The 57671-nt window shown below is 64.8% G+C and carries 18 protein-coding genes (1 of these 18 running past the window's edge); 12 read left to right on the top strand and 6 right to left on the bottom strand.

What is annotated here, in order from left to right; translation table 11 throughout:
• Positions 1–557, top strand: the 3' end of a protein-coding gene (locus A5733_RS22595) for a RecQ family ATP-dependent DNA helicase (protein ID WP_076241738.1). The gene continues 1519 nt to the left of window position 1, outside the view; only the last 557 of its 2076 coding nucleotides appear in the window; the start codon falls outside the window, past its left edge; it ends in the stop codon at positions 555–557.
• Between the two features lie 422 nt (positions 558–979).
• Here A5733_RS22595 and A5733_RS22590 read toward each other — a convergent pair whose 3' ends face one another.
• Positions 980–1483: a DUF2505 domain-containing protein gene (locus A5733_RS22590; protein WP_076241737.1), complete on the bottom strand. Its 504-nt coding sequence runs from the start codon at positions 1481–1483 to the stop codon at positions 980–982.
• A 200-nt stretch (positions 1484–1683) separates the two neighbouring features.
• On the opposite strand from A5733_RS22590, the gene A5733_RS22585 reads away from it, so the two are divergent.
• The 3 genes from A5733_RS22585 to A5733_RS22575 are packed head-to-tail and all read left to right on the top strand — an operon-like array spanning position 1684 to position 34982.
• Positions 1684–1917 (top strand): MbtH family protein, encoded by a 234-nt coding sequence (locus tag A5733_RS22585; RefSeq protein WP_067765079.1) that lies wholly within the window; start codon positions 1684–1686, stop codon positions 1915–1917.
• Positions 1918–1959: 42 nt separating this feature from the next.
• A complete protein-coding gene (locus A5733_RS28010) occupies positions 1960–21516 on the top strand; it encodes a non-ribosomal peptide synthetase (protein ID WP_076241736.1) in 19557 nt (6518 codons plus the stop codon).
• A complete protein-coding gene (locus tag A5733_RS22575; protein ID WP_076241735.1) occupies positions 21513–34982 on the top strand; it encodes a non-ribosomal peptide synthetase in 13470 nt (4489 codons plus the stop codon). The genes A5733_RS28010 and A5733_RS22575 overlap by 4 nt, the downstream gene beginning before the upstream one ends.
• A 28-nt stretch (positions 34983–35010) precedes the next feature.
• On the opposite strand, the gene htpG is transcribed toward A5733_RS22575, so the two are convergent.
• From htpG to pks2, 4 genes are all read right to left on the bottom strand, one after another.
• Complete coding sequence (gene htpG / locus A5733_RS22570; protein WP_076241734.1) at positions 35011–36954, bottom strand: molecular chaperone HtpG; 1944 nt, start codon at positions 36952–36954, stop codon at positions 35011–35013.
• A gap of 85 nt (positions 36955–37039) precedes the next feature.
• Positions 37040–37861 carry a GAP family protein gene (locus tag A5733_RS22565; protein ID WP_076241733.1) on the bottom strand — a complete coding sequence of 274 codons (822 nt, stop codon included), beginning with the start codon at positions 37859–37861 and terminating at the stop codon, positions 37040–37042.
• A 280-nt stretch (positions 37862–38141) separates the two neighbouring features.
• Positions 38142–38960, bottom strand: a complete 819-nt coding sequence (locus A5733_RS22560) for a class I SAM-dependent methyltransferase (RefSeq protein WP_369830962.1) — start codon at positions 38958–38960, stop codon at positions 38142–38144.
• Positions 38927–45232, bottom strand: a complete 6306-nt coding sequence (pks2, locus tag A5733_RS22555) for a type I polyketide synthase (protein WP_076241762.1) — start codon at positions 45230–45232, stop codon at positions 38927–38929. Before pks2 ends, A5733_RS22560 begins: the two co-directional genes overlap by 34 nt.
• A 432-nt stretch (positions 45233–45664) precedes the next feature.
• Here pks2 and A5733_RS22550 point away from each other — a divergent pair, with 432 nt between their 5' ends.
• From A5733_RS22550 to A5733_RS22525, 6 genes are all read left to right on the top strand, one after another.
• Positions 45665–47419 (top strand): AMP-binding protein, encoded by a 1755-nt coding sequence (locus tag A5733_RS22550; RefSeq protein ID WP_076241761.1) that lies wholly within the window; start codon positions 45665–45667, stop codon positions 47417–47419.
• Between the two features lie 20 nt (positions 47420–47439).
• Entirely contained in the window at positions 47440–48231 is a 792-nt protein-coding gene (locus tag A5733_RS22545) for an alpha/beta fold hydrolase (protein WP_076241731.1), read from the top strand.
• 367 nt (positions 48232–48598) lie between these two features.
• Positions 48599–49009, top strand: a complete 411-nt coding sequence (locus A5733_RS22540) for an MmpS family protein (RefSeq protein WP_142254170.1) — start codon at positions 48599–48601, stop codon at positions 49007–49009.
• Complete coding sequence (locus A5733_RS22535; protein WP_076241730.1) at positions 49006–51894, top strand: RND family transporter; 2889 nt, start codon at positions 49006–49008, stop codon at positions 51892–51894. The genes A5733_RS22540 and A5733_RS22535 overlap by 4 nt, the downstream gene beginning before the upstream one ends.
• Positions 51894–54758: an RND family transporter gene (locus tag A5733_RS22530; protein WP_067773176.1), complete on the top strand. Its 2865-nt coding sequence runs from the start codon at positions 51894–51896 to the stop codon at positions 54756–54758. Before A5733_RS22535 ends, A5733_RS22530 begins: the two co-directional genes overlap by 1 nt.
• A gap of 144 nt (positions 54759–54902) precedes the next feature.
• Positions 54903–55229, top strand: a complete 327-nt coding sequence (locus tag A5733_RS22525) for a hemophore-related protein (RefSeq protein WP_067773173.1) — start codon at positions 54903–54905, stop codon at positions 55227–55229.
• Between the two features lie 6 nt (positions 55230–55235).
• Here the strand turns inward: A5733_RS22525 and A5733_RS22520 are convergent, their stop codons facing one another.
• Positions 55236–56147, bottom strand: a complete 912-nt coding sequence (locus A5733_RS22520) for an IclR family transcriptional regulator (protein WP_076241729.1) — start codon at positions 56145–56147, stop codon at positions 55236–55238.
• A 100-nt stretch (positions 56148–56247) separates the two neighbouring features.
• On the opposite strand from A5733_RS22520, the gene A5733_RS22515 reads away from it, so the two are divergent.
• Together A5733_RS22515 and A5733_RS22510 are read left to right on the top strand one after the other, a co-directional pair.
• Positions 56248–57375 (top strand): hypothetical protein, encoded by a 1128-nt coding sequence (locus tag A5733_RS22515; RefSeq protein ID WP_076241728.1) that lies wholly within the window; start codon positions 56248–56250, stop codon positions 57373–57375.
• Between the two features lie 2 nt (positions 57376–57377).
• On the top strand, positions 57378–57671 hold a 294-nt coding region (locus A5733_RS22510), incomplete at its 3' end, for an SDR family NAD(P)-dependent oxidoreductase (RefSeq protein WP_142254167.1).

Genomic DNA, 57671 nt, shown 5'->3' with positions numbered 1-57671 from the left:
TACTGGTGGCACCCCGCAGACAGTGGCCGACCGGGCTGAGTGCCCTGGGCCTGACCTTGTCCGGCCGGATCACCGAGGGGGCTGCACCCGGCCGCGCGATCGGACGACTCACCGACCTGGGCTGGGGGGCGCGGCTGCGGCGGCTGCTCGCCGAACCCGACGGCGAAGTGCCGGACGATGTGATCGGCGCGGCCATCGAGGTGCTCAAGGCCTGGGAGTGGGATCGACGCCCGGTCGCGGTGATGGGCCTGGATTCACAGACACATCCACTGCTGATCTCCTCGACCGTGCGGCGACTGGCCCAGATCGGGCGGCTGACCGACCTCGGCATCCTGAACTACACGCCAGAACACCGACCGGTCAGCGCGGTGAATTCGGCTTATCGAGTGGCGGCCCTGGACGGTGCCTGGGAACGACCGCAACTCGATCCGCAGGGGCCGGTGCTGTTGGTCGACGACCTGACCGACACCGGCTGGACGCTGACCATGGCGACGATCGTGCTGCGTGAGGCCGGTGCGCCTGAGGTATTGCCGTTTGTGCTGGCAAGCGTGAGTTGAGCGGTGCAGACATATTCCGAAATTTGAATCAGGCCGGAATAACGCAGACGGCTTTTTTGCATTTCCACTTAGTTCACTTGTCAACAATCGCCTTCTTGCCGCCGGGAAGATTTAGTCCCCGATGCGAGACGGCTGTGCGGTCGCTGTCACCCAAAGTTCGCCGTTGTTTGCCTCCGCAAATTCTAGTCAAACGATCTTGAAAAGGCCGTGCGGCTTCAATGTCTGGCGAACTCAATGGGGGCCGTCAAAGAACGGCAACGCCGGTTTTGTGTCTCCTGGCCGCCTGCCTGTGAATTTGCTGTCCTCATCGTGTGGGGTGGCATGACGGGTTCTACCGGCGGTGACGCTGGTGCCAGCGCTCGCGCCGGCGCTTCTTATTTCGCTGGATGGAACCACATGTATGTGGTGCACCCTTTGGTCGATCATGAGTGGACGTCGATCCACTCGGCAGTGAAGTCCTGGAGCGCGGTGACGTTCTGAGTGAGCATCCGGCCCATGATCTTCTCGACCTGCTGGCCGAGCAGTGGCGCCTTGAACTCGACCGTGGCGACGCACCTGATCCGTGAGCCTGCAGCCGTGGGCATCAACAGTGCTGTTCCCGCTGCATACGCAGGAGTGCCGTGCGGTGTGACGCTGAGCTCGCCCCGTATCCGCCGCTCGCCGACGGGCTGCCAACGCTCCTGTTGTACGACCCGCCACTGCACCGGGAGGAACTTGGCGATCGGCGACCGTTCCTGGCCGCGGCGCACATCTTTGACCATCACGGCGGTCACCGTGCCGTCGGGTTCCACCGACAGGCTGGCCAGCGTGTCGAGGCCTCCGAACCTCGACATCCGGTCGAGCCAATAGTCGCGTTCGCCGAAAGCCGACAAAATTTGCTCGACTTGGGCTCGAGAGTCGACTGAGAAGTCGAGTGACCGCGACACAGCAACAGACTACGCCGGGATCTCCGATTTCTGCACCAGCGTTAAGAAGAGTGGATATGCTGGCGCCCTGCAACTAGTCAAGTCGTAGCTGGAATCGGCCACGGGAGACAAACAACGCGGAGGCGAGGTGCGGGGGATGCCGCCTTGTGTCCATATCGTTGAGCACTTTCACTGGTCGACTCGGAGGTGGGGAGGACCACGTGAGCATCAACCCGTTCGATGACGACAATGGCAATTTTCTCGTCTTGATCAATGACGAGGAGCAACACAGCCTATGGCCGACCTTTGCCGACATTCCTGCCGGTTGGACGGCGGTGTACGGCGAAGCTGATCGCGCCGCCTGCTTGGACTACATAGAACAGAACTGGCCGGACATCCGGCCGAAGAGCCTCCGCGATCGGCTGGCGGCACAGGACCGAGGCTCGGGCAACTAGCGGCTCGACACCACTATCAGATCTCGCGGTGGGAGAGTCTTGATGCAGTTCGATGAACAGTCGCTGCCGGTCACCCGTGCCCAGCTCGACATATGGCTGGCGCATGATCTGGTGGATTCGGGTGCCGAGTGGCAACTCGGATTATTCGTCAAGATCTCTGGCTCGGTGGACCGTGAGGCCCTGGCCTGGGCGATTCGCCGGGTGCTGAAGGAAGCCGAACCGGTCCGAGCCGGCTTCTTCGAGTCCCGAGGCGAGATCTTCCAGAGGCCGATCGACTACCCAGGGGTCGAACCGGACTTCCACGATCTGAGGTCTTCGCCGGACCCGGTGCGCGAGGCTCGTGAACTTGCGGCGTCGATCCAGCGTGCGCCGATGTCACTGGCCGGGCCGTTGTTCCGGTTCGCCTTGTTCCAGACCCGGGCCGACGAGTTCTTCCTGGTAGGTTGCTGCCATCACATCGTGCTGGACGGAACCGGTATCGCGATGGTGGGCCAGCGGCTGGCCTCGGTGTACTCCGCGGTGGTGTCCGGGGCGCCGATTCCCCCGTCGCTGTTCGGGACGTTGTCCGATCTGATCGACTGCGAATCGGGCTACGAGTCTTCGGACGACTACCTGCGCGACCGCGCGTACTGGACCGAGAATCTTCCGCCGGAAAGTGAGCCGCAGTATCGATGGCTTCCGGAAGAAGGCGCGGCACAATCGTATCTGCCTTCGGCCCCAGTCGAATTGGATCCCGATGTACTGCGCCGGGTCGACGCACTGGCGCTGTCGCTGAACCTACCGCGATCCTCGGTTCTCACCGCGGCCTGTGCACTTTTGGTGCGCGGCTGGCAGTCTGAGGGCTCGGAGGTGGTCCTGGATTTTCCGGTCAGCCGTCGCGTCGGGCCTGACACGAAGACCCTTCCCGCGATGCTGGCAGGCGTCGTACCGTTGGTGCTTCACACCGCACCCGCCACTTCGGTGGCGGACTTCTGTGGCTATGTCGACCTGCGGATCCGTGAAGCCCTTGAACACCAACGGTTCCCGGTCCAGGCGCTCGAGCGCAAGATCAACTCGCGCGCGGCCGGACAACTCGCCAACCGGGTGAGTGTCAACTTCCTTCCGTCCTCTTTCACATTGGACTTCGGTGGGGCGACTGCAACGGCATCGTTGGCCAACGCAGGCGTCGTCGGCGGCTTCGGAATGTTCTTCTCGAGTGCAGGGGAACAGGTTTTCGTCAACACCGCAGGCGTCGGACACCCGTTGTCGAACCTCGATCCCGCGGAATTGGCGGATCGGCTGCAGCAGGTGCTGCTGTCGATGACGGCCGACTCGTCGCGGTCACTGGTGTCGGTGACTGTGCAGGACGACGCCGAGCGCGACCGGCTGTTCGAGGTCGGCAATCACGGAATGCTGTCGCATCCGCTGACCGCGGTTTCGATCCCGGCGATGTTCGCGGCGCAGGTCCACCGTGCTTCCGAGGCGGTGGCGATCAGCTGCAATGGCGCGGCGATGACCTATCGCGAGTTGGACGAGGCGTCGAACCGGTTGGCGCACCTTCTCATTGACCAGGGCGCCGGCCCGGGTCGCTGCGTCGCTCTGCTGTTCAACAGGTGTGCCCAGGCACTCGTGTCGATCTTGGCGGTGCTCAAGACCGGGGCGGCTTATCTGCCGATCGACCCGGCCCACCCCCAGGGCCGAGTGGAATTCATGGTTTCCGATGCCGACCCCGTTGCGGTGGTGAGCACCGCTGATCTGGTCGATCGCCTGTCCGGACAGGCTCTGACACTTGTCGACGTCGATGATCCGCGGGTCGACACCTACCCGTGCGGTGCCTTGCCGGAACCCGGCTCTGACGACATCGCCTACCTGATCTACACCTCGGGAACCACGGGTGTGCCCAAAGGGGTTGCCATCTCCCACGGGAATGTCACCCAGTTGATCGGCTGCCTCGACCCGAACCTGGAGCCGTCGGGCCAGGTGTGGTCGCAGTGGCACTCCTACAGCTTCGACATCTCGGGCTGGGAGATCTTCAATGCGCTCCTGACCGGCGCACGGTTGGTCGTGATTCCCGAGGAGATCGCCCGTTCGCCCCACGACTTCCACGCCTTACTGGTCGCCGAAGAGGTCAACGTGCTGGGGCTGACCCCGACCGCTGTGGCCGCGTTGTCACCCGCCGGCTTGGATTCGGTTGCCTTGCTGGTCGGCGGAGAGCCCTGCCCGGCCGACGTGGTGGATCGCTGGGCTCCCGACCGGGTGATGATCAATCAGTACGGGCCGACCGAGGCCACCATGTGGGTTGCGCTCAGCGCGCCGTTGGCCGCCGGGGCGGGGGTTCCGCCGATCGGTTCGCCGTTGCCCGGTGCGGCGTTGTTCGTGCTGGATCAGTGGCTTCGACCGGTTCCGGCCGGAGTGGTGGGCGAGTTGTATGTGGCCGGCCGTAATGTCGGTGTCGGCTATTGGCGCCGCGGTTCGTTGACCGGATCTCGTTTTGTGGCATGCCCTTTCGGTGCCCCCGGTCAGCGCATGTATCGCACCGGTGACCTGGTGTCGTGGGGTGCCGACGGGCAACTGCGGTATTCGGGTCGTGCCGACGAGCAGGTCAAGATCCGTGGGTATCGCATCGAGTTGGGCGAGATCCAAACTGCATTGGCCGATCTGGACGGGGTGGAGCAGGCGATCATCGTCGCCCGCGAGGATCGCCCGGGTGACAAACGTCTGGTGGGCTATGTCACCGAAACCTCCGTCGGTGCCGTCGACCCGGCCGGCGCCCGGGCGGCATTGGCCGACCGGTTGCCCAGCTACATGGTGCCGGCCGCGATCGTGGTGCTCGACGCTTTGCCGCTGACGGTCAACGGAAAGCTCGACAAGCGAGCCCTGCCTGCTCCGGAATACATTGATGCCGACCGTTACCGGGCGCCTGCCACTCCCACGGAAGAGACCCTGACCGCCATCTATGCCGAGGTCCTCGGTTTGGACCGGGTCGGGGTGGACGACTCCTTCTTCGACCTCGGGGGCGATTCGCTTTCGGCGATGCGGGTGATTGCCGATGTCAACACGACATTGGACGCCGATCTGGCCGTCCGCACCTTGTTTGACGCACCGTCTGTCGCCGAGTTGGCGCCGCGGGTCGCTGTCGGCTCGGGCAGTCGGGCGCCGCTCGTGCGTCAACAGCGGCCGGAACTGATCCCGTTGTCGTTCGCCCAGCAGCGGCTCTGGTTCCTGAACCGGTTCGAGGGCGGGGTGGCGACGTACAACATGCCGACGGCGTTCCGGATCAACGGCGCGTTGGACGTCGAGGCGTTGGGCGCGGCGTTGGATGATGTGATCGCGCGGCACGAGTCGCTGCGCACGGTGTTTGTCGACGTCGACGGGGTGCCGTTCCAGCAGGTGCTGCCGGCCGAGCCGGGCATGTGGCGGTGTGCCGGCCCGATGGTGGTGTCATCGGCCATCGGGCCGGGCGGTGACGTGACCGGCGAGCTGATGGACCTGGCCGGTTACCGGTTTGACCTATCGGCCGAAATCCCGGTCCGGGCCCGGATCTATGAGTTGGGTCCCGAGCAGCATGTGTTGGGAATAGTGGTGCACCACATTGCATTCGACGGGTGGTCACTGGCGCCCATGGTGCGTGACGTGGGCCTGGCCTACGCCTGCCGGACAACGGGGCGCGCCCCGGACTGGTCACCGTTGCCGGTGCAGTATGCCGATTACACGTTGTGGCAGCAGGATCGACTCGGTGATGAGGCTGACCCGACAAGTGTGATCGCCGGCCAGTTGGCTTACTGGCGACAGGAGTTGGCCGATCTGCCGGAGGTGGTGTCGCTGCCGACGGATCGTCCCCGACCGCCGGTGCCCAGTTATCGTGGTGAGGTTGTCGAGTTCGGCATCGATACGCACACCTGGGCTGGGCTCAAAACGGTTGCAGCCGAACATCACGCCACGACGTCGATAGTCCTGCAGGCCGCGCTGGCAGTGGCTCTACACCGCGAAGGTGTCGGCGTGGACGTGGCTCTCGGCACCCCGATCGCCGGACGGACCGACAAAGCGCTCGATGATCTGGTGGGCTTCTTCGTCAACACCTGGGTGCTGCGGGTGGGTGTCAACCCTGCCTTGCGGTTCAGGGAAGTGCTCGACCAGGTGAAGCAGAAGGCGCTGGATGCCTATGCCAATCAGGATGTGCCGTTCGAATTGTTGGTGGAGCAGCTCAATCCGACGCGTTCGACGTCCCATCATCCGTTGTTCCAGGTCGCCCTGGTCTTCCAGAACAACGTGCTGCCTACGGTTTCGCTCGACGGGATGGAGGTCGAGCAGGAATCGGTGTTCACCCGGACCGCCAAGTTCGATCTGGATTTCGACATCCGGGAGGTGCCCGGCGATGGTGGGCCGATGGCCACCGGGGTGCTCACCTACGCGACGGATCTGTTCGAGCAGTCCAGTGTCGAACGCCTGGTGAACCGGTTCGGACGGGTGATCGAAGCGGTGGTGACCGACCCGTCGGCCGTGGTGGGCGAGGTCGGCCTGATCGACCAGAACGAATGGGAACTACTGCGGCACAGGTGGTCTGGGGCCGGAGTCCGAACACCTACCGGTTTGATCGACCAACTGCTCGCGGCCGCGGTGGCGGCCGACGCGGATGCCGTCGCGGTCATCGACGGGCCGAGGCAGCTGTCGTATGGCGAACTGGACGCTTCCTCCAACCGGTTGGCACGCAAGTTGATCGAGGTAGGAGTGGGCCCCGAGTGCGCCGTCGCGGTGGCGATGGACCGGTCTGTCGAGTTGGTCACCGCGTGGTGGGCCGTTCTGAAGGCCGGCGGGGTGTACGTCCCGGTGGATCGAACCAACCCAGCCGAGCGGATCGCCACTGTCTTGGACGCCGTCGCGGCAGTGTGCGTCCTCACCTGTGGATCCGACACCGTGCCGGGCGCCGGAAAGCGCCCGGTGCTTCGTCTCGACGCTGTGGATCTCTCCGGATACGGACCAGGCCTGGTCGCCGACCAGGATCGACTGGCGCCCTTGGGAACTGACGATGCCGCCTACGTGATCTTCACTTCCGGTTCGACCGGCACCCCCAAGGGCGTGGCGGTCACCCATGCAGGCCTGCTGGGCGTAGCCGCGGCACATCGCGACCTGTTCCGGGTCGGGGCCCACGGCCGAGTGTTGATGGTCGCCGCACCCACCTTTGATGCCTCGGTGTTCGAATGGTTGTGGGCGGTCGCGTCACGGGCGGCGCTCGTGGTGGCACCGCGAGATTCGTACGCCGGGGCCGCGCTCACCGAACTGATACAGCGCCAGCAGGTCAGCGCCGCCCTGATCACCCCGACAGTCCTGGCCACCCTGGACCGCATGCGGCTCGGCGGGGTTGAGACCCTGGTCACGGGCGGCGAAGCCTGCCCGCCGGAGTTGGTCGGCGCCTGGGCGCCCGGACGGGCCATGTACAACGCCTATGGTCCCACCGAGGTTTCCATCTGGGCCACATGGAGCGCACTGGCGGCCGGACAGCCGGTCCGCATCGGCGCCCCGATCCCCGGAACCTGCGCTCTGGTGCTCGACGCGCGGCTGCACCTGGCGCCGGTGGGGGTCGTGGGCGAGCTGTATCTGGCCGGTCCGGTGTTGGCGCGCGGATATGTGGGCCGGTCCGACCTGACGGCGGATCGGTTCGTGGCCAACCCGTTTGGCGGTCCAGGGGAACGGATGTATCGAACGGGTGATCTGGTGCGCTGGACCACACACGGCGCTTTGGAATACCTGGGTCGCGCTGACGCACAGGTCAAGCTGCGCGGGCAGCGATTGGAGCTCGGCGAGATCGAGAACACGCTGCTGGCCTGCCCGCAGGTCAGTCGCGCGGCGGCTGCAGTCCATCACAGCGAACTCGGCATCGACCACTTGGTCGGTTACATCGCCCTGGCGCAGTCCGCCGCGACCCACCATGAGGCCGATGTCGTCGATCAATGGCAGCACATCTACGACGAGCTTTATGATGCCGAACTCGACACACCGGAATACGGAAGCGATTTCCGCGGGTGGAATAGCAGCTACACCGGCGAGCCGATTCCGCTGGAGCAGATGCGGGAATGGCGTTCGGCGGCGGTCGACCGAATCCTGGCGCTACAACCACGGCAGGTGCTGGAGATCGGCGTCGGTTCGGGATTGGTGCTCTCCCAGGTGGCCCCGGCGTGCGAGGAATACTGGGGTACGGACTTCTCGACGGCGACGGTCGCCAAACTCACCGCCGCCGTGGCCGGTGAGCCTTGGAGGGCTCGGGTCCATCTGCTGTCTCAGCCCGCGCATCTCACCGATGGTTTGCCGCCCGGCCACTTCGACACCATCATCGTCAACTCGGTCATCCAGTACTTCCCCAGTGCGGAGTACCTGGCCGAGGTCATCGACAAGGCCATGGAGTTGTTGGTACCAGGCGGTCGGTTGTTCCTCGGGGATGTGCGCAACCACAGCCTGCAGGGTGCGTTCCAAACCGGCATCGCTTTGGCGCGCAGTGGAATCGGTAACACCGACACCGTCGAACTCCGTCAACGCGTACAGCGCGCGGTACTCGCGGAACACGAATTGCTGCTCTCCCCAGAGTTCTTCACCACCTGGGCTTCCGATCACCCGGCTGTGGGCGGAATCGACATTCAGGTCAAACGAGGTGAATCGGATAACGAGCTGACCCGCTACCGCTACGACGTCGTCATCCACAAGACGCCAACCCAGGTGCGCTCGCTGGCCCGTGCGCTCACCTGGTGGTGGACCGAGTGTGCTGGACTGAACGGCCTGGGCGCCGAGTTGGTCTCGCAACGGCCTGGCCTCGTGCGGGTCAGCGCGATACCGCGAGCCGGTGTGATCACCGATGTGTTCATCGAACAGGCGCTCGCCTCCGGGCTACCGTTGGCCGAAGCCCAGGCCGGTGCCGCGGCGGCTGTCGATGCCGGGGTCACGCCCGAACAGTTGTACCTGCTGGGGGAGGCGACCGGATACCGCACCGCCGTCACCTGGGGCGCGCAATCCGGAACGCTTGATGCCGTATTTGTGGCAGGCCCCGGGGACGGGCCTGCGCCGGCGTTGACCGACCTCTATCTGGCGCCGATCGATGCCCGTCAGCGTGGCGGTTACGCCAACGACCCCCAGACCAACGCCAAGATCGGGGAGGTCCGGCAGTGGTTGTCAGAGCGGCTGCCTGAATACATGGTGCCGAGCCAGATCGTGGTGCTCGATGAGCTACCGCTGACTTCCTCCGGCAAGATCGACCGTCGGGCGCTACCGGCACCCACCTTCGTCGCGACGTCGTTCCGGCCCCCGCAGACGCCGACCGAGAAGACGGTGGCCGAGGTGTTCACCGAGGTGCTCGGGCTCGGCCGCGCCGGTCTCGACGATGATTTCTTTGCCCTGGGCGGGGATTCGTTGATCGCCATCCGGGTATGTGCCCGCCTGCAGTCGGCACTGGGCCGTGAGGTTCCGGTGCGTTGCCTGTTCGATTCACCCTCGGTCGGAAAGCTGGCCGAATATCTGGACCAGCATCAAGGTGAGGCGGCCCGGCCGGCGTTGACGCCGCAGCCGAGGCCTGCGGCAGTGCCGTTGTCCTACGGGCAGCAGCGGCTCTGGTTCCTCGAGCAGTTGCAGGGCCCGTCACCGATCTACAACATGGCGGTGGCGCTGCGGTTGCACGGGCGGCTGAATGCCGACGCGCTTGGTGAGGCGCTGGCCGATGTGGTGTCCCGCCAGGAAAGTCTGCGGACGCTCGTCGTCTCTGTAGATGGAGTGCCGGGACAGGTGGTAATCCCCTCCGAGCGCGCCGATTTCGGCTGGTGCATCGTCGATGCCCGCGATTGGTCGACGGACCAACTGGACGAGGCGGTCGGAGCGGTCGCCCGCCACACGTTCGACCTGGCGACCGAGATTCCCTTGCGAGCGGCGCTGTTCCACGTTGCCGATGACGAGCACGTGCTGACGGCGGTGGTGCACCACATCGCAGCCGACGGTTGGTCCATTGCCCCGTTGGTGACCGACCTGGCCGTCGCCTATGCCAGCCGTGACGACGGCCACGCTCCGGACTGGTTGCCATTGCCGGTTCAGTACTCCGATTACACGCTGTGGCAACATGATTGGCTTGGGTCGGTCTCCGATGCCGACAGTGTGATCTCGGCACAGCTCAGTTACTGGGAGCAGGCGCTGGCGGGATTGCCCGAGCGGCTCGAATTGCCGACCGATCGGCCGTATCCGGCGGTTGCGGATTATCGCGGGGCCAGTGTGGCCGTGGAGTGGCCGGCGGAGGTGCAGCAGCAGGTCGCCCGGGTGGCGCGGGAGCACAATGCCACCAGTTTCATGGTGGTTCAGGCCGCATTGGCGGTGCTGTTGGCAGAGTTGAGTGCCACCAGCGATGTCGCCATCGGTATCGCGACCGCCGGGCGTGGCGATCAGGCGCTCGATCAGCTCGTCGGATTCTTCGTCAACACGTTGGTGTTGCGGGTCGACGTAGCCGGCGACCCCACCGTTTCCGAGTTGTTGGAACAGGTGCGAGCGCGCAGCCTGGCCGCGTTCGAACACCAGGATGTGCCCTTCGAGGTGCTGGTGGAGCGGCTCAACCCGGTCCGGTCACTGACCCATCACCCGCTCGTGCAAGTCATGGTCACCTGGCAGAACCTGCCTTGGAACAGTAGTGGCTCGGCGGCCGGACTGGCGCTGGGTGACGTTGAAGCGACGCCGATGGACGCCGAAACACGCACCGCCAAAACAGATTTGGTGTTTTCACTGGCTGAGCGCAGCACCGACACCGGGGAACCGGCGGGAATCGCCGGGTTGGTCGAATACCGGACCGACGTGTTCGATGCGTCCACCGTTCAAACCCTGGTGGATCGCCTGCAGCGGGTGTTGACGGCGATGACCGCCGACCCCACCGTCCGGTTGTCGACGGTAGACATGCTCGACGTCGCCGAGCGGGTGCGGCTGAATACGCTCGGGCATCGTGCCGTCCTGAGCCAGCAGGTGCTCGAGAGTTCCATCCCGGCCGCGTTCGCCCGTCAGGTGTCCCGGGCCCCTGATGCGGTTGCGGTCAGTTGCGCCGGCCGGTCCATGTCCTACCGGGAACTCGACGAGGCATCGAATCGATTGGCCCACATGCTCGGTGCTGAAGGCGCCGGCCCCGGCGAGTGTGTGGCGCTGTTACTGAATCGGTCGGTCGCGGCGATCGTGGCCGTCCTGGGAGTGTTGAAATCCGGAGCGGCGTACCTGCCGATCGATCCGGCAGTGCCCGACGCCCGTATCGAGTTCATGCTTGACGACGCCGCTCCGGTCGTGGCGCTGACCTCCGATGGATTGACCGAGCGTCTGGCCGAAACTGCGGTACCCGTCATCAATCTGGCTGATCCACAGATCGGGCAGCAGTCCGCCGACCCGTTGCCGATGCCCGCTGCTGACGATATCGCCCATATCATCTACACCTCGGGGACGACGGGAGTTCCCAAGGGAGTGGCGGTCACCCACCAGAACGTGACGCGTCTCTTCGACGGCCTGGACGTCGGTGTGGCCATGGGCCCGGAGCAGGTGTGGGCGCAGTGTGCGTCCCTGGCTTTCGATTACTCGGTGTGGGAGATGTGGGGAGCGCTGCTCCACGGCGGCCATCTCGTAGTGGTGCCTGATGAGGTGACGCGGTCACCTGCCGAGCTGCACGCGCTGCTGGTCGACCACCAGGTGAGCGTGTTGAGCCAAACCCCTTCTGCGGTAGGGATGTTGCGACTGGCCGGTCTGGAATCGGTGACCGGCTTGATGGTCGCCGCGGAACCCTGCCCGCCCGAGGTGGTCGATCGTTGGGCGCCCGGCCGCGTGATGATCAATGGCTACGGTCCTACGGAGACCACGGTATATGCCACGATCAGCGCTCCGTTGCAGAGGGCGACGACAGGCGGCCCGACCATCGTGCCGATCGGTCGCCCGGTGCCGGGTGCGGCGTTGTTCGTCCTTGACCCGTGGCTGCGGGAGGTGCCGGCCGGAGTGGTGGGCGAGTTGTACGTCGCCGGCCGAGGTGTCGGAGTCGGCTATGTGCGACGGCCGGGCTTGACCGGATCGCGTTTCGTGCCCTGCCCGTACGGGGCTCCCGGCGCTCGGATGTATCGCACCGGAGACCTGGTGTCGTGGGGCAGTGATGGTCAGTTGCGGTATGCCGGCCGCGCCGACGAACAGGTCAAGATCCGCGGCTATCGCATCGAACTCGGCGAAGTCCAATCGCTGCTCGCCGGACTCGAAGGGGTCCAGCAAGCCGTGGTGGTCGCGCGCGAGGACCGATCCGGAGACAAGCGGCTTGTCGGTTACGTCACCGGAAGCGCGGACCCGGTGTCGGCCCGCAGTGCGCTCGCCGAGCGGTTGCCGGCCTACATGGTGCCCTCAGCGGTGGTGGTGCTGGAAGCACTGCCGTTGACGGTCAACGGAAAACTCGACAAGCGCGCCCTGCCCGAGCCCGAGTACGCCGGCGGGGGCTATCGAGGCCCGAGCACCGTGATCGAAGAAGTCGTGGCCGGGATCTATGCCGAAGTCCTCGGTCTGAACCGGGTCGGAGTCGACGACTCGTTCTTCGACCTTGGTGGCGATTCGCTGTCGGCGATGCGGGTGATCGCCGAGATCAACAGCTCCCTTGATGCGGACCTCTCGGTGCGCACGTTGTTCGATGCGCCCACCGTCTCGCAGTTGGCGCCGCACATCGATGCCGGTTCAGGCGGCCGGGCGCGGTTGATCCCACAGCAGCGGCCGCCGGTCCTCCCGCTGTCGTACGCCCAACAGCGGCTGTGGTTCCTCGAACAGTTGCAGGGCCCCTCTCCGATCTACAACATGTCCGTGGCGTTGCGACTCACCGGACCGGTGAACGCCGATGCCCTCAGCCTGTCACTGCGCGACGTGGTGGGCCGTCATGAGAGCCTGCGCACCGTCTTCAAGGTGGTCGACGGGGTCCCCCGGCAAGTGATCGTGCCGGCCGGACAGGCGGACCCGGGTTGGCAATTCGTGGACGCCACCGGGTGGTCGTCGGACCGACTCGATGAGGCGGCCGGTGCCGCGGCACGGCACTGCTTCGACCTGACCACCGAGATTCCTCTGCGCGTCACCCTGTTCCAGGTTGCCGACGGGGAGCACGTGCTGATCTCGGTGGTGCACCACATCGCTGCTGACGGCTGGTCGATCAACCCGTTCGTGACCGATCTGGAGAAGGCCTACGTCAACCGGTGTGCGGGCCGAGGGCCGGACTGGGCTCCATTGTCGGTGCAGTATGCGGACTACGCGCTGTGGCAGCAAGAGTGGCTTGGATCGGATACCGACCCGGAGAGCGTGATCGGGACCCAGGTGGCCTACTGGCAGGACGCCCTCGCTGATCTGCCCGAGACCCTGGCGCTGCCAACGGATCGTCCGTATCCCCCGGTCGCGGATTACCGGGGCTCGAGTGTGGCCATCGATTGGCCCGCCGATGTGCAACAGCAGATCGCCCGGGTGGCTCGGGAACACAACGTGACCAGCTTCATGGTGGTGCAGGCCGCCCTGGCGGTGCTGATGTCGGCACTCAGCGGCAGCAGCGACGTTCCGGTGGGTATCGCGACAGCCGGCCGCAATGATCCGGCTCTCGACGAGCTGGTGGGCTTCTTCGTCAACACGCTGGTACTCAGGGTCGATCTGGGCGGTGATCCCACTGTCGCCGACATCCTGAACCAGGTGCGCCAGCGTGGTCTGGCCGCCCTGGAACACCAGGACGTCCCATTCGAGGTGTTGGTCGAGCGGCTCAACCCGACCCGCAGCCTGACCCATCATCCGCTGGTCCAGGTGATGCTGTCCTGGCAGAACTTCGGCGGCGACCCGGCCTCGGCAATGACGCTGGGTGAGGCCCGCGCCACGCTGCTTCCGGCCGAAACGCGCACTGCTCGAATGGATCTGGTGTTCGCGTTGTCCGAGCGCCATACGGAATCCGGGACCGCCGACGGTATCACCGGGTTGGTGGAGTTCCGCACCGATGTGTTCGATGCGTCCAGCATCGAGGTGTTGGTCGAGCGGTTGCGGCGGGTGCTGGTGGCGATGACGGGGGATCCGTCGCGGTTGTTGTCGTCGGTTGATGTACTCGATGCGGCCGAGGTGGCGCGTCTGGATGTCCTTGGTCATCGGCAGGCGTTGACCGCACCGACGGTGGAGGCGTCGATTCCGGGGTTGTTCGCCATCCAGGTGGATCAGTCGCCGGAGGCGGTGGCGGTGCGGTTCGAGGGCCGGTCGTGGTCGTACCGCGAGCTGGATGTGGCGTCGAATCGGTTGGCGCACCATCTGATCGGTATGGGTTCTGGTCCCGGGCAGTGTGTGGCGCTGATGCTGCAACGCTCGGCGCAGGCGATCGTGTCGATCCTCGCGGTGTTGAAAACCGGTGCGGCTTATCTGCCGATCGATCCGGCTCATCCGGATGCGCGCGTCGAGTTCATGTTGACCGACGCTGCACCGGTGGCGGTGCTGAGCACCGGCGCTCTGGCCGGGCGGGTGGCGCGTTGGGGTGTACCGGTGGTCGAGGTTGACGATGCCCGTCTCGGGGACGGACCGGCGACGGCGTTGCCGGTGCCGGCTGCTGACGATATCGCCCACATCATTTACACCTCGGGGACCACCGGGCTGCCCAAGGGCGTCGCGGTGACCCACCAGAACGTGACGCGGCTGTTCGATGGCATGGATGTCGGTGTGGCGTTGGTGCCAAAGCAAGTGTGGGCGGCGTGTTCCTCACTGGCGTTCGATTATTCGGTCTGGGAGATCTGGGGAGCGCTGCTGCATGGCGGCCGCCTGGTGGTGGTTCCCGAGCACACCACTCGGTCGGCGCAGGAGTTGCAGGCGCTGCTGGTCGACGAGGGCGTCACGGTGTTGAGTCAGACCCCCTCGGCGGTGGGGATGCTGTCGCCGGTGGCGCTGGAGTCGGTGGCAGCGCTGATGGTGGCTGCCGAGGCGTGTCCGGCGCAGGTAGTGGATAGGTGGGCGCCGGGTCGGGTGATGATCAACGGTTACGGTCCCACGGAGACCACGGTGTACGCCACGGTCAGTGCTCCGTTGGAGCCTGGCAGTGGGGTGGTGCCGATCGGTTTACCCGTTCCGGGCGCGGCGTTGTTTGTGTTGGACCGGTTCCTGCGTCCGGTGCCGCCGGGGGTGGTCGGAGAGTTGTATGTGGCCGGCCGTGGGGTCGGGGTGGGTTATGTGCGTCGGACCGGATTGACCGCCTCGCGTTTTGTGGCCTGCCCGTTCGGTGGCCCTGGGGCGCGGATGTATCGCACCGGAGATCTGGTGTCGTGGGGCGCCGATGGCCAGTTGCGGTACGGCGGGCGCGCCGATGAGCAGGTCAAGATCCGCGGCTATCGCATCGAACTCGGCGAGATCGAGGCGGCTCTGGCCGGTATCGAGGGAATCGACCAGGCCGCGGTGATCGCGCGAGAGGATCGCCCTGGTGACAAGCGTCTGGTCGGCTATGTGACCGAAATGCTTCCGGGGACCGTCGATCCCGCTGGGATTCGAGCCGAACTCGGCACGCGATTGCCCGCGTACATGGTGCCTGCGGCTGTGGTCGTGATCGAGGGCTTGCCGCTCACGGTCAACGGCAAGCTCGACAAGCGGGCCCTACCGGCACCGGATTACACCGACACGGCTCGGTACCGGGCTCCGGACACGCCCCGGGAAGAGGTTCTGGCCGGCATCTTCGCCGAGGTGCTCGGCTTGGATCGAGTCGGCGTCGACGATTCATTCTTCGATCTCGGCGGCGATTCATTGTCGGCGATGCGGCTGATCGCCGCGGTGAACACCGCCTTGAACACCGAGCTGGCCGTGCGGACCCTGTTCGATGCTCCAACTGTCGCCGGACTGGCGCCCCGCGTCGACGCCGGCGCAGGCGGGCGGGACCCGTTGATCCCGCAACCGCGCCCCGCCGTCATCCCGTTGTCGTATGCCCAGCAACGACTCTGGTTCCTCAACCGATTCGAAGACGGCGCAGCCACGTACAACATGCCGATCGCGTTCCGGATCAACGGTGCGTTGGACGTCGAGGCACTGGGCGCGGCGCTGGACGACGTGATCGCCCGCCACGAATCCCTGCGCACGGTGTTCATCGACGTCGACGGGGTGCCATCACAACAGGTGCTGCCCGCGCAGGTTGGGATGTGGCGTCGGGGCGGTCCGACGATGGTGTCGCTGTCGGCCGTCGAGGAAGAGGATGAAGTAACCGCCGAGTTGGTGGCACTGGCGGGATATCGGTTCGACCTGTCCGCCGAGCCTCCGATTCGCGCCAGGCTCTGGAAGGTCGATTCCGACCGGTATGTACTCGGGATCATCTTCCACCACATCGCTTTTGACGGTTGGTCGATGGCACCGATGGTGCGCGATGTGGCGGCGGCCTATGGGGCTCGCCACGGCGGCCGGACTCCGGATTGGAGGCCGCTGCCGGTGCAGTATGCCGACTACACGCTGTGGCAGCGTGAGCATCTCGGCGACCTGGCCGACGAGGGCAGCCGGATCGCCGGGCAGCTGGCGTACTGGCGGCGCGAGCTGGCGGACCTGCCGGAGGTGGTGTCGCTGCCGACGGATCGGCCGCGCCCGCCGGTGCCGAGCTATCGCGGTGAGGGCGTGGAGTTGCGCATCGGCGCGAAGCAGTGGGCCGGGCTCAAGGCTGTGGCGACCGAACACCACGCCACAGCGTCGATGATGCTGCAGGCGCTCGCCGCCGTGGTACTGAACCGGGCCGGCGTCGGTGACGATGTGGCGTTGGGTACCGCCATCGCCGGTCGAATGGATGCCGCACTGAACGATCTGGTCGGGTTCTTCGTCAACACCTGGGTGCTGCGCGTAGAGGTGAATCCCGGCTTGCGATTCACCGAAGTATTGGATCGGGTACAGCAGAAGGCGCTGGATGCCTACGCCAATCAAGATGTGCCGTTCGAGCTGTTGGTGGAGCAGCTCAATCCAGCGCGTTCGACGTCACATCATCCGTTGTTCCAGGTGGCGTTGGTGTTCCAGAACAACGTGTTACCGGAGGTGTCCCTCGACGGCGCAGACATCGAGCCGGTCTCAGTGCTCACCCGGACCGCCAAGTTCGATCTGGATTTCGATATTCGCGAAGTGCCTGGCGACGGCGGGCCGATGGCTGCCGGAGTGCTGACCTATGCCACGGATCTGTTCGAGCGGTCCAGCATCGAGCGGCTGGTGGGCTGGTTCGACCGGGTGGTCACGGCGGTGGTGACCGATCCATCGGTCGTGGTGGGCGAGGTCGGCCTGCTCGGACAGGATGAACGAGAACTGGTGCTGCACAGCTGGTCTGGCTCTGGAGTCGATGCGCCGGTGGCGCCGGCCGATCAGTTGCTCAAAGATGCGGTGGCCGCCGCGCCCGACGCGGTGGCCGTCATCGATGGGTCACGGCAGCTGTCGTATCGCGAACTGGACGAGTGGTCCAATCGGTTGGCCCGGTTGCTGATCGGAACCGGAGTCGGGCCCGAGCGCGCGGTGGGGGTGGCGATCGGTCGGTCTGCCGAGTTGGTGGTGGCCTGGTGGGCGGTGCTCAAGGCCGGTGGTGTGTACGTGCCCGTGGACCGTGCCCATCCGGCCGACCGGGTCGCGACCGTCTTGGACACCGTCGAAGCGGCCTGCGTGCTGACCTACGGCTCTGACACCGTAGCCGGCGCCGGCGACCGTTCGGTGCTATGCGTCGATCAGTTGGACGTATCGAACTGGTCGGCCGATCCGGTCACCGACGCTGACCGGTCGGCACCGTTGAGCACTGACGACGCTGCGTATGTCATCTTCACGTCAGGTTCCACCGGTACCCCCAAAGGTGTGGCAGTCAGCCACGCCGGATTGGTGGGTGTGGCTGCCGCGCAACGCAATCTGTTCGATGCCGGCTGGCCTTCCCGGGTGCTGATGGTGGCTGCACCGACTTTCGACGCCTCGGTCTTCGAGATGATCTGGGCGGTCGGCTGCCAAGCGGCTTCGGTTATCGCAGCGCCGGACTCCTACGCCGGGGAGGCATTGACGGCGCTCGTGCACGACCAACGGGTCGATGCGGGAGTGATCACGCCGACCGTGCTGGCGACTCTGGATCGCGCTCAGTTGGCCGAGCGACTGGACACCCTACTCACAGCCGGGGAGGCCTGCCCGCCGGAGTTGGTGGCCGCCTGGGCGCCGGGGCGGTCCATGTACAACGCCTATGGCCCCACCGAAGCCACCATCTGGTCGACCTGTACGTCGCCGTTGACGGCGGGACAACCGGTCGGCATCGGTGCCCCGATTCCCGGGGTGTGTGCGCTGGTGCTCGATTCTCGGCTGCAGCCGGTGCCGGTCGGCGTGGTGGGCGAGCTGTACCTGGCCGGGATGCCGTTGGCTCGGGGTTACGCCGGACGATCGGACCTCACTGCGGATCGGTTCGTTGCCAACCCCTTCGGCAATCCGGGCGACCGGATGTACCGGACAGGAGACCTGGTGCGGTGGACCCCGGGCGGGGAGCTGCAGTACCTCGGTCGGGCTGATGCGCAGGTCAAATTGCGTGGGCAGCGGCTGGAGTTGGGGGAGATCGAGAACACTCTGCTGGCCTGTCCGCAGGTGAGCCGGGCCGCTGCGGCGGTGTGTCACCGAGACTCCGCTGATCATCTGGTCGCCTATGTCGCCCTGGAACAGTCCAGCACGGCCGATCACGATGCCGAAGTCGTCGATCAGTGGCAGCAGATGTACGACGAACTGTACGACGCGCAGGCCGAGACTCCGGAGTTCGGCAGCGATTTCCGAGGATGGAACAGCAGCTACACCGGCGCGGCGATCCCGCTCGCGCAGATGCGGGAGTGGCGTTCGGCCACCGTGGATCGAATTCTGGCACTGCGGCCGCGGCGCGTGCTGGAGATCGGCGCGGGCTCAGGTCTGATCCTGTCGCAGGTGGCGCCACACTGTGAACAGTATGTAGGCACCGACATGTCGGCCGTGGCAATGGAATCCTTGGCGGATTCGCTTGAGCGCATGCAGGTTCCGTGGCGGAACCACGTGCAACTACTGGCCCAGCCGGCCCACGTGACCGATGGTCTGCGCGCGAATCACTTCGATACCATCGTCCTCAACTCGGTCGTTCAGTACTTCCCCAATGCCGCATATCTGTCCGAGGTCATCGGCAAAGCTGTCGAACTCTTGGCACCCGGCGGCCGGCTGTTCCTCGGCGACGTACGCAACCACAGTCTGCAAGGTGCTTTCCAGACCGGGGTGGCACTGGCCCGGAACGCGAGCGAAGACCCTGACGATATCCGCCAGCGGGTCCAGCGAGCACTGCTCGGTGATCCGGAATTGCTCTTGGCGCCAGAGTTCTTCACCACCTGGGCGGCAGAGAACTCGGTCGTGGCCGGTTTGGACATCCAGGTCAAACGCGGTGAATCCGCGAATGAGCTGACCCACTACCGCTACGACGTCGTCATCCACAAGGCGCCGGTGCAGATGTGCTCGCCGGCGACCGCCCCAGCGTGGGTGTGGAGCGACTGCGCGGGGTTGAGTGGGCTGCATGTCGAGTTGACGTCGCAACGCCCGAACATGGTGCGCGTCATCGCGATTCCGCGGGACGGCGTGATTGCCGACGTGATGGCTGAACAGGCTTTGGCCGCTGGCCTCCCGCTGACCGAGGTGACCGCCCCGGCTGACCCGGTCACGCCCGAGCAGATTTACCGATTGGGCGAGGCCGCGGGATATCGGGTCGCGGTGACCTGGGGCGCTCAGCCGGGCACCGTCGATGCGGTCTTCATTTCAGAGGAAGGCGCGGCGGCCGCAGGGGTACTCACAGATCTCTATGTGCCGCGTCCCGGTAGCCGGCAGCGAAGCTCTTACGCCAACGATCCCGATGCCAACAGCAAGGTCAGCGTGGTACGCCAGTGGTTGGCAGAACGGCTCCCCGAGTACATGGTGCCGAGTCAGATCATGGTGCTGGAGGAGTTCCCGCTCACCACCTCGGGAAAGATCGACCGTAAAGCGTTGCCCGAACCGGTGTTTGCCGCTACCGCCTTCCGGGCGCCACAGACACCGATCGAAAAGGCGATCACCCAGGCATTCGCCGACGTGCTCGGTCTTGAGCAGGTCGGTCTCGATGACGACTTCTTCGCCTTGGGCGGAGATTCGTTGACCGCGACTCGGGTCAGTGCACGGCTGCAGTCGGCGGTGGGCCGCGAGGTGCCGGTGCGGTACCTGTTCGACGCGCCGACCGCCGCAAGCCTCGCGGAGTACCTGGAGCGACATCAGTGCGACGGAGCCCGTCCTGCCCTTCGGGCGGTTACCCGCCCCGACTTCATCCCGTTGTCCTATGCGCAGCAACGGTTGTGGTTCTTCGATCAGCTGCAGGGGCCGTCGCCGGTCTACAACATGGCCGTCGCGCTGCGGCTGAGCGGCGATCTGGACGTGGGGGCGCTCGGTCAAGCGCTGACGGATGTCGTCGGCCGACATGAGAGCCTGCGCACACTGTTCACGGTTTCGGATGGGATACCGCAGCAGACGGTCGTGGCACCCGAGGATGCCCAGCTGCGTTGGCGGGTCGTCGACGCCTCCCGATGGTCAGATGACCGGTTGACAGAGGAGATCGGCGCGGTGGCGCGCCACCCCTTCCGACTGGCCGACGAAATACCTTTACAGGCCACCCTTTTCGAGGTCGCCGAGAACGAACATGTGCTCGCGGCCGTGGTGCACCATATCGCTGCCGACGGTTGGTCGGTCACTCCACTGGTGGCTGATCTGGGCGCGGCCTACGCCCGTCGTTGTGAGGGTCGGGAGCCGGCCTGGACTCCGCTGCCGGTGCAGTACGCCGATTACGCCTTGTGGCAGCGCGAGCATCTCGGCGAGCTCACCGACGGTGGCAGCCGCATCGCTGCACAGTTGAATTACTGGCGAGAAGCACTGGCCGGCCTGCCCGAGCGGCTGCAGCTACCCACAGATCGGCCCTACCCGGCCGTGGCCGACTACCGCGGCGCCAGTGTGGCGGTGGACTGGCCGGCCGACTTGCAGCAAAGGGTCACCGCGGTGGCGCGGCAGCACAATGCCACCAGCTTCATGGTGGTCCAGGCTGCGCTGGCGCTACTGCTGTCGAAGCTCGGCGCCACTTCGGATGTGGCGGTGGGGATCACCGTCGCCGGGCGTACCGACCCGGCACTGGACGACCTGGTCGGCTTCTTCGTCAACACCCTGGTCCTTCGGGTCGACCTGGGCGGTGACCCCACCGTTGCCGAGTTGCTCGACCAGGTACGGCAACGCGGTCTGGCCGCCTTGGAGCATCAGGACGTGCCGTTCGAGGTGCTCGTCGATCGACTCCGGCCGGCCCGGTCCTTGACCCACCACCCGCTGGTGCAGGTGATCCTGTCGTGGCAGAACCTGGCCTGGCAGCACAGCACCGATCCCGCCGCCGGACTGGCCCTGGGCGACGTACGCGTCACTCCGATGACCGCGGCAACCCATACAGCGCGAACGGATCTCACCTTCGCCCTGGGGGAACGGTGGAGCTCAACCGGCGAACCGGCCGGGATTGGAGGCACGGTGGAGTTTCGCAGCGATGTATTCGACGCGAGAAGCGTTGAGCGGTTGGTTGAACGGTTACGTCGGGTTTTGGTGGCGATGACCGCCGAGGTGGAGGGGCTGTCATGACCGCTGATCTGAGTCGGCGGCTGTCGTCGCTGGATTTCCTCGACGAGGACGAGCATGCCGGGCTGTTCGAGATGGGCAACCGTGCGGTGCTGACCGCACCGGTGGCTCCCGCGTCGATTCCGGCTCTGTTCGCTGAGCAGGTGACTCGCGCGCCGGAGGCAGCTGCAGTCACCTGTGACGGCCGAACGATGACCTACCGGGAACTCGATGAGGCATCGAACCAGTTGGCGCACTCGTTGATCGGACTGGGTGTCGGCCCCGGTGAATTCGTCGCGCTGTTACTGGAACACTCTCTGCAGGCGATCGTGTCGATCTTGGCCGTGCTGAAATCTGGGGCAGCCTATCTGCCCATCGACCCAGGTCTGCCCGATGCACGGATGACGTTCATGATCGACGACGCCGCGCCGATCGTTGCGTTGACTTCCGCTGAGCTGGCCTCGCGGCTGGACAGCATCGAGTTGGTGGTCATCGACGTCGACGATTCCCGGATCGACAGTTATCCGGTCAGCGGACTGCCTGGAGCAGCTGCCGACGACCTCGCCTATGTCATCTACACCTCGGGCACCACCGGTGTCCCGAAAGGGGTGGCGATCACTCATCAGAACGTCACTCAGTTGATCGAGTCGGTGGATCCGGTCTTGGCCGGCCCGGACCATGTCTGGACGCAGTGGCACTCGCTGGTGTTCGACGTCTCGGTGTGGGACATCTTCGGTGCCCTGTTGCACGGGGGCCGTCTGGTCGTGGTGCCCGAGCATGTGGCGCGATCGCCCCACGACCTGCACGACTTGCTGGTGACCGAGCACGTCACGGTGTTGAGTCAGACGCCCTCGGCCGCCGGGATGATCGCACCGGAGGGTTTGGAATCGGTTGCGCTGGTGGTGGCAGGCGAGGCGTGTCCGCCGGAGTTGGTCGACCGGTGGTCGGGTGATCGGTTGACGATCAACGCCTATGGACCGACCGAGACGACGGTGTATGCCACGATCAGTGCTCCACTGGACGGGACAGAGGACGGGGCGACCAGAGTCGTCCCCATCGGGGGCCCGGTGCCCGGTGCGGCGTTGTTCGTACTCGATCAATGGTTTTCCCCGGTGCCGGTGGGCGTGGTCGGGGAGTTGTACGTCGCCGGCCGTGGTGTGGGAGTCGGTTATGTGCACCGCAGCGGGCTGACCGCCGCCCGTTTCGTGGCCTGCCCGTTCGGTGGGCCGGGGGCGCGGATGTACCGCACGGGCGACCTGGTGCGGTGGGGCGTCGACGGCCAGTTGGAATACCTGGGCCGGGCCGATGAACAGGTCAAGATCCGCGGCTATCGCATCGAACTCGGTGAGGTTCAATCGGCGCTGGCCGGTCTACCGGGTGTCGACCAAGCGGCGGTGATCGCCCGTGAGGACAACCTCGGAGACAAGCGTCTGGTCGGCTATGTCACCGAAACCGCCCCGACGGCAGTCGATTGCGGGGCGATACGTGCCGCGTTGGCCGAGCGGTTGCCGTCCTACATGGTGCCGGCGACGGTGGTGGTACTCGACGCGCTCCCGTTGACCGTCAACGGGAAGCTGGACAAACGCGCTTTGCCTGCGCCGGAATACGTCGATGCAGATTCCTACCGGGCGCCGAGCACTGCGGTCGAGGAAATCCTGGTCGGCATCTACGCCGAGATACTCGGACTCACCCGCGTCGGTGTCGACGACTCGTTCTTCGACCTCGGCGGTGATTCGCTGTCGGCAACCCGGGTGGTCAACTCGATCAACACCAGCCTGAATGCCGATGTCGCAGTGCGGGCGGTGTTCGAGTCGCCCACGGTGGCACAGTTGGCAACTCGCGTCGGCACCGGCTCAGGCGGGCGCGAACCGTTGGTCGCGGCCGACCGCCCCGCCGTGCTGCCGTTGTCCTACGCGCAGCAGCGCCTGTGGTTCCTCGACCAATTGCAGGGCCCCTCGGCCATTTACAACATGGCGGCGGCACTGCGTATCGACGGGCGGCTGGATGCCGCGGCTCTGGGCCGGGCGTTCGCCGACGTCGTCGGGCGGCAGGAAACCCTGCGCACCCTGTTCGCGGCGGTCGAGGGAGTACCGCAGCAAGTGGTGATGCCGGCCGAGCAGGCCGACTTCGGCTGGCAGGTCATCGACGGGCGTGACTGGTCGGCGGCGCAACTGGCGGCGGCGATCGACGCGGCCCAGGCCCGCACTTTCGACTTGGCTGCCGAGATTCCTTTGCGGGTCACGTTGTTCCGCGTCGCCGAGGAAAGTCATGTCCTGGTCGTCGTGGTGCACCACATCGCCGCCGACGGGTGGTCGGTGACGCCGTTGGTGACGGATCTGCGGACGGCGTACGTCAGCCGATGCGCGGGCCACCCGCCGGAGTGGGCGCCGCTGCCTGTCCAGTACGTGGATTATGCGTTGTGGCAACGCAACTTCCTCGGTGATCTGGATGACGGCGACAGTCGCATCTCTCGGCAGACCGCATACTGGCAGGCCGCGCTGGCGGGGCTGCCCGAGCGATTGGAGCTGCCGACGGATCGGCCCTATCCGCCGGTGGCCGATTTCCGCGGCGCTACCGTAGAGGTGCAATGGCCGGCCGAGGTTCAGCGACAGATCGCTCGGGTGGCACGGGAACACGACGCCACCAGTTTCATGGTCGTGCAGACCGCATTGGCGATGCTGCTGGGTACGCTCAGTTCCAGTACTGATGTGGCAGTGGGGTTTCCGATCGCCGGGCGGGGTGATCCAGCACTCGACGGGCTGGTCGGGTTCTTCGTCAACACGCTGGTACTACGGGTGGATCTCGACGGAGATCCCACCGTCGCCGATCTGCTGGCCCAGGTCCGTGGGCAGGCCCTGGCCGCCTACGAACACCAGGATGTGCCGTTCGAGGTGGTGGTGGACCGGATAAACCCCACCCGCAGCCTGACTCATCACCCCCTTGTGCAGGTCACCTTGGCCTGGCAGAACTTCGGCGATGATCCGACCGCCGCGGCAGTGCTGGGCGATGCGCAGGTAACGGCACTGCCGGTGGACACCCGCACGGCCCGAATGGATCTGGTGTTCTCCCTGGGAGAGCGTTTTGACGACTCCGGAGCCGCCGCCGGCATCGGCGGGAACGTGGAGTTCCGCACGGATGTCTTCGACCGGGCCAGTATCGAAAACCTGATCGCCCGATTGCAGCGGGTCGTGACGGCGATGACCGCCGACCCGACGCGGCGGTGGTCGTCGGTCGACCTGCTCGACGAGTCTGATCAGGTGCGGTTGGATGCGGTCAGTAACCGGGCGGTGCTGGTGACACCGATGCAGCCGGCATCGGTTCCAGCCGTGTACGCCCGGCAGGTCGCCAAGGCCCCCGGGGCGCTCGCGGTGACGTTTGCCGGGCACTCGATGACCTACCGGGAACTGGATGAGGCGTCAGACCGATTGGCGCACGAACTGATCGAACATGGTGCCGGGCCCGGCAATTGCGTAGCCGTGCTCTTGGAGCGATCTGACAAGGCGGTTGTGTCGATCCTCGCGGTGCTGAAGTCAGGTGCGGCCTACCTGCCGATCGATCCGGTGCATCCCGACGCCCGGATCGAATTCGTGCTCGCTGATGCTGCGCCGATTGCGGTGATCACCAACAGTGGATTGGCCGACCGCTTGCTCGGCCACGGCGTGCCGGTCATCGACGTCGACGATCCCAGAATCGATTCGAGGTCGAGCGCCGCCTTACCGGCGCCGTCACCCGACGACGTCGCCTACGTCATCTACACCTCCGGCACCACCGGTGTGCCGAAGGGAGTAGCCATCACCCACCACAACATCACCCAACTGATGCTGTCCGGACTTCGTGTACCTCTGGGCGGCGCCTGGCCCCTGTGCCATTCTCTGGCGTTCGATGTTTCGGCGTGGGAGACCTGGGGCGCGCTCTTGCACGGTGGTCGGTTGGTCGTGGTACCCGAGTCGGTGGTGGCCTCCGCGGAGGATTTCCACGATCTTCTCGTGGCCGAACGAATCAGCGTATTGACCCAGACTCCTTCGGCGGCGGCCATGCTTTCGACCGAAGGCCTGGAGTCGACGGCTTTGATGGTGGCCGGTGAGGCATGTGCGCCCGAGGTGGTGGATCGGTGGGCACCGGGCCGGGTGATGGTCAACGCCTACGGCCCGACTGAAACAACTATGGGCGTGACCATAAGCGCCCCGCTGGTGCCCGGATCCGGTGTGGTGCCGATCGGTGTGCCGGTGTCGACGGCGGCGTTGTTCGTGCTCGATCGGTGGTTGCGTCCGGTGCCGACGGGAGTGGTGGGCGAACTGTATGTGGCGGGCCATGGGGTCGGTGTCGGCTATGTGCGTCGCAGTCCTCTGACCGCGTCGCGGTTTGTGGCGTGTCCGTTCGGTGGGTCGGGGATGCGGATGTATCGCACCGGGGATGTGGCGCGGTGGGGTGCTGATGGGCAGTTGCAGTATCTGGGTCGGGCTGATGAGCAGGTCAAGATTCGTGGGTATCGCGTTGAGTTGGGGGAGATACAAGCAGTTTTGGCCGGTATGGCTGGAGTGGATCAGGCTGCGGTGATCGTGCGTGAGGATCGACCGGGTGACAAGCGACTGGTTGGTTATGTTACCGAAACAACCAGCGCCACCGCCGATCTCAATGACGTGCGGACTCGCCTGGTGCAGCGGTTGCCAGGTTATATGGTCCCTGCGGCCGTGATGGTGTTGGAGGCGTTGCCGTTGACGGTGAACGGCAAGCTGGACAAACGGGCATTGCCCGCACCGGATTACTCCGACGTTGATCGCTATCGGGCGCCGACCACCGCGGTGGAGGAGATTCTGGTCGGCATCTATGCACAGGTGCTCGGACTGCCGCGGGTCGGGATCGACGACTCCTTCTTCGAGCTGGGAGGAGATTCCCTGTCGGCCATGCGGTTGATTGCCGCGATCAATACCAGCCTGGATGCAGAGTTGGCGGTACGCACCCTGTTCGATGCACCCACCGTCGCCGGGTTGGCACCGCGGATCGGCGCCGGCTCGGGCGGGTTGCCGGCGTTGGTGGCGCGGCCACGACCCGACGTGGTGCCGTTGTCCTACGCCCAGAACCGGATGTGGTTCGTCAACCGAATCGAGGGCGAGGTCGCCACCTACAACATGCCCACCGCGTACCGGATCAGTGGGGCGCTGGATACCGCGGCGTTGCGGGCAGCGCTCGCCGACGTGGTCGGCCGGCACGAGAGTCTGCGCACGCTGTTCCCGGCAGCCGAAGGGGTGCCCCGGCAGGTGGTGGTACCCGCAGAGCAGGCTGATTTCGGCTGGCGCATCGTCGACGCCGGTGACTGGCCGGTAGCGCGGTTGACCGAGGCGGTGACTGCCGAAGTCGGCCACAACTTCGACCTGGCGACCGAGATCCCGTTGCGGGCCATGGTATTCCGGGTTGCCGACGGCGAACACGTGCTGGTTGCGGTGGTGCACCATATCGCCGCCGACGGCTGGTCCATCGGGCCGCTGGTACGTGATCTGGGGATGGCCTATGCCGCCCGCAGCGCAGGCCATGCCCCCGACTGGGTACCGCTGCCGGTGCAATACGTGGACTACACCCTGTGCCAGCGGGATCATCTTGGGGACCTGACCGATGCGGACAGCCCGATCGCTGCCCAGGTGGCCTACTGGGAGCGGGAGTTGTCCGGGTTGCCGGAGTTGTTGGAGTTGCCGACAGATCGGCCCTATCCACCGGTGGCCGATTATCGGGGCTCCAGTGTTGCCATCGATTGGCCGGCCGCACTGCAAGAGCAGGTGGCGCGGGTGGCACGCGAGCACAACGCGACCGGTTTCATGGTGGTGCAGGCCGCATTGTCGCTGCTGCTGTCCCGCCTGAGCGCGAACACCGATGTGGCCGTGGGATTCCCGATCGCCGGCCGGCGTGATCCGGCGCTGGACGAACTGGTCGGTTTCTTCGTCAACACGTTGGTGTTGCGAGTGGATCTGGCCGGGGATCCGACCGTCGCCGAACTTTTGGAGCAGGTACGGGCCCGCAGCCTGGCCGCGTACGAGAACCAGGATGTGCCGTTCGAGGTATTGGTGGAGCGGCTCAATCCGACCCGTAGCCTGACCCATCACCCGTTGATCCAGACCATGTTTGCCTGGCAGAACTTCCCCGGTCTGGATGGTGACCCGTCGGCAGCCCTCGCCCTCGGCGACGTGCAGGCCGCGCCGCTGGCCGCGCAGACCCACTCGGCCCGAATGGATCTCGTGTTCTTCCTGCGCGAGCATTGGACGGAGTCCGGTGCGCCGGCGGGAATCTGGGGGACGGTGGAATTCCGGACCGATGTCTTCGATGCGGTGACCATCGAAACGCTGGTCGGACGGTTGCAGCGGGTGTTGACGGTGATGACCTCGGATCCCTCGCGTCGGCTGTCCTCGGTGGGCGTGGTCGATCCTGCCGAGTGTGCTCGGCTGGACATCCTCGGCCATCGTGACGTACTGAGCGGGCCGGTGGCGACGGCGTCGATCCCGGCATTGTTCGCCGCGCAGGTGGACCGCGCACCGGAGGCGGTGGCACTCCGGTTCGAGGGCCGGTCGTGGACATACCTCGAATTGGATGAGGCGTCGAATCGGTTGGCGCACATGCTGATCGATGATGGCGTGGGCCCCGGACAGTATGTGGCGTTGCTGATGGCCCGGTCCGCTCGGGCGATCGTGTCGATCCTGGGGATTCTCAAGACCGGAGCGGCGTATCTGCCGATCGATCCGGCTCACCCGCAGGGGCGGGTGCAGTTTATGCTGGCCGATTGCCGTCCGGTCGCGGCGGTCACGACCGCTGATCTGGCCGACCGACTCGACGATGGCGCCTTCACCGTCATCGATGTCCACGATCCGCGCATCGATGCGCAGCCGTCGACCGCTTTGACCGACCCTGCCCCCGAAGACCTGGCGTACGTGATCTACACCTCCGGTACCACCGGCCGCCCCAAAGGCGTTGCCGTCACGCATCAAAATGTGACCCGGCTCTTCGACGGTCACTTTGCGGGCCTGGAGATGGGGCCGCACCAGGTTTGGTCGGCATGCTCGTCATTGGCCTTCGACTACTCGGTGTGGGAGATCTGGGGCGCCTTGCTGCATGGCAGCCGCTTGGTGGTGGTGCCCGAACAGACGACACGCTCACCACAGGAACTACACGCATTGGCGATCGCCGAAGAGGTGACGGTGCTGAGCCAGACCCCGTCGGCGGTCGGGATGCTTTCCCCGACCGGTCTGGAGTCGGCGACCCTGATCGTCGCTGCCGAGGCGTGCCCGCGCGAGGTGGTGGATCGGTGGGCGCCGGGTCGGGTGATGCTCAACGGTTGCGGGCCGACCGAGACCACGGTGTACGCCACGGTCAGCGCTCCGTTGCAGGTCGGCAGCGGGGCAGTGCCGATCGGTCTGCCGGTGCCGGGTGCGGCATTGTTCGTGCTCGATCGGTTCCTGCGCCCCGTGCCGCAAGGGGTGGTCGGCGAGTTGTATGTGGCCGGACGAGGTGTGGGAGTCGGCTATGTGCGACGGCCCGGTCTGACCGGATCGCGCTTTGTGGCCTGCCCCTTCGGCATTCCGGGAGCCCGGATGTACCGAACCGGTGATCTGGTGTCGTGGGGCTCTGACGGACAGCTGTACTACGGCGGCCGCGCCGATGAACAGGTCAAGATTCGCGGCTATCGCATCGAACTCGGCGAGATCACGGCCGTGCTGACCGCCGAGCCGCGGGTGGCCCAGGCGGTGACTGTCGCCCACGCGTCCGCCTCGACCACCGGCGAGAAGCAGTTGGTGAGTTACGTCGTGCTCGACAAAGAGAGGATGTTGGTCCGCGAGCCGGCACGGGAGATCGCGTTGGTCGAACAGTGGCAAGGCGTATACGGAGACTTGTATACAGGTGAATCCTTCACCGAAGGCGCACCGACGGAGCTGGGCGAGGATTTCGGCGGCTGGAACAGCAGCTACACGGGAGATCCCATTCCGCTGGACGAGATGCGCGATTGGCGCTCGGATACGGTGAACCGGATCCTGAATCTGCGGCCGCAACGGGTGTTAGAAATCGGCGTCGGCTCCGGCCTCCTCCTCACCCAGGTGGCACCCGAATGTGTCGAGTATTGGGGCACTGACTTTTCCGCACCGACGATTCAGACGCTGCAGGCCGGGGTGAGCGGTGAGCAATGGGCGGACCGGGTGCGGTTACGGGTACAGCCGGCCGATGCGGAAGACGGCCTTCCGGCCGGACATTTCGACGTGGTGGTGCTCAACTCGGTCATCCAGTACTTCCCCAGCGCGGGTTACCTCTTGGACGTGCTGGCCATCGCCATGCGGGCCCTGGCGCCAGGTGGAGCGTTGTTCCTCGGCGACGTGCGGCACTTGTCTTTGCTGCGGGCGTTCACCACCGGAGTGGTGTGCGCCGACAGCAGCGGCGACGAGGACGGTGCCGCGGTGGCGGAGAGGGTCCGCCGGGAGATGCTCGCAGAGCAGGAACTGCTGCTGGCACCAGAGTTTTTCGTTGCGCTACCCGAGCACCTGCCCGACGTCACGGCGGTCGAGTTACAGCTCAAGGAGATGCGCGCGGTCAACGAGCTGAGTCGGTATCGCTACGAGGTCGTGCTGCGCAAGGGGCCGGCACCGGTGTACTCGGTCGCCCACCTGCCGTCCGAACCGTGGGAGCGTTTCGGCAGCCTGGCAGGACTGGAGCGGCATCTACGGACACAACGGCCCTCCGAGCTGCGTGTCACGGGAGTACCCCACGCCGGAATCTGGTCGGACGTGGCGATGGCGCACGCACTGGCGGAACCGGGGGACCGGTTGACTGTCGGTGAATTGCATAGCCGCGCAAGGTCTTGTGCCGAGGCAGTGTTGCCACACGAGTGTCACCGGCTGGGCCGAGAACTGGGCTACCGCACGGCTGTGACCTGGTCACCGACCGACGGCCTCGTCGACGTCATCCTCACCCGCGCAGTGGTGGAGACCGGCACGCCCCCTACCCTGGCGGACGTCTACCTGCCGCAGAGCGCGGTCGGATCGCTGGCCGCATACGTCAACGATCCGGCGGCGATCGAGAGAGTGGCCGAATTGCGCGCCTTCGCCGGTGACCGCTTGCCTGACTACATGGTTCCGGCCGCGATCATGGTGTTGGACTCCCTGCCGCTGACGGTCAACGGCAAACTCGACCATCGTGCGCTCCCGGCGCCCGAATTCAGCAGTGGGACGGCCTATCGGACGCCGCGGGACGAGCGGGAACGGTTGCTGGCGTCCTTGTTCGGTGAGGTTCTCGGGATCAGCCGCGTCGGTATCGACGACAGCTTCTTCGATCTGGGCGGGCATTCGCTGTCTGCCACCCGGTTGATCGCCCGGATCAGGCTCGAGCTGAGGGTCGACATCCCGATCAAGGCATTGTTCGACGCGCCGAGTGTCGCCGCACTGGCCGAATGGATCCGCCTCCACGCCGCCCAACACGACGGACCGCCGTTACATGCATATGCGCGGCCGCCGGTGGTCCCGTTGTCCTATGCCCAGCAACGGCTGTGGTTCTTGGACCAGTTGCAGGGACCGTCACCGGTGTACAACATGCCGGCCGCATATCGGATCAGCGGGACATTGGACGCCGAGGCGTTGGGGCGTGCCCTGCGTGATGTGGTGAGTCGTCACGAGAGCTTGCGCACGGTGTTCGCTGCACCCGACGGTGTTCCGCAGCAGGTGGTGCTGCCCGTCGATCGAGTGGACTTCAACTGGCAGGTTGTCGACGCCGAAGACTGGCCGGTCGAGCGGATCACCGAGACAGTCGGCGCCGAGGTCGGGCACAGCTTCGACCTGGAAACCGAGATTCCGCTGCGCGCAAAGCTTCTGCGCGTCGGAGCCGATGAGCATGTGTTGACGGTGGTGGTGCACCACATCGCGGCCGACGGATCATCGATCCGGCCGTTGATGCGTGATCTGGGGGTGGCTTACGCCTGCCGCTGCGCCGGACTGGCTCCGGAGTGGGAGCCGTTGCCGGTTCAGTATGTGGATTACACACTGTGGCAGCGTGAACATCTCGGTGATCTGGGCGACGCCGACAGCGTCATTTCCGCGCAGGTGGCGTATTGGGAAAAGGCGTTGGCCGGGCTACCCGAGCGGCTCGAATTGCCGACCGTCCGGCCCTACCCGCAAGTGGCCGACCATCGAGGTGCCAGTGTGGCAGTGGACTGGCCTGCGGAGTTACAGCAGGGAATCGCACAACTGGCTCGACTGCATGACGCCACCAGTTTCATGGTGATGCAGGCAGCCTTGGCGATCCTGTTGTCGAAGCTGAGCGCGAGCAGCGATGTGGCAGTGGGCTTCCCGATCGCCGGTCGGCGGGACCCGGCGCTGGAAGATCTGGTCGGCTTCTTCGTCAACACGCTGGTGCTGCGGGTAGATCTGAGTGGTGATCCCACCGTTGCGGCGTTGCTCGAACAGGTGCGTGCCCGCAGCCTCGCCGCGTATGAGCATCAGGACGTACCCTTCGAGGTGCTCGTGGATCGGCTCAACCCCAGTCGCAGCCTCACCCACCATCCGTTGATTCAGGTACTGTTCGCCTGGCAGAACTTCGCCGTGAAAGAAAGTGGGGAATCCGCTTCGGTCTCGCTGCTGAACGATGTTCGGATCAGCCCACTGTCGGCTGATACCCATTCTGCGCGAATGGATTTGGCCTTCTCTCTCGAAGAGCGCTTCAGCCCGGCGGGTGAACCCGCGGGGATCGGCGGAATGGTCGAGTTTCGCACGGACGTGTTCGACGCGGCCGGCATCCGGGTACTCGTCGATCGGTTGCGGCGCGTCGTGCAGGCGCTGATCGTCGATCCGGACCGGGCGGTCTCGTCGGTGGACCTGCTCGATGGGGCGGAGCAATCCTTCGTCGAAGAGGTCGGCAACTGGAAGTCGTTGACCGAGTCGGTCCCCGCGAAGTCGGTACCGGAGCTGTTCGCCCATCAGGTCGCCCACTCTCGCGAGACCACGGCACTGAGTTTCACCGGCGGCTCGATGTCCTACCGAGAGTTGGATGAGGCCTCGAATCAGTTGGCTCACCTGTTGATCGACCGAGGTGTCGGGGCGGGCATGTGCGTGGCACTCCTGTTCAGCCGCAGTGCCGAGGCGATCATTGCGATGCTGGCGGTACTGAAGACGGGGGCAGCGTACCTGGCGATCGACCCGGCCCTGCCCGATGCCCGTGTGCAGTTCATGATCGGTGACTCGATGCCGGCGGTCGCGATCACCACGGCGGCCGCGGCCGGCCGGCTGGCGGGATTCGCCCTGCCGGTCATCGACATCGGCAGCGCCGAGATCGCCGGTTACCCCACGACGGCGGTACCGCCGGCGTCGGCTTCGGATATCGCTTATCTGATCTACACGTCCGGCACCACCGGTACACCCAAGGGCGTCGCGATCAGCCACCACAGCCTGGCTCATCTGGCCGCGTCGATGCCGACCGGACTGCCGGCGAAGCAGGTCTGGACACAATGTCATTCGTACGCTTTCGATTTCTCCGTGTGGGAGATCTGGGCTGCGCTCCTCACCGGTGGTCGGCTGGTCGTGGTGCCCGAAGACGTGGCCGCCTCGCCGGCAGAATTCCATGACTTCCTGGTGGCGCAGCAGGTCAACGTGTTGACCCAAACCCCGTCCGCGGTGGCGGCGCTCGCCCCGGAAGGTTTGGAGTCGGTTGCGTTGTTGCTCGGTGGTGAAGCCTGCTCGTCCGACGTGGTGGATCGGTGGGCGCCGGACCGAGTCGTGATCAACGCCTACGGGCCGACCGAGGCGACGGTGTATGCGTCGATGAGTGCTCCGCTGGTGCCCGCGTCGGGTGTGGTGCCGATCGGTGCTCCGGTGTCGACGGCGGCGTTGTTCGTGCTCGACCAGTGGTTGCGTCCGGTGCCTGCGGGGGTGACGGGCGAGTTGTACGTGGCAGGTCGCGGAGTGGCCTGTGGGTACCTCGGGCGGTCGGATCTGACGGGATCGCGGTTTGTGGCGTGTCCGTTCGGTGGGCCGGGGACGCGGATGTATCGCACCGGGGATGTGGTGCGGTGGGGTGCTGATGGGCAGTTGCAGTATCTGGGTCGGGCTGATGAGCAGGTCAAGATTCGTGGGTATCGCGTTGAGTTGGGGGAGATACAAGCAGTTTTGGCCGGTATGGCTGGAGTGGATCAGGCTGCGGTGATCGTGCGTGAGGATCGACCGGGCGACAAGCGACTGGTTGCCTACGCCACGGAAACAACCAGCGGCACGGTTGATCCGGAGCGACTGAGGGCGGACTTGGCAGAACGTCTGCCCGCCTATCTGGTTCCGGCCGCGGTGGTGGTCGTGAATGCGCTGCCGCTGACGTCTAGCGGAAAGCTCGATACCAGGGCATTACCCGCGCCGGAGTACCGGCTGGGTGTTTATCAGGCACCCGGGACTCCCACAGAGCAGATCCTGGCCGGCGTCTACGCGGAGGTGCTCGGGTTGGACCGCGTCAGCATCGACGATTCCTTCTTCGATCTGGGCGGAGATTCGCTGTCGGCCATGCGAGCGGTCGCCGCGATCAACAAAGCACTGGACACCCAGCTGGCGGTGCGCGTCATGTTCGACGCACCGTCGGTGCGGAGCCTGGCGCGACAGGTGGGGAGAGCCGACAGCGAGCAGGAAGTGGTGCCGGTCGATGTGCTCAAGGATGGTGCGGGCGTGCCGTTGTGGTGCATTCACGATGGTTTCGGCTTGAGCTGGTCGTACCGGGCGCTAGGCGAATACCTTGATGGTCCGATCACTGGCCTCAACCAGGTCCCACACGACGACGAATCCGAGCCGGTGACGATCCGGCACATGGCCGAACAATATGCCGACCGGCTGCAAGCCCTCCATCCGGAGGGGCCGTACCAGCTTCTCGGCTGGTCCTTCGGTGGAGTTGTCGCGCACGAGGTGGCCATCGAGCTACAGCGCCGCGGCTGCGAGGTGCAACGACTGATCCTCATGGATGCGGCCCTCAACCTGAACAAAGCACGAGGATTGCGGGTCGGCGGTTACCGCACGGTGGCGAAGAACCACGCGCTGGCCGAGGGGCTGGTACTTGAATATATGTTGGGCTCCAACCACATTGAGGTCCCGACGCATCGGCGGCCACTTGGCTATCGACGGGTGGAAAAGATGGCCGAGCAACACAGGGATTCGGGATTCGTCCCGCCGCCCAGGGCGCTGGTCGAGTTCATGGTCAAGAGCCTCACCGCGAACCAGTTGCGACTGCTCGACCATGAACCCGAGGTCTTCGACGGCGACGTCGTGATCTTCTCCGCCTCAAGTCAGCGGCCTGGCGACAACGCGGGTACGACAATCCGGTCACGGTGGCGGAGAATGCGCAACCGTGCGGCGGTCCGCTCTCACCTGCAGAGCTGGCGACCGTTCGTCACCGGCAACATCACGGCCCATCCGGTGGACTGCACGCACTACGAGATGTTCACCGGCGCGTCGCTGCGCCAATACGGCAACCTGCTCAAGCTTTCGCTGGAGAACGGTTAGGGGCAGCCGTCCGGGTAACGCTGTCGGTTCATACTGTGCGGGCCAGCCGGTCGGCGAGCAGCGCTGCGAACTTCGCCGGATCGTCGAGTTCCCCACCTTCGGAGAGAAGTGCTGTCCCGTAAAGCAATTCGGCTGTCTCGCCGAGCTGTGCGGTGGCTGCGGAATCGTCGCCGCGGTTCTTGTATGCCTGATGCACAGCGGTGATGAGTGGATGCCCGGCATTGATCTCCAGAATCCGTTTCCCGATCGGGACATCTTGTCCGGACGCCCGGTACATGCGTGCCAGCGCCGGAGTGATTCCGAAACTCGGGGTGATCAGGCAGGCCGGCGATTCGGTCAGCCGGGTGGACAACCGGACTTCGGAGACGTGGTCGCTCAAGGTCTCTTGCAGCCAGGAGAGCAGATCGGAGAAATCGCGCTCCTGCTCTTCCCGCTGCGCTTCCTTCGTCGCCTTCTCGTCATCGGAGTCGAGGTCCACCTCGCCTTTGGCCACCGATTGCAGTGGCTTACCGTCGAATTCCCGCACGGAACCCACCCAGACCTCGTCGACCGGGTCGGTGAGCAACAGCACCTCGTAACCCCGGGCCTTGAATGCTTCGAGGTGCGGCGATTTCAGCAGTTGGTCACGCGACGGCCCGGTGGCGTAGAAGATCTGCGTCTGCCCGTCCTTCATCCTCTCGACGTATGCGGCCAACGTGGTCGGGTCGTCGGCGGTCTGGGTCGAGGCGAAGGACGAGATCCGAAGGAGAGTGTCCTGGTTGTCGGTATCGTTCACCAGGCCTTCTTTGAGGACGGCACCGAACTGCGTCCAGAACGTGCGGTAGTCGTCGGGCCGCGCGGTCTGCAGCTCACCGATCGTCGAGAGGACCTTCTTGGTCAGTCGTCGTCGGATGACGGTGATGTGCCGATCTTGTTGCAGGATCTCACGGGAGACATTGAGCGACATGTCTTGGGCATCGACCACGCCCTTGACGAAACGCAGGTAACTCGGGATCAGCTCGTCACAGTCGCCCATGATGAAGACCCGTTTGACGTAGAGCTGCACGCCGGTTTTGGCATCCCGGGTGAACAGGTCGAATGGAGCGTGCGAGGGAATGAACAACAACGCTTGGTATTCGAAGGTGCCCTCGCCCTTCATCGTGATGATTTCGAGCGGGTCGTCCCAGGCGTGGGCGATGTGCTTGTAGAACTCCCGGTACTCCTCGTCGGAGACCTCGTCTTTCGGTCTGGCCCACAAAGCCTTGCCGGAGTTGAGCGTCTGGGTCTCGACGGTGACGGTGTGCTCGCCACCTTCTTCGGGGGCCGGGGTGGTGCGCTCGACCTGCATCCGGACCGGCCAGGCGATGAAGTCCGAGTATTTCTTGACGAGCTCCCGGATCTTCCACTCGGCGGTGTAGTCGGGTAGCTGGTCCTCGACGTCCTCCGGCTTGAGGCGCAGGAGGACCGAGGTGCCCTGCGCGGCGTCGTCGACGGACTCGATCGTGTAGGTGCCGTCACCGCTGGACACCCAACGGGTGGCACCGCTTTCGCCGGCCTTGCGGGTGAGCAGCTCGACCTCGTCGGCCACCATGAACGTCGAGTAGAAGCCCACACCGAACTGGCCGATCAATTCCTCGGAATCGGCCGCCTTCTTGCTCTCACGCAGCCGTTGGCGCAGCTCGCCGGTCCCGGACTTGGCCAGTGTGCCGATCAGGTCGACGACCTCGTCGTGGGTCATGCCGATGCCGTTGTCGCGGACCGTGAGCGTACGTGGGTCATGACCGACTTCGATCTCGATGTGAAGGTCCGAGGCGTCGACGTCGAGGTCCTTGTTGCGCATCGTTTCGAGGCGCAACTTGTCCAGTGCGTCGGATGCGTTCGAGATCAGCTCCCGAAGAAATGAGTCCTTATGTGAGTAGACCGAATGCACCAGCAGCTCCAACAGCTGCCGGGCCTCCGCTTGAAATTCCATCCGTTCGACGTGTGCGCACATGTGATCCGCCCCAGGAGAACAACGTTCGTTACTGATGCCGCGAAGATGATACCGACCGGGTCGACCGGACAGCTCCAGAATCTGGTCAGAGGCCACCCAGGCCGCGGGCGACCAGTGAAAGTCCGACGACGGTCAGGATGGCGGCGACGAATTTGCGCCGGTGGACGTGCGCCCAGTCGTGGACCCTGCGCAACACCGCCTGCGTGCGTTGTGGCGCGAAGAGGTTGCTGACCAGGATGATCTCCTCCACGGTGAGTACGCCGAAGACGAATGCGACGAGCGCTATGACCTGAACTCCGGTGGACGCTCCCGAGGCGATGACGATGCCGAGGGCGAAGAAAACTCCGTCCAGCGGGGGAAGAAACCAGACGCCGATGAAAAAGGATATCCACGGCGAGCCGTCCCGCCATGCCGAGCGGGCCCTGGCGAGGACTCGCCGTACCTTCGATGCACCCTCGGCCCCGTCCTCGGGCGCCGGGTGCAGGAAGCGCCTGAGCGCCGGCGGGATCGAGGAATCCATCAGCATCGTCGAGGTTTTGGTCGTGCCATCCGATTCCCCGGCCGCGCCGACGACACTGGGTTCCGGAGTTCGCGACCGCACCAGAGCGTGCACGCCGATCGCGACGGCGATCAACAGCAGGAGGGCACCCGTGCCGAGGGTGCTCCGTTGGGCGGCCGGACTCGACGTGGGGTCGGCGAACTTGTCGGCGAACGAGGCCGACGACGGCGCGGCGTGCAGGATGATCAGCGGGATGAGCAGGGTCGCCATCCCCACCGCGAGGGCGCCGGTCCAGTAGGCGAGCAGGTTCGTCATCGGCCGAGGCCTGGACAAGACGAGAAGGATGAGTCCGAGGCGCACAGGATTGATCGTCGTCAAGAGTGCCAGTACGGCCAACGACCCCCACATGGCCGAAATGCTACCCCGTCAGCTATTTGCTGTGTGGATTCTCGGCGATTTTCCGGGCAATTTTCAGCATCAACACCGGTGTGTTGCGCGATCAACGCGCGATACGCACGCGTCTATCCGGTGGAGGTCGTATCCCGGTCGGAAGATCCATCGGTTATGACGTTATACCTGTTGGGCCCCAATGCGTCTCGACAACTCGCGCACGGGGTATGGCTCGACGCTCCCACTGGCAGTGGGAGGGCCGATCTTGATCCGGAGACTGACTACGCGACAATTCCACTCAGTCGATGCGGCCCCCGTGGCTGACAGAATTCGTTTGCTGGTGACGCTGCGCCAAGAGCACTGTCGGGCCGATGCGACGAGGACGGAATTCGAGGTCGATCGCTGGGTCGGCATGCCGGGCCAACGCTTCCAAGGCCGATGTGCTGTAGGCGCGCAGCCCGCTGATCACCGCATCGTGGATCACCGCGATGCGGGTGAACGGCATCGCTGCGGCCAGCATAGCCAGGTGCAGCGGTGGTGACGGCCGATGCACGTCGACGATCATCAACTTGTGGGCCACTCGCGTGCCTTCGGCGAAAACGCGGGCGGCCGAATCCGGCGGAAGGTGGTGCAGCGACAACGCGAACACGGCAAGGTCGAATGATCCGTCCGCGGCGTCGATGTCGGTGGCGTCCATCACCCGAACGGTCGCGCGGGCATGCCGGCCCAGATCGCCGGCAGCGATCGCCGACGTGAACGAAGCGTCGACATCGGTGATGGTCACCTCGGCGGTGGGATGCAGTTCCAGCAGCTTGCGTGCCAACCCGCCGAGGCCGCACCCGAGTTCGAGGATTTTCGGCATCGAGCGGTGCTCGACTTCGTCGAGCGCCATGCGCGCATATTTCTCGTAGGTGCCTCGACGGCCGCCGCGATCGATCGCCCGAACCACCTTCTGTTTAAGAACGTCGACGTCGTCGCGATCCAGATATTCCGGGCGATCGGTCTGCAGTCGCCGTGACAACCACGACGCGTCCGGCCCACCCCTCGGCATCCTGACGATGGTCTGGGTGCCGGTGTCCACCGTCATGCCGCTTCGACCGGTGTGAGTTTTTCGCATAACAACTCCGCCAACCCGTGAATGGTCGTGATCCCGGTGGCCGAGATACGAATTCCCGTTTCGTTTTCGATGCGAGTGCGTAGCTCGAGTGCCCCCAGCGAGTCCATCCCGTACTCGGACAGAGAACGGTCGGGATCGACACTGCGCCGCAATATGACGCTGACCTGATCGGAGATGAGGTGGCGCAACTTGGCGGCCCACTCGTCGGGTGGCAGCTCCTCGAGCTCCGCGCGTAGCTTGCTGGTGCCCGTCGAGCCCTGGCCGGCGGACCGGAACGCCTCGGCGAACGGGCTACGTTCGGCGAACATCGACAACCACGGCGCCCCGGTGATCGGTGCGTAAGCGGTGTAGGGGCGGTCGTGCCGTAGCAGCGCTTCGAATGCGTACGCGCCTTCGTCGGGAGTGATGGCCATCCCGGCGCCCTCGGCCAGCGCAGTGCCGCGGCCGATCTGGCCCCAGGCGCCCCAGGCGATCGAGGTGGCAGGCAGACCTTGCGCTCGCCGCCACAGGCTGAAAGCGTCGAGCCAACTGTTCGCCGCAGCGTAGGCGCCCTGTCCCGGCGAGCCCACCAGCGCGGCCGCCGACGAGAACGAGCAGAACCAGTCCAGGGGCTGGCCGGCGGTCGCGTTGTGGAGGTTCCAGGCACCGTAGACCTTTGGAGCCCAGTCACGTTCGATCAGATCATCGGTGATGTTGGTCAGCGCGGCGTCCTCGATCACCCCGGCCGCGTGCAAAACGCCGCGCAGAGGTAATCCGCCACCGGTCGCTGCGGCCACCAACCTCTCGGCGGTACCGGCCTCGGCGATGTCACCGCACTCGACGAGCACGTCGACACCGGTCGCCCGGATGCGATCGAGAGCTTCCGATGCCGCTTCACCGGGCTGCGAGCGAGACGACAACACGATACGTCCACATCCGTTGGCCGCCATCTTCTCGGCCAGGAACAGTCCGAGGCCGCCCAGTCCACCGGTCACGATGTACGCGCCGTCGGCACGGAAGACGCGCACCTCCGACGGCGGGACCACCAGTCGGCTGGAGCCGGTGTGCGGGATGTCGAGCACCAGCTTGCCGGTGTGCTGCGCACCGCTCATCATCCGAATCGCGTTTGCAGCGTCGGCCAGTGGATATGGGGTGAACTCAGGCATCGGAAGATCACCCTCGGCGGTGAGCAGATACACCGTGGCGAGGAGCTCTCGGAGCCGTTCAGGATGGCTGACGGACATCAACGCCAGATCCACGGCATAGAAAGAGAGATTGCGGCGGAACGGGAAAAGCCCGAGTTTGCTGTCTCCATAGATGTCTCGTTTGCCGATCTCCACGAATCTTCCACCGAACGCAAGCAATTCAAGTCCGGCGCGCTGCGCTGCACCGGTCACGGAATTCAGCACGATGTCCACCCCGTAACCGTTGGTGTCCTCGCGGATCTGATCGGCGAATTCCACACTGCGCGAGTCGTATACGTGCTCGACACCCATATCTCGCAGAAGTTGTCTGCGCTGTTCGCTGCCTGCGGTGGCAAAGATCTCCGCGCCGGCCGCCTGTGCGATGGCCATTGCTGCCTGGCCCACCCCACCTGTCGCCGAATGGATCAGCACCTTGTCACCGGCTTTGATTCGCGCCATGTCGTTCAGCCCGTAATAGGCGGTCGCCGTCGCGATCGTGAGAGCGGCTGCCTGTTGATCGGTCAGGCCCGTCGGCAGGGTGACCGCCAAGCGGGCATCGCAGGTCACGAACGTCCCCCAGCACCCGTCGGCGCACAATCCGCCGACGTGATCCCCGATGCGATGCCCGGTCACTCCGGGGCCGACCGCGATCACCACGCCGGCGAAATCGATGCCCAGCTGCGGCAGCCGTCCGTCGAATGCGGGATAGCGGCCGAATGCGACCAGTACGTCGGCAAAATTGATGCTCGAAGCCGTCACCGCGACTTCGATCTGGCCCGGTCCCGGTGGGACATGCTCGCAGGCAACCAGTTCCATCGATTCCAGATCCCCAGGGGTACGGATCTGCAACCGCATTCTGTCGCGATCGAGGAGGGCAACAGTTGTCTGCCGCTCCTCCGGCCGGAGCGGGGCCACGCACAACCGCGCGGTGTACCACCGGCCGTTGCGCCACGCCGTTTCGTCCTCTTCGGACCCGCTCAACAGCTGCCTGGCCACCGGCTCGGCGCCCGTGGCTTCGTCCAGATCGATCTGTGTGGCGGCCAGATGCGGATGTTCGGTGCCGATGACCCGGAACAGCCCACGCAACTCTGCCTGATCCAGGTTTGCCACGTCGCCGGCCACGACGGTCTGAGCGTTGCGCGTCACGACGTACAGGCGCGGCAATTCGCCATTGATCTCCGGTAGTTCGCGGGTGAGATGCACCATGTGGCGCACGTATTCGCGGCCCAACAGCGGGGACTGGTCGGCGTGGTCGCCGTTATTCGGCGACATGAGGATCACCACGCCGGTGAATCGGCCGGCCCGCAGATGGTGGGCGAGTTGTCGGCAGGTTACCGAGTCGTCGGTCTGGTCGGGCCAACTCATCGTCGTGCATTGAGCGCCACGGTCCTTCAAGACGTCGCGCAAATCTTCGGTAACCGCATCCCGACCATCTGACTCGCCGATCAGCAACCAGGATCCGGCGTCGACGTACTCGACCTTCGGCAATTCCTGTTGGCGCCATTCGACGGTCAGCAGTCTCTCGCTGAGGACCTGATCGTCGCGACCGTTCCCGGACGCTCCGGTGCCCAGCCGCAACCCCTGCGCGCTCAACAGGACCGTCCCGCCCTCGTCGAGGACGTCGATGTCGACTTCTATGCCGGTCGAGTCGGCCTTGATCAGGCGCGTGTAGCAGTAGTGCGCGGTGCGGGCCGAGCCATAGGCGCACAGGCGCCGGACCCCGAGTGGCAACCCCAGTACGTCACCACCGAGCGCCTGGATGTCGGGGTGGGCTTCGACGGACTGGAAGCAGGCGTCGAGGAGAGCCGGGTGCACGGCATAGGCGTCCTGTTGCGAGCGGATCGAGCGGGGCAGTGCGACTTCGGCGAGCACTGTGCGCGTCCCGCCCTGACCGGGGCGTACCGTGATCAGACCGGTGAACGCCGGGCCGTATTCGATACCGTGCCGGGCTACGCGATCACGTACTTCTGCACCGTCTTCCTCATCGGGGTGGGCGGCAAGGACTTCCGTCATGTCGTAGGTCGGAGGCTGTTCGTCCGCCGAGGCATGGAGGACCGCGGTCGCGTGCCGGGTCTGCTGGCCGTCCTCGTCGGTTTCGACCGTGAAGGTCGCGGTGTTGGGCGCCGACATCGAGGCCGAGGCGCCGACGACGGTGTGGTCGTCGACGAGCAACGCCTGCTCGAAGCGGATGTCGCGAACTCCGCAAGCTGCACCGTACACAGCCTGCGCGGCAGCCAGTGCCATCTCACAGTAAGCCGCGCCCGGAAGTACGGCGACACCGCGGATCTGGTGATCGGCGAGCCAAGGCTGAGCGGCGGTGCCGATATCGGCCTGCCACACGTAGCGTTCCGGCTCCTCGTGCAGCCGTACGTTGGCGCCCAACAGGGGATGCACGGCGATGGTGCAACCACCGTGGGTGGGGGCTTCCTGGCTGCCACCGGCCAGCCACAGTCGACGGTGCGTCCAGGTTGGCAGCGGCGCCTCGACCAGCTGCCCGACCGGACAGAGCACGGAGAAATCGACCGATGCGCCTGCGCTGTGAAGATCGATCAAGAGATCGCGCAACCCATTTGGCATCGATTGCTGACGGCGCATCGCGGCCAGTGCGGCCATCGGTGTCTCGCGACCCGCGGCCGTCTGTTCGAGGGCCCGGGTGAGCAGGGGGTGGGGAGACAGTTCGGCGAAGACCCGATAGCCGTCCTCCAACGCCGCCTGTACCGCGGTGGCGAAGCGGACCATCCGGCGCATGTTCGTGACCCAGTAGTTGGCATCGCAGACGGGCTGTTCGCGGGGATCGAACGACGTCGCCGAATAGAACGGGATCTCGGGAGTCATGGGTTTGAGGTCGGCGAGTGCAGCGGCCAGATCGTCGACGATCGGCTCCACCTGAGGCGAATGGAAGGCCACGTCCACCGGCACTTCGCGGGCCATCACCCCGCGTCGCTCCCAGTCGGCGACGAGAACTCGGACGGTCTCGGTGGTCCCGGCGATGACGGTGGACTGTGGCGACGCCACGACGGCTACCACGACATCGTTGACACCCCGGCCGGTCAGTTCCGAAAGGACCTGTTTGGCAGGCAGTTCCACGGCCGCCGTGGCACCTTTACCGGCGATGCGGGACATCAGCCGGGACCGGCGGCAGATCAGCCGCAGTCCATCTTCCATCGACAGTGCACCCGCGACGACCGCCGCCGCGCCCTCGCCGAGCGAATGGCCGATGACGGCACCGGGGCGCACGCCGTGCGCCTTCATCGCGGCGGCCATGGCGACCTGCATGGTGAACAATGTCGGCTGTAACCGGTCCTGGCCGGTCACCACCTCCGTTGCCGTCATCGCCTGGGTCACCGAGAAACCGGATTCGGCAGCGATGATCGGTTCGGCCAGCGCCACCGTGGCGGCGAACACCGGCTCGGTCGACAAGAGCTCGCCACCCATTCCCGCCCATTGCGAGCCCTGACCGGAGAACACCCATACCGGGCCGCGGTCGTCGCGGCCGACCGTGGCTTGATACGGAGTATCTCCGTCGGCGACGTCCCGCAATGCCGTGACGAGTTCCGATCGGTTGTCTGCGCTGACTGCGGTACGCACCGGCCGGTGCACTCGTCGACGGGCCAGCGTGTAGGCCAGATCCGGGAGAGCGACGTCCTCGTGGGCCTCGACCCAGTCTGCCAACCGGCCGGCCGTGCGTCGAAGCTCATCCGGCGATGTCGAGGAGAAGGGAAACAGCATCGGCGTCGCCGAAGTAGACAGTGAGTGTGTCGCCGCCGGTTCTGAGACATGTTGTGGCGCCTGCTCCAATACGGCGTGCACATTCGTTCCCGACAACCCGTAGGAGGAGACTGCGGCACGTCGAGGATGGTGGCCGTTGGTGCACCAGGGCGTCGTCTCCTGTGGCACAAAAAGTTTGGTCTCGATCTCGGCGAGTTGGTCTGGGAGACGATGGAAGTGCAGGTTCTGTGGGACCAGGCCATGCTGGAGCGCGAGTACTGCTTTCATCAGTCCGATGGCTCCGGACGCCGCCTGCGCGTGCCCCATGTTGGTCTTGACCGATGCCAGCGCGCAGGGGCCGTCGACGCCGTAAACCTTTGCCAGGCTGGAGTATTCGATTGGGTCGCCGACCGGCGTCCCCGTGCCGTGTGCCTCGACCATTCCGACTGTCGCGGCCTCGACACCGGCCGCTGTCAAGGCGGCGCGGTACACCGCTGTCTGGGCGGCATCCGATGGTGTCGCGATGTTGACCGTATGGCCATCCTGGTTCGCGGCCGTGCCGCGAATGACGGCGAGGATGCGGTCGCCGTCCCTGAGTGCATCCGGCAACCGCTTGAGCAAGACGACGACACAACCTTCTCCGCCGACAAAGCCGTCGGCGGCGACGTCGAAGGCGTGGCAGCGCCCGGTTGCCGAGAGCATGCCCTCTGCGGAGCCTGATGCGAACTTGCGGGGATCCAGGGCCAATGTCGCACCCCCGGCCAGCGCGAGATCACTTTCTCCCTCGTGCAGGCTTCGGCACGCCAGGTGCACCGCGGTGAGGCCAGAAGAGCAAGCGGTGTCCACCGTAAGCGCAGGACCGTGCACGCCGAGGGCATACGCGATTCGTCCGGACGCCAGGCTGAAGTTGTTGCCGCTGAACCCGTATGCCGCCTCCAGGGCCTGGGCATCAGCGGCCAGCATCTGGTAGTCCGCGTGGGTCAATCCGACGAACACCCCGGTCAGCGACTCGGCCAGGCTCTCTCGGGTGAGACCGGCATGCTCCATGGCCTCCCAGGACGTCTCCAATAGCAACCGATGCTGGGGGTCGAGGGCCGCACTCTCTCGTTCGTTGATGCCGAAGAATTCGGCATCGAAGCCGGCGACGTCGTCGAGGAACGCACCCCATTTCGACACCGACCGGCCCGGCACGCCGGGCTCCGGATCGTAGTACTCGTCGGCATCCCATCGATCGGATGGCACTTCGGTCACCAGGTCGTCGCCACGAAGTAGGGAGTCCCAAAGGCCCTCCGGGGAATCGATGCCGCCGGGCAGCCGACAGGACATGCCGATCACGGCCACCGGTGTAACCGGTGAAGCCTGCCCGGAATCCCGGGGACTGCGGAAGTGCGGCTCTGGAATCCCCTCGCGGACAGTTTCGAATGCGGTCAATTGCCCCTCCTCCCACAGGCCTTTCCGCGGTCGACCGCTGTAAGGCTCGATGCCCTGTATTTGTGCGCTAAACGCCAGATGATCGCGGCCGCGTGGTGATACGGACGTGGTGGCGCAGCGCCCAAATCGGGCGGTCACAACCAACAACGGTAAGTTCGCTGTGGTGCCTTGTCCCAAAATCTGGGCAATCGGACGTCAAGGTATCTCCGCTTTCAAATACTTCCGGCCCTACGTCGGATGCCGTAACTCCGTCCAAGATCAGATGCTGTGTGGTCGCTGTGCCGGGGGGGAAGTGTCGCGGAGATTGCTCGGATGAATGACGCGAGTGTTATCTTCAGGCCGTTTATCGATAGTTTGCTGTTATTCGATATATGCGCGCGGCTATGGCGCTACCCTGTGCCCGTGGTTGAGACGTCCATTTTGACGTTGCTGTCCGAACGTGCCGGCCTGCAAGGCGACGACACGGCAGTGACGTTTGTTGATTATGAAACGAACTGGGACGGCGTCCGCGAGAGCCTGACCTATTCGCAGCTATATCGGCGGGCCGGGATTGTCGCGGGTGAACTCGAACGTTTCGGTTCGGCTGGAGACCGTGCGCTGGTTCTCGCGCCGCAGGGGCTGGACTACATCGTCGCCTTTCTCGGTGCGATGCAGGCCGGGCGGATCGCCGTCCCGTTGGCCGTTCCGCTGGGTGGCGTCAGCGACGAACGCGTCAGTTCGGTGCTGCAGGACGCCACGCCTACGGTCATCTTGACGACCTCCGCGGTGGTCGGCGCGGTGACGGACTATGTAGCGGCGCACTACGGCGATACGCAACCGGACGTTCCCGCCCCGGTGATCGTCGAGGTGGACACCCTGAGCTCCGATGCCCCGGTGAGAGCGCTATCGCAACATGGGAGCGTCACGGAGACTGCGTATTTGCAGTACACGTCGGGATCGACGCGCAATCCGGCCGGCGTCATGATGTCGCACCGCAACCTGCTGGCGAACTATGAACAACTGACGACGGGATACTTCGCGGAATTCAACAATGTGATCCCCGAGGGTTCGACCATCGTGTCCTGGCTGCCGTTCTATCACGACATGGGGTTGTACCTCGGTGTCTGTGCGCCGGTGCTGGCGGGAGTTCCGGCGGTGCTGATGAGCCCGGTGGCATTCTTGCAGAGGCCCGCCCGGTGGATCCAGCACCTGGCCACCAACGGTCGAACCTACACGGCCGCACCAAACTTCGCGTTCGAACTGGCGGTACGCAAGACATCGGACGACGATATGGCCGGGCTCGATCTCTCGGATGTGCTCACCATCATCACCGGCAGCGAACGGGTGCACCCAGCCACGCTCGAGCGCTTCACTCGGCGTTTTGATCGGTTCAATCTGCCCCCCGCGGCAATCCGGCCGTCCTATGGTCTGGCCGAGGCCACGGTGTATGTGGCCACCCGTGAATCGGGTGAGCCGCCGGCGATCGTACGATTCGATTCCGAGGCGTTGACTCTCGGCACGGCGCGACGCTCCGCGAACGGTGCAGGCACACCCCTGGTCAGTTACGGCGTCCCGCTTGCACCGACGATCCGCATCGTGGATACCGAGACCCGGACCGAGTGTGCGGCCGGGGCAGTCGGTGAGATCTGGGTGCACGGTGACAATGTCTCGGCCGGCTACTGGCAGCGCCCGAAAGAGACCGAGACCACCTTCGGCGCGTGGCTTGATGCGCCGTCGGCCGGCACCCCCGAGGGGCCCTGGCTGCGCACCGGTGACTCGGGGTTCATCTTCGAGGGCGAGCTGTTCGTCATCGGCCGCATCAAGGATCTGCTGATCGTCTACGGCCGCAATCACTCTCCGGATGACATCGAGGCGACCATCCAGGAGATCAGCCGTAGCCGGTGTGCTGCCATCGCGGTGCCGGACGGCTATACCGAGAAACTCGTCGTGATCATCGAAGTGCGGAAGCACACGGATTCTTCCGGCGACGACGGGGAGCAACTGACTGACGTCAAACGCGAAGTAACGTCGGCGATCTTCAACACGCACAGTCTGGGTGTCGCCGATCTGGTTCTGGTCTCGCCGGGATCGATTCCGATCACGACGAGCGGCAAGGTTCGCCGTGCGGAATGTGTGACGCAATATCGACAGGGCGAGTTCGCCCGCCTGGACGCGTAGGCGCCGGTGCAGGCGGCCACGTGAATCTGGCGTTTGAGGACCGCGGCGAGGGCGAACCCATCCTGTTCATCGCGGGGCAGGGCGGGCTCGGACGTACCTGGGATCTGTATCAGGTACCGGCTTTTCGTAAAGCCGGATATCGCGTCGTCACGTTCGACAACCGGGGTGTGGGCGCGACGTCGGAAACCGACGGCTTCACGTGCGCCACGATGGTGTCGGACACGGCGGCATTGATCGAGCGACTCGGACTGGCCCCGGTACGGGTGGTCGCCGTCTCCATGGGCTCCTATATCGCACAGGAACTCATGCTGGCGCGTCCGGAGTTGGTGAGCCAGGCGGTGCTGATGGCCACCCGGGGCCGCCACGATCGGACCCGGGAGTTCTTCCGGATCGCGGAACGGGATCTCGCCGACGCCGGTGTGCAGCTGCCTGCCACCTATGAGGCGAAAGTCCGCCTGATCGAAAGCTTTTCACCCAAAACCCTCAATAACGAGAACTCGGTGCGGGACTGGATCGACATGTTCACCAGGTGGCCGGCCCGGGTGACACCGGGAATCCGCGCCCAGTATGGCGTCGCCCCGCAGCGTGATCGGCGGCCGGCCTACCGGTCGATCACCGCCGACGTGTTGGTGATTGGGTTCGCCGACGACCTGGTGATGCCCCCGCATCTCGGCGCAGAGGTCGCCGATGCTTTGCCAAATGGCCGATATCTCGAAATTCCCGATGCCGGCCACCTCGGTTTCCTGGAACGACCGGACGTGGTCAACGCGGCGATCCGGGACTTCTTCGTGAAGGCCTGCGAACGTGCCTGAGGTTAGCGGTGTTCGCGCGTGCCATGCCCATCATGCAGCAGTTATTCCGCGGCGGGTGACTGTTAGCAACGGTAAATTCCGTTCCGCGTCGTGGGCTGGCCGAATGCATTACGATCCCGTATCACCTTGGGAATGGGCCGATATGGAGGTCTTTCACATGCTGTACTCGACATGGTCGGCCCCTTCTGTGCGGGTTGCCTTGTGTTTGCTGTAGCTCTGTCTGGCGGTCGGTGCGGGTGCCTGCCGACTCGGGGTCGCCGGGCGGTCTGGGGGCCGCGGTGGACGCGCAGGGTCGATCGCCGGGGCGGGGAAAGTCTCGACGGCACCACGGATTCAGGGGGTTCGTGAATTGCGGGTTCTGAAGCGGCTGTGGATTCCGCTGGTGATCCTGGTGGTGCTCGTCGCCGGGGGGTTCACGGTGATGCGGCTGCACGGAGTTTTCGGCTCTCAGGTGCGCCCCGCATACGCCGACACCGAGTTGGAGGAACGAAAGCCCTACGACCCCAAACAGCTGGTCTACGAGGTGTTCGGCCCTCCGGGAACGGTGGCGAACATCAGCTACTTCGATGCCGATGCCGAACCCAAGTTTGTTGAAAAGGCAAGATTGCCATGGACGTTGGAGTTTCCGATGACCGAGGCGACCGCGATGGTCAATGTCATTGCACAGGGTGACAGTGACAGCATCGGGTGCCGAATCACCGTCGACGACAAGGTCAAAGCCGAACGCTTTGACCAGGGGGAGAAGGCGTTCACCTACTGCTTGCTGAAGGCCGCATGAGCAGCCCGCCCGCCACCACCCACCCGCCACGCGTAGCGCGGTGGATTCGTTCGCTGGCTGCGCCCATAATCCTGGTCTGGTTGGTGATCGCCTACGTCCTGAGCGTGGCGGTGCCGCCGCTGGAACAGGTCGAGAAAGAGCATTCGGTCTCGTTCATCCCGACTGATGCGCCGTCATTCGAAGCGGTACGCCGTATGGGTAACAGCTTCGGCGAGTCCAAGTCGAACAGCGTGGCGATGATCGTGCTGGAGGGACGACAGCCGCTCGGCGACGAGACACACCGCTACTACAACGATCTGATTCGGCAACTGAAGGCCGATACGACGCATGTGCAGCACGTGCAGGATTTCTGGGGAGATCCGCTTACCGCCGGTGCCGCCCAGAGCGCCGACAACAAGGCCGTGTACGTCCAGATGAGCCTGTCCGGCGACCTCGGCCAACCCCTGTCCGACGAGTCACTACAAGCCGTTCGGGACATCGTCGAACGGACCCCACCCCCGCCCGGGGTAAGGGCTTACGTGACCGGACCGGCGGCGATCGTCGCCGACCTCGCCGACAGCGGCAATCGGACGGTTCTGCTGGTCACCGGACTCAGTCTCACGGTGATCCTGGCGATGCTGCTGTTCTTCTTCCGCTCGATCTTCACCGCGGTCATCCTGCTTCTGCTGGTGGGCATCCAGTTGCAGGTGGCCCGCGGGGTGGTCGCGCTACTCGGTGATCTCGGACTTCTGGGTTTGTCCACCTACGCCGTCAATCTGCTGGTGACACTCGGAATCGCGGCCGGAACGGACTACGGCATCTTCTATGTCGGTCGCTATCAAGAGGCGCGCCAGGCCGGCGAAGAACGGGAAGCAGCTTTCTACACTACCTACCGCAGCGTCGCCAAAGTTGTACTGGCGTCGGGCTTGACGATCGCCGGCGCAGTATTCTGCCTCAGCTTCACTCGGCTTCCATATTTCCGGACGCTCGGCATCCCTTGCGCTTTGGGCATGATCGTCGCAGTTTGTGTGGCATTGACCCTGATTCCGGCCGTTCTCGCCGTGGGGGGCCGGTTCGGACTGTTCGAGCCGAGGCGGTCGATCATCGCTCGCCGCTGGCGGCGGTTGGGCACCGCGATCGTGCGCTGGCCGGGCCCCATTCTCGTGGCGACGTGTGCGGTGTCGCTGATCGGTCTGCTGGCGTTGCCCGCCTACCAGCCCGGCTACAACGACCAGAAGTACCTACCGAAAGACATCCCGGCGAATGAGGGATATGACGCCGCCGCACGGCACTTCCCACAATCACTGATGATGTCGCCGGACATCCTGCTGGTCGAGGCAGACCACGACCTGCGGAATCCGGCGGACTTTCTGATCCTGAACAAACTCGCCAAGGGGGTATTGGCCGTTCCCGGAGTCGCACGCGTGCAGGCGGTGACCCGGCCCGAAGGAATTCCACTCAAGCACACCACGATTCCATTTCTGATCAGCTCGTCGAATGCCGGCCAACTCCAGCTTCTCCCGTTCCAGAAAGCACGGATGAATGATCTGGTCACCCAGGCCGACGAGATCACCAAGACCGTCGGCGTGATGCAGCGCATGTACGGCCTCATGCAACAACTTGCCGCCACCACCAACAACATGGTCGGAAAGACCCACGAACTGGAAGACACCACCAACGAATTGCGCGACCACATGGCCGATTTCGACGATTTCTTCCGGCCGGTGCGCAACTATCTCTATTGGGAGCCGCACTGCTACAACATTCCGATCTGCTGGTCATTGAAATCTCTGTTCGAGGCGCTGGACGGGGTGGACAAGGTCACCGTGACCATGCATCAGCTGATCGGCAATCTCGACCAGTTGAATGCCCTCATGCCACAGATGATGGCCCAGTTCCCGGCGATGATCGCGACCATGCAGAGCACCCGCAGCGTGTTGTTGGGCATGCACACCACCATGTCGGGGATCTTCTCGCAGATGGAAGAGATGAGTGACAACGCCACCGCCATGGGGCGGGCGTTCGACACGGCGCAGAACGACGACTCGTTCTACATGCCGGCAGAGGTTTTCGACAACGCCGACTTCAAGCGCGTCATGAACGTCTTCATCTCGCCGGACGGAAAGTCGGTACGGCTCTTGATTTCCCAGCGGGGTGACCCGGCCACACCTGAAGGTATCGCCCGGGTTGGTCCGATAAAGACCGCGGCCGAGGAAGCGCTCAAGGGGACACCGCTGGAGAATGCCAGAATTTACCTGACCGGTACCGCGGCAATGGCCAAAGACCAAGTTGACGGGTCCACCTACGATCTTCTGATCGCCGGCATCGCCGCCCTGTGTCTGATCTTCATCATCATGCTGATCATGATTCGCAGCCTGGTGGCGTCGTTGGTAATCGTTGGGACGGTGGCGCTTTCGCTGGGAGCGGCCTTCGGGCTCTCGGTATTGATCTGGCAACACATCCTCGGTATCCAGCTGAACTGGATCGTGCTCGCCATTTCGTTGATCATCCTGTTGGCCGTCGGCTCGGACTACAACCTGTTGTTGGTATCCCGGATGAAGGAGGAGATCGGGGCGGGGATCAACACCGGCATCATCCGGGCCATGGGCGGCAGCGGAAAGGTGGTGACCGCTGCCGGTCTGGTGTTCGCCTCCACCATGTTGGCGATGTTGGCCAGTGACGTCCGAACAATCGGCCAGGTCGGCTCCACCATCGGGATCGGCCTGCTGTTCGACACCCTGGTCGTGCGCGCATTCATGACGCCGTCCATCGCCGCGCTGCTGGGACGTTGGTTCTGGTGGCCATTGCGGGTGCGGCCCCGTCCGGCCAGCGCGCTACTGCGGGCCACCGGACCGCGGCCTTTGGTGCGGTCCCTGCTGTTGAAGCCAGAAGAACGCGGATCCTGATGACGCCCGATCCGCCGTTCATTGCGCGGACGATCCACCGGCTTGCGGTGCCGATCATTCTCGCCTGGCTGGTGGTCGTCGCGATCCTGACTTTCGCCATCCCGTCCCTCGAAACCGTCGGCCGACAGTATTCGGTCTCGCTGGTACCCCGGGATGCCCCGTCATTTCAGGCCATGCAGCGCATGGGAACGAACTTCGATGAATCTGACTCCGACAGTGTGGCCATGATCGTGTTGGAGGGGCAGCAACCCCTCGGTGCGGATGCGCATCACTATTACAACGACTTGATCCGGCAGTTGAAGGCCGATACCCGCCATGTCCAGCACGTGCAGGACTACTGGGGAGATCCACTCACGGCCACAGCTGTCCAGAGTGCGGACAACAAAGCTGTCTATGTTCAGTTGAATCTGTCTGGCAATCAAGGTGAATCGCTGGCCAACGAGTCTGTGCAGGCCGTCCGCGACCTCGTGGATCGGACACCGCCGCCACCGGGAGTCGCGGCGTACGTCACCGGTCCGGCTCCGCTGGTGTCGGACATGAACCACGCGGGCGATAAATCGATCATCAAGATCACCATCGTCACTCTCGCGGTGATCCTGACGATGCTGCTCATCGTCTACCGATCGATCGTCACTTCCGTGCTGCTGCTCGCCATGGTCGGCATCCAGGTGCAGGTCGCCCGCGGCGTGGTCGCGATACTCGGCGATCACGGAATCATCGGTCTGTCGACGTTCGCGGTGAACCTGTTGGTCTCGCTCGGCATTGCGGTCGGAACCGACTACGGCATCTTCTTCCTGGGCCGATACCAGGAGGCGCGACAAGCCGGCGAGGACCGGGAAGCCGCCTTCTACACCACCTATCGAAGCGTGGCGAAGGTGGTGCTCGGATCTGGCATGACCATCGCGGGGGCGATCTTCTGCCTGAGCTTCGCGCGCCTGCCCTACTTCCACACCATGGGCATCCCGACCGCCGTGGCCATGGTGGTCGCGGTCATGGTGGCGCTCACCCTGATCCCGGCGGTCCTCGCGGTCGGCGGTCGGTTCGGGCTGTTCGAACCCAAACGCAAGATCATCGTCCGGCGCTGGCGGCGGTTAGGCACCGCGATCGTGCGCTGGCCCGCACCCATTCTCATCACCGCGTGCGTGATCGCCTTGATCGGACTGCTGGCGCTGCCGGCCTATCAGACCAGTTACAACGACCGGTTGTACGTGCCTGCCGACATTCCGGCGAACCTTGGATACGCCGCCGCTGAGCGGCACTTTCCGCAGTCCCGATTGACACCGGACATCCTGATGCTCGAGACCGATCATGACATGCGTAATCCAGCGGACCTGTTGATCCTGAACAAGGTCGCCAAGGCGATTTTCGCAGTACCGGGCATCTCGCGGGTCCAAGCGATCACCCGTCCCGAAGGAAATCCGATCAACCGCACCTCCATACCGTTTCTCCTCAGTCTGCAGAACGCAAACCAGAAGCAGCTGTTGCCTTTTCAACGCGACCAGATGGGCAGCCTGCTCAAACAGGCCGACGACATGACCACGATGGTCAACCTGATGAACCAGATGTTGGCCGTCACCCAGAAAATGGTGAACACGACCCACGACATGACGCAGACCATCCGTGAGCTGGAAGGCGATATCAAGGAATTACGGGACCATATCGCAGATTTCGACGATTTCTGGCGACCGATCCGCAATTACTTCTACTGGGAACCGCACTGCTTTGACATACCGTTCTGCTGGTCGTTCCGGTCGCTGTTCGATTCGTTGGACTCCGTCGACGCGGTGGTCGACAATGTGCGGGATCTCGTCAACGAATCCGATCGGCTCGATGCGCTGATGCCGCAATTGGTCCGACAGTTCACACCGATGATCGCCACCATGAAGACCATGCGGTCCATGACGCTCACCATGCACAGCACCATGATGGGCACCTTCGACCTGATGGACGAGATGAGCGCGAACGTCACCGCGATGGGACAGGCCTTCGACGCGGCCAGAAACGACGACACCTTCTACCTGCCACCGGAGGTGTTGGAGAACGAAGATTTCAAGCGCGCGATGGACCTGTTCTTCTCCCCGGACGGCAAGTCGGTCCGGTTCATCATCTCGCACCGAGGTGACCCCGCCACACCCGAAGGCATCGCCCGTGCCGAGGCGATAGTCCGGGCGGCCGAAGAAGCGCTCAAAGTGACGCCTCTGGAGAGCGCGAGGATCTATTTGGCCGGTACCTCGGCAACATTCAAGGACATGCGGGACGGGTCGGAATACGACCTGCTGATCGCGGGCGTGGCGGCGCTCTGCCTGATCTTCATCATCATGCTCCTCATGACGCGGAGCTTGATTGCGGCGGTGGTCATCGTCGGCACGGTCGCCCTGTCCCTCGGCGCGGCCTTCGGGCTGTCGGTGCTGATCTGGCAGCACATTCTGGGCATCAACCTGCACTGGCTGGTGCTCGCGATGTCGGTGATCATCCTGCTGGCGGTCGGGTCGGACTACAACCTGCTGTTGGTGTCCCGGATGAAAGAGGAGATCGGCGCAGGCATCAACACTGGCATCATCCGGGCCATGGGCGGTAGCGGAAAAGTCGTGACGGCCGCGGGTCTGGTGTTCGCGTTCACCATGATGTCGATGGTCGCCAGTGACCTCCGGATCATCGGTCAGGTCGGCTCCACCATCGGCATCGGACTGCTGCTCGACACCCTCGTCGTGCGTGCGCTCATGACCCCGTCCATTGCCGCTCTTCTGGGCCGCTGGTTCTGGTGGCCACAACGCGTCCGACCGCGTCCGGCGAGCGTATTGCTACGTGACACCGGGCCGCGCCCGGTGGTGCGTTCACTGTTGCTCAGGCCTGAATCAGACTGATCCCAGCACTTTTCCGACGTCTCGTCGCCAAACAGCTTTCCTGGGAAAATACGCGGGCAGCGACGGTTGCAGCAAATGGTGAAAAACCAAGCAGCGTCGCTATCGGCGAGTAGAGTCCGGTCATCGGGGGGAGGAGGTCTAAGGATGACAATTAAACCGAGCAGAGTGGTTGCCGCCGCCGTCGGCGGTCTGACGCTGATTCTGGGGGCCGGCACAGGAGTCGCGGCCGCGGGCCCCAACCTGGATTCGGCGGTCAATACCACCTGTAGCTATCCACAGGTGATGGCAGCGTTGACAGCGCAGGATCCCCGGGCGAACGAGTCGCCGGTGGCGCAATCGATGTTGCGTCAGTTCCTGGCCGCTCCAACGGCGCAACGTCAGCGAATGGCCGAGGCTATCGTTGCTCAACCGGCGAATCAGCAGTATCTCGGTCTGCTGCAAACGACCTTCGACACCTGCAACAACTACTGAGCAGGGTCACCGCTTCGGTTTGACGCCGCCCAGTTGCTTGGTCAGGGCATCGGCAGTGGACACCAGGGCACGGGCCCGTTCGGTGATCTCCTTGTCCGTCAAGGCCGTTCCGATATGCAGTGAAGCCGCCATGACCTGGCGTTGGTAGTGGTCGTACACCGGCGCAGAGATCACGCTGATGTCCGAACGTGCGCGAGAACCGACGGGGGAGTTCTCGTCGCGCAGGTAGACCCGTTCGCCGATATCGGACACCAGCTCGCTCAACAGTGCGCGTAGTTCGTCGGGCAGGTTGGTCGACATTCCGGCCATCAGTGCGTAGAGCCGACGACCGCCGGGGGTGAGTCGTTCCACGAGATACCCATCGGTGCGGCAGTTTTCGATCACGCGCTGTAGCCGATCGGATTCGGTGCGCAGGGGAATCGTCGGCGCCTTGGCCAGCCACGCCCGCAGGGCGTCGTCGTCCCACAACACGAACATCAATCCGACGGGCGGCGCGAAGGGATAGCTCTGCCCGACGCGCACGCCGGGGTCGCGGCCCGAAGGTCCGACCAGTTCGAGCACTGTGATGCGGTCATCGACCACAGCGGAGAGGGCAGCCGAGGTGTCGAAAGCCGCTGACAGGTCCCGTAACTCGAGGCGCGCGGCGGGGCTGACACGCATCGACTCCTGCGCTATGTGACCGAGGGTGATGAGACTGGGCCCCAGGCGGTAGGTCTTGTCGACGCTGTCGCGGATCAGGTAGCCCGATTCGGTGAGCGTGCCGAGGATGCCCAGACAGGTCGGCTTGCTCAACTCCACTCGACGAGCCAGCTCTGAGAGCCCGAACCGTTCCTGGGGGTGGCGGGACAGGAAATCCAGGATGGCCACCACCCGTGCGGTGGGCGGCGAGGCGCGACCGGCCGGCTCGGCGTCGGGCATCTGACCTCCTGGACGTTGACGTGAACTGGAACGCGTTCTAGTGTCAGGTCGGAAACTCTACCACTGCGGTTCATTATTGGACCGAGAGAGCAGATGCCGGATGTACACACAGCCGTTGGCCGACGCCATCGCCGAAGCCGAACACCTGGTCACCACCGCGCCCTTCATCGAATCGGAGGCGGATCTCCTCGAGGGCCTGCAATACCTCGCCGGATGCATCTCGGGATGCATCCACCTGGCCTTCGACTACGACCGGGACCACCCGTTCCTGCAGTCGGGGACCGGCCCGTTCACCAAGATGGCGCTCGACAACCCCGACACCCTGTACTTCGGCACCCGTGTGCAGCCCGGGCATGAGTACGTCGTCACCGGAAAACGTGGCACCACCACGGATCTGAGCTTCCAGATCCTCGGCGGGGAGTACACCGACGACAACGTGCCGGCCAGCCAGGCCGCCTTCGACGACCGTGAACTCGACATCGCCGCCGACGGCACGTTCGAGTACCGCTTCACTCCGACCACTCCGTCGCAGCTGCTGATTCGCGAGGTGTACAACGACTGGTCGGCTCAGCGGGGCTATATCAGCGTCGCGCGGACCGACACGGCGGGGACCGCCCCGGCGCCGCTGACCAAGGAATTGCTCGAGAAGCGCTACGCCGTCGCGGCTAAGCAGCTCGTACAACGGGTGAAGACATGGCTGCAGTTCCCGCAGTGGTTCTACAACACACTGCCGGTCAACACCATGGTGGCGCCGCGGCTCACGCCCGGAGGCCTGGCCACGCAGTACTCGTCGGTGGGGCACTACGACCTGGCACCCGACCAGGCCATGATCCTCACCCTGCCGGTCAGCGACGCGCCCTACGTCGGTTTCCAGTTGGGCAGCCTGTGGTACATCTCGCTGGACTACATCAACCACCAGACCTCGCTCAACGGCACTCAAGCGCAAGCGGATCCCGACGGCAAGATCCGCATCGTCGTCTCCGAGGCGAACCCGGGCGTGACCAACTGGTGTGAGACTCTCGGCCACTCCAAGGGCTATCTGCAGTTCCGGTGGCAGCGGCTCTCGCGCGAGCTCACCGAGGCCGACGGTCCGACGGTCGAGATCGTCGACGTGGCCGACGTCGAAAAGGCGCTGCCGTACCACGAACACAACAAGATCTCCGAACAGGACTGGCGGGCCCGGATTGCGCTGCGCCAGAATCAAATCGCGAACAGGATGCTGGGGTAGCCATGGCCGGACTTCTCGAAAACAAGGTTGTCGTCATCAGCGGTGTCGGGCCCGCATTGGGCACCACCCTGGCCCGGCGCTGCGCCGAGGCCGGCGCCGATCTGGTGTTGGCGGCACGCACCGTGGAACGCCTCGACGAGGTGGCCAAGCAGGTCACCGATCTGGGCCGTCGGGCAGTCTCCGTGGGCACCGACATCACCGACGAAGCACAGGTGAACAACCTCGTCGACGCGTCGCTGGAGGCTTACGGCAAGGTCGACGTCCTGATCAACAACGCGTTCCGAGTGCCGTCGATG

Origin of the sequence: Mycobacterium sp. NS-7484 (assembly GCF_001953975.1) — a bacterium.
Classification (GTDB): Bacteria; Actinomycetota; Actinomycetes; order Mycobacteriales; family Mycobacteriaceae; genus Mycobacterium.
The sequence above is the reverse complement of the archived record's forward strand: the minus strand, read 5'-3'. Positions and strand labels throughout refer to the sequence as shown.

What these genes read in the sequence shown, in the direction of transcription:
- A5733_RS28010 (WP_076241736.1), top strand. Translation starts at nt 1,960, where the DNA reads ATGCAGTTCGATGAACAGTCGCTGCCGGTCACCCGTGCCCAGCTCGAC.
- A5733_RS22575 (WP_076241735.1), top strand. Translation starts at nt 21,513, where the DNA reads ATGACCGCTGATCTGAGTCGGCGGCTGTCGTCGCTGGATTTCCTCGAC.
- htpG (WP_076241734.1), bottom strand. Translation starts at nt 36,954, where the DNA reads ATGTGCGCACACGTCGAACGGATGGAATTTCAAGCGGAGGCCCGGCAG.
- A5733_RS22565 (WP_076241733.1), bottom strand. Translation starts at nt 37,861, where the DNA reads ATGTGGGGGTCGTTGGCCGTACTGGCACTCTTGACGACGATCAATCCT.
- A5733_RS22560 (WP_369830962.1), bottom strand. Translation starts at nt 38,960, where the DNA reads ATGCGAAAAACTCACACCGGTCGAAGCGGCATGACGGTGGACACCGGC.
- A5733_RS22535 (WP_076241730.1), top strand. Translation starts at nt 49,006, where the DNA reads ATGAGCAGCCCGCCCGCCACCACCCACCCGCCACGCGTAGCGCGGTGG.
- A5733_RS22530 (WP_067773176.1), top strand. Translation starts at nt 51,894, where the DNA reads ATGACGCCCGATCCGCCGTTCATTGCGCGGACGATCCACCGGCTTGCG.
- A5733_RS22525 (WP_067773173.1), top strand. Translation starts at nt 54,903, where the DNA reads ATGACAATTAAACCGAGCAGAGTGGTTGCCGCCGCCGTCGGCGGTCTG.
- A5733_RS22520 (WP_076241729.1), bottom strand. Translation starts at nt 56,147, where the DNA reads ATGCCCGACGCCGAGCCGGCCGGTCGCGCCTCGCCGCCCACCGCACGG.
- A5733_RS22515 (WP_076241728.1), top strand. Translation starts at nt 56,248, where the DNA reads ATGTACACACAGCCGTTGGCCGACGCCATCGCCGAAGCCGAACACCTG.